At 44.7% G+C, this 57,671-nt stretch carries 57 protein-coding genes and 1 tRNA gene (1 of these 58 cut by a window edge); 30 read left to right on the forward strand and 28 right to left on the reverse strand.

Annotated elements, in window-relative coordinates; genetic code table 11:
• Window positions 1-72: 72 nt before the first annotated feature.
• The 6 genes from PHE37_RS03765 to PHE37_RS03790 all read left to right on the forward strand — a co-directional run bounded on the left by PHE37_RS03765 (window position 73) and on the right by PHE37_RS03790 (window position 5,109).
• The gene (locus PHE37_RS03765) at window positions 73-609 is read left to right on the forward strand and encodes a hypothetical protein (RefSeq protein ID WP_299993609.1); all 537 of its coding nucleotides are present in this window, start codon (window positions 73-75) and stop codon (window positions 607-609) included.
• A gap of 4 nt (window positions 610-613) precedes the next feature.
• The gene (maf, locus tag PHE37_RS03770; protein ID WP_299993608.1) at window positions 614-1,159 is read left to right on the forward strand and encodes a septum formation inhibitor Maf; all 546 of its coding nucleotides are present in this window, start codon (window positions 614-616) and stop codon (window positions 1,157-1,159) included.
• Window positions 1,159-2,265, forward strand: a complete 1,107-nt coding sequence (locus PHE37_RS03775; protein WP_299993642.1) for a pyridoxal phosphate-dependent aminotransferase family protein — start codon at window positions 1,159-1,161, stop codon at window positions 2,263-2,265. Before maf ends, PHE37_RS03775 begins: the two co-directional genes overlap by 1 nt.
• Before the next feature lie 4 nt (window positions 2,266-2,269).
• Entirely contained in the window at window positions 2,270-2,968 is a 699-nt protein-coding gene (locus PHE37_RS03780; protein ID WP_299993607.1) for an ATP-binding cassette domain-containing protein, read from the forward strand.
• A 26-nt stretch (window positions 2,969-2,994) separates the two neighbouring features.
• On the forward strand, window positions 2,995-4,956 hold the full coding sequence (locus PHE37_RS03785; protein WP_299993606.1) for a penicillin-binding protein 1A: 1,962 nt from the start codon (window positions 2,995-2,997) through the stop codon (window positions 4,954-4,956).
• A 78-nt stretch (window positions 4,957-5,034) separates the two neighbouring features.
• Window positions 5,035-5,109: transfer RNA gene (locus PHE37_RS03790), tRNA-Gln, on the forward strand.
• A gap of 13 nt (window positions 5,110-5,122) precedes the next feature.
• On the opposite strand, the gene PHE37_RS03795 is transcribed toward PHE37_RS03790, so the two are convergent.
• The 3 genes from PHE37_RS03795 to PHE37_RS03805 all read right to left on the reverse strand — a co-directional run bounded on the left by PHE37_RS03795 (window position 5,123) and on the right by PHE37_RS03805 (window position 8,330).
• Window positions 5,123-5,680, reverse strand: coding sequence for a DedA family protein (locus PHE37_RS03795; RefSeq protein ID WP_299993605.1), 558 nt, complete (start codon window positions 5,678-5,680; stop codon window positions 5,123-5,125).
• 147 nt (window positions 5,681-5,827) lie between these two features.
• Window positions 5,828-7,801: an excinuclease ABC subunit UvrB gene (uvrB, locus tag PHE37_RS03800; RefSeq protein ID WP_299993604.1), complete on the reverse strand. Its 1,974-nt coding sequence runs from the start codon at window positions 7,799-7,801 to the stop codon at window positions 5,828-5,830.
• Between the two features lie 61 nt (window positions 7,802-7,862).
• On the reverse strand, window positions 7,863-8,330 hold the full coding sequence (locus tag PHE37_RS03805) for a DUF2721 domain-containing protein (protein WP_299993603.1): 468 nt from the start codon (window positions 8,328-8,330) through the stop codon (window positions 7,863-7,865).
• Window positions 8,331-8,473: 143 nt separating this feature from the next.
• On the opposite strand from PHE37_RS03805, the gene PHE37_RS03810 reads away from it, so the two are divergent.
• The 5 genes from PHE37_RS03810 to PHE37_RS03830 all read left to right on the forward strand — a co-directional run bounded on the left by PHE37_RS03810 (window position 8,474) and on the right by PHE37_RS03830 (window position 10,799).
• A complete protein-coding gene (locus PHE37_RS03810; protein ID WP_299993602.1) occupies window positions 8,474-8,746 on the forward strand; it encodes a hypothetical protein in 273 nt (90 codons plus the stop codon).
• Window positions 8,743-8,964, forward strand: coding sequence for a hypothetical protein (locus tag PHE37_RS03815; RefSeq protein WP_299993600.1), 222 nt, complete (start codon window positions 8,743-8,745; stop codon window positions 8,962-8,964). The genes PHE37_RS03810 and PHE37_RS03815 overlap by 4 nt, the downstream gene beginning before the upstream one ends.
• Window positions 8,965-9,053: 89 nt before the next feature.
• The gene (locus PHE37_RS03820) at window positions 9,054-9,383 is read left to right on the forward strand and encodes a hypothetical protein (protein ID WP_299923460.1); all 330 of its coding nucleotides are present in this window, start codon (window positions 9,054-9,056) and stop codon (window positions 9,381-9,383) included.
• Between the two features lie 101 nt (window positions 9,384-9,484).
• The gene (locus PHE37_RS03825; RefSeq protein WP_299993599.1) at window positions 9,485-9,778 is read left to right on the forward strand and encodes a c-type cytochrome; all 294 of its coding nucleotides are present in this window, start codon (window positions 9,485-9,487) and stop codon (window positions 9,776-9,778) included.
• A gap of 196 nt (window positions 9,779-9,974) precedes the next feature.
• A complete protein-coding gene (locus PHE37_RS03830; protein ID WP_299993598.1) occupies window positions 9,975-10,799 on the forward strand; it encodes a serine hydrolase in 825 nt (274 codons plus the stop codon).
• A gap of 2 nt (window positions 10,800-10,801) precedes the next feature.
• On the opposite strand, the gene PHE37_RS03835 is transcribed toward PHE37_RS03830, so the two are convergent.
• The 6 genes from PHE37_RS03835 to PHE37_RS03860 form a co-directional block, all read right to left on the reverse strand.
• Window positions 10,802-11,827, reverse strand: coding sequence for an HD domain-containing phosphohydrolase (locus tag PHE37_RS03835; RefSeq protein ID WP_300008224.1), 1,026 nt, complete (start codon window positions 11,825-11,827; stop codon window positions 10,802-10,804).
• Entirely contained in the window at window positions 11,824-15,081 is a 3,258-nt protein-coding gene (locus PHE37_RS03840) for a response regulator (protein WP_299997278.1), read from the reverse strand. The genes PHE37_RS03835 and PHE37_RS03840 overlap by 4 nt, the downstream gene beginning before the upstream one ends.
• A 105-nt stretch (window positions 15,082-15,186) precedes the next feature.
• Window positions 15,187-16,377 (reverse strand): HAMP domain-containing sensor histidine kinase, encoded by a 1,191-nt coding sequence (locus PHE37_RS03845; protein WP_299997280.1) that lies wholly within the window; start codon window positions 16,375-16,377, stop codon window positions 15,187-15,189.
• Window positions 16,340-17,008, reverse strand: a complete 669-nt coding sequence (locus tag PHE37_RS03850; RefSeq protein WP_299997282.1) for a response regulator transcription factor — start codon at window positions 17,006-17,008, stop codon at window positions 16,340-16,342. Before PHE37_RS03850 ends, PHE37_RS03845 begins: the two co-directional genes overlap by 38 nt.
• On the reverse strand, window positions 17,005-18,294 hold the full coding sequence (locus tag PHE37_RS03855) for a Na+/H+ antiporter NhaC family protein (RefSeq protein WP_299997285.1): 1,290 nt from the start codon (window positions 18,292-18,294) through the stop codon (window positions 17,005-17,007). The genes PHE37_RS03850 and PHE37_RS03855 overlap by 4 nt, the downstream gene beginning before the upstream one ends.
• 96 nt (window positions 18,295-18,390) lie before the next feature.
• On the reverse strand, window positions 18,391-19,014 hold the full coding sequence (locus tag PHE37_RS03860; RefSeq protein WP_299929666.1) for an acyl-CoA acyltransferase: 624 nt from the start codon (window positions 19,012-19,014) through the stop codon (window positions 18,391-18,393).
• 68 nt (window positions 19,015-19,082) lie between these two features.
• Between PHE37_RS03860 and PHE37_RS03865 the strand changes: the two genes are divergently transcribed.
• Window positions 19,083-19,760, forward strand: a complete 678-nt coding sequence (locus tag PHE37_RS03865) for a L,D-transpeptidase family protein (RefSeq protein WP_299998030.1) — start codon at window positions 19,083-19,085, stop codon at window positions 19,758-19,760.
• Between the two features lie 101 nt (window positions 19,761-19,861).
• Here the strand turns inward: PHE37_RS03865 and PHE37_RS03870 are convergent, their stop codons facing one another.
• The 3 genes from PHE37_RS03870 to glyQ form a co-directional block, all read right to left on the reverse strand.
• Entirely contained in the window at window positions 19,862-20,881 is a 1,020-nt protein-coding gene (locus PHE37_RS03870; protein ID WP_299998032.1) for a cytochrome-c peroxidase, read from the reverse strand.
• Window positions 20,882-20,956: 75 nt separating this feature from the next.
• On the reverse strand, window positions 20,957-23,191 hold the full coding sequence (locus tag PHE37_RS03875; RefSeq protein ID WP_300008226.1) for an AAA family ATPase: 2,235 nt from the start codon (window positions 23,189-23,191) through the stop codon (window positions 20,957-20,959).
• Window positions 23,191-24,072 carry a glycine--tRNA ligase subunit alpha gene (gene glyQ / locus PHE37_RS03880; protein ID WP_299994380.1) on the reverse strand — a complete coding sequence of 294 codons (882 nt, stop codon included), beginning with the start codon at window positions 24,070-24,072 and terminating at the stop codon, window positions 23,191-23,193. The genes PHE37_RS03875 and glyQ overlap by 1 nt, the downstream gene beginning before the upstream one ends.
• A gap of 106 nt (window positions 24,073-24,178) precedes the next feature.
• On the opposite strand from glyQ, the gene PHE37_RS03885 reads away from it, so the two are divergent.
• Window positions 24,179-26,443 carry an ABC transporter substrate-binding protein gene (locus PHE37_RS03885; RefSeq protein WP_300008228.1) on the forward strand — a complete coding sequence of 755 codons (2,265 nt, stop codon included), beginning with the start codon at window positions 24,179-24,181 and terminating at the stop codon, window positions 26,441-26,443.
• Here the strand turns inward: PHE37_RS03885 and PHE37_RS03890 are convergent, their stop codons facing one another.
• From PHE37_RS03890 to PHE37_RS03910, 5 genes are all read right to left on the reverse strand, one after another.
• Window positions 26,444-27,301, reverse strand: a complete 858-nt coding sequence (locus PHE37_RS03890) for an ARMT1-like domain-containing protein (protein WP_299994377.1) — start codon at window positions 27,299-27,301, stop codon at window positions 26,444-26,446.
• Complete coding sequence (locus PHE37_RS03895; protein ID WP_299994375.1) at window positions 27,298-27,774, reverse strand: DUF3972 domain-containing protein; 477 nt, start codon at window positions 27,772-27,774, stop codon at window positions 27,298-27,300. Before PHE37_RS03895 ends, PHE37_RS03890 begins: the two co-directional genes overlap by 4 nt.
• 42 nt (window positions 27,775-27,816) lie before the next feature.
• On the reverse strand, window positions 27,817-28,311 hold the full coding sequence (gene purE, locus PHE37_RS03900) for a 5-(carboxyamino)imidazole ribonucleotide mutase (RefSeq protein ID WP_299994374.1): 495 nt from the start codon (window positions 28,309-28,311) through the stop codon (window positions 27,817-27,819).
• A gap of 25 nt (window positions 28,312-28,336) precedes the next feature.
• Window positions 28,337-29,629: a peptidase U32 family protein gene (locus tag PHE37_RS03905; RefSeq protein WP_299994372.1), complete on the reverse strand. Its 1,293-nt coding sequence runs from the start codon at window positions 29,627-29,629 to the stop codon at window positions 28,337-28,339.
• A 202-nt stretch (window positions 29,630-29,831) separates the two neighbouring features.
• Window positions 29,832-30,545 (reverse strand): chemotaxis protein, encoded by a 714-nt coding sequence (locus PHE37_RS03910; RefSeq protein WP_299994371.1) that lies wholly within the window; start codon window positions 30,543-30,545, stop codon window positions 29,832-29,834.
• A 67-nt stretch (window positions 30,546-30,612) separates the two neighbouring features.
• Between PHE37_RS03910 and PHE37_RS03915 the strand changes: the two genes are divergently transcribed.
• The 4 genes from PHE37_RS03915 (at window position 30,613) to PHE37_RS03930 (ending at window position 33,989) form a co-directional block, all read left to right on the forward strand.
• Entirely contained in the window at window positions 30,613-31,392 is a 780-nt protein-coding gene (locus PHE37_RS03915) for a histidinol-phosphatase HisJ family protein (protein ID WP_299994369.1), read from the forward strand.
• Window positions 31,393-31,464: 72 nt separating this feature from the next.
• Window positions 31,465-32,895, forward strand: a complete 1,431-nt coding sequence (gene glnA / locus PHE37_RS03920) for a type I glutamate--ammonia ligase (protein WP_299994367.1) — start codon at window positions 31,465-31,467, stop codon at window positions 32,893-32,895.
• A 150-nt stretch (window positions 32,896-33,045) separates the two neighbouring features.
• A complete protein-coding gene (locus tag PHE37_RS03925) occupies window positions 33,046-33,504 on the forward strand; it encodes a type II secretion system protein (protein ID WP_299994366.1) in 459 nt (152 codons plus the stop codon).
• 5 nt (window positions 33,505-33,509) lie between these two features.
• A complete protein-coding gene (locus PHE37_RS03930; protein ID WP_299994364.1) occupies window positions 33,510-33,989 on the forward strand; it encodes a type II secretion system protein in 480 nt (159 codons plus the stop codon).
• A gap of 60 nt (window positions 33,990-34,049) precedes the next feature.
• On the opposite strand, the gene pckA is transcribed toward PHE37_RS03930, so the two are convergent.
• Both pckA and PHE37_RS03940 read right to left on the reverse strand, forming a co-directional pair.
• A complete protein-coding gene (pckA, locus tag PHE37_RS03935; protein WP_299994362.1) occupies window positions 34,050-35,639 on the reverse strand; it encodes a phosphoenolpyruvate carboxykinase (ATP) in 1,590 nt (529 codons plus the stop codon).
• Window positions 35,640-35,762: 123 nt separating this feature from the next.
• On the reverse strand, window positions 35,763-36,155 hold the full coding sequence (locus PHE37_RS03940; protein ID WP_299994361.1) for a hypothetical protein: 393 nt from the start codon (window positions 36,153-36,155) through the stop codon (window positions 35,763-35,765).
• A gap of 173 nt (window positions 36,156-36,328) precedes the next feature.
• On the opposite strand from PHE37_RS03940, the gene PHE37_RS03945 reads away from it, so the two are divergent.
• From PHE37_RS03945 to PHE37_RS03975, 7 genes are all read left to right on the forward strand, one after another.
• A complete protein-coding gene (locus PHE37_RS03945; RefSeq protein ID WP_299994359.1) occupies window positions 36,329-36,808 on the forward strand; it encodes a type II secretion system protein in 480 nt (159 codons plus the stop codon).
• A gap of 103 nt (window positions 36,809-36,911) precedes the next feature.
• Complete coding sequence (locus PHE37_RS03950) at window positions 36,912-37,379, forward strand: type II secretion system protein (RefSeq protein WP_299994358.1); 468 nt, start codon at window positions 36,912-36,914, stop codon at window positions 37,377-37,379.
• Window positions 37,369-37,836 carry a type II secretion system protein gene (locus PHE37_RS03955; protein ID WP_299994356.1) on the forward strand — a complete coding sequence of 156 codons (468 nt, stop codon included), beginning with the start codon at window positions 37,369-37,371 and terminating at the stop codon, window positions 37,834-37,836. The genes PHE37_RS03950 and PHE37_RS03955 overlap by 11 nt, the downstream gene beginning before the upstream one ends.
• A gap of 40 nt (window positions 37,837-37,876) precedes the next feature.
• On the forward strand, window positions 37,877-39,721 hold the full coding sequence (locus PHE37_RS03960) for a primosomal protein N' (RefSeq protein WP_299994354.1): 1,845 nt from the start codon (window positions 37,877-37,879) through the stop codon (window positions 39,719-39,721).
• Between the two features lie 105 nt (window positions 39,722-39,826).
• The gene (ispG, locus tag PHE37_RS03965; protein ID WP_299994352.1) at window positions 39,827-40,888 is read left to right on the forward strand and encodes a flavodoxin-dependent (E)-4-hydroxy-3-methylbut-2-enyl-diphosphate synthase; all 1,062 of its coding nucleotides are present in this window, start codon (window positions 39,827-39,829) and stop codon (window positions 40,886-40,888) included.
• On the forward strand, window positions 40,889-42,346 hold the full coding sequence (locus PHE37_RS03970) for a replicative DNA helicase (protein WP_299994350.1): 1,458 nt from the start codon (window positions 40,889-40,891) through the stop codon (window positions 42,344-42,346).
• Window positions 42,346-43,608 (forward strand): ComEC/Rec2 family competence protein, encoded by a 1,263-nt coding sequence (locus tag PHE37_RS03975; protein WP_299994349.1) that lies wholly within the window; start codon window positions 42,346-42,348, stop codon window positions 43,606-43,608. Before PHE37_RS03970 ends, PHE37_RS03975 begins: the two co-directional genes overlap by 1 nt.
• Here PHE37_RS03975 and PHE37_RS03980 read toward each other — a convergent pair.
• The 3 genes from PHE37_RS03980 to PHE37_RS03990 are packed head-to-tail and all read right to left on the reverse strand — an operon-like array spanning window position 43,555 to window position 46,548.
• On the reverse strand, window positions 43,555-44,361 hold the full coding sequence (locus tag PHE37_RS03980) for a YihY family inner membrane protein (RefSeq protein WP_299994348.1): 807 nt from the start codon (window positions 44,359-44,361) through the stop codon (window positions 43,555-43,557). The two genes, PHE37_RS03975 and PHE37_RS03980, sit on opposite strands and share 54 nt — an antisense overlap.
• 3 nt (window positions 44,362-44,364) lie before the next feature.
• Window positions 44,365-45,750, reverse strand: coding sequence for an FAD-linked oxidase C-terminal domain-containing protein (locus PHE37_RS03985; RefSeq protein ID WP_299994346.1), 1,386 nt, complete (start codon window positions 45,748-45,750; stop codon window positions 44,365-44,367).
• Between the two features lie 3 nt (window positions 45,751-45,753).
• Entirely contained in the window at window positions 45,754-46,548 is a 795-nt protein-coding gene (locus PHE37_RS03990; protein WP_299994345.1) for a plasminogen-binding N-terminal domain-containing protein, read from the reverse strand.
• 123 nt (window positions 46,549-46,671) lie between these two features.
• Between PHE37_RS03990 and PHE37_RS03995 the strand changes: the two genes are divergently transcribed.
• Together PHE37_RS03995 and PHE37_RS04000 are read left to right on the forward strand one after the other, a co-directional pair.
• The gene (locus PHE37_RS03995) at window positions 46,672-47,865 is read left to right on the forward strand and encodes a peptidoglycan DD-metalloendopeptidase family protein (protein WP_299994343.1); all 1,194 of its coding nucleotides are present in this window, start codon (window positions 46,672-46,674) and stop codon (window positions 47,863-47,865) included.
• A 9-nt stretch (window positions 47,866-47,874) separates the two neighbouring features.
• Window positions 47,875-48,432, forward strand: coding sequence for an NUDIX hydrolase (locus tag PHE37_RS04000; protein ID WP_299994341.1), 558 nt, complete (start codon window positions 47,875-47,877; stop codon window positions 48,430-48,432).
• A gap of 38 nt (window positions 48,433-48,470) precedes the next feature.
• Here the strand turns inward: PHE37_RS04000 and PHE37_RS04005 are convergent, their stop codons facing one another.
• Together PHE37_RS04005 and PHE37_RS04010 are read right to left on the reverse strand one after the other, a co-directional pair.
• On the reverse strand, window positions 48,471-50,483 hold the full coding sequence (locus PHE37_RS04005) for a TonB-dependent receptor (protein WP_299994339.1): 2,013 nt from the start codon (window positions 50,481-50,483) through the stop codon (window positions 48,471-48,473).
• 198 nt (window positions 50,484-50,681) lie between these two features.
• Entirely contained in the window at window positions 50,682-51,695 is a 1,014-nt protein-coding gene (locus PHE37_RS04010) for an agmatine/peptidylarginine deiminase (protein WP_299994337.1), read from the reverse strand.
• Between the two features lie 48 nt (window positions 51,696-51,743).
• Between PHE37_RS04010 and PHE37_RS04015 the strand changes: the two genes are divergently transcribed.
• On the forward strand, window positions 51,744-52,760 hold the full coding sequence (locus PHE37_RS04015) for an alanine racemase (protein ID WP_299994335.1): 1,017 nt from the start codon (window positions 51,744-51,746) through the stop codon (window positions 52,758-52,760).
• Here the strand turns inward: PHE37_RS04015 and PHE37_RS04020 are convergent.
• Genes PHE37_RS04020 through ribA form a run of 4 tightly spaced genes read right to left on the reverse strand, consistent with a single transcriptional unit; the run spans window position 52,757 to window position 54,506 of the window.
• Window positions 52,757-53,149 (reverse strand): hypothetical protein, encoded by a 393-nt coding sequence (locus tag PHE37_RS04020; protein ID WP_299998110.1) that lies wholly within the window; start codon window positions 53,147-53,149, stop codon window positions 52,757-52,759. The two genes, PHE37_RS04015 and PHE37_RS04020, sit on opposite strands and share 4 nt — an antisense overlap.
• Window positions 53,150-53,353, reverse strand: a complete 204-nt coding sequence (locus PHE37_RS04025; protein ID WP_299998108.1) for a PP0621 family protein — start codon at window positions 53,351-53,353, stop codon at window positions 53,150-53,152.
• A 2-nt stretch (window positions 53,354-53,355) separates the two neighbouring features.
• Window positions 53,356-53,934, reverse strand: a complete 579-nt coding sequence (rsmG, locus tag PHE37_RS04030) for a 16S rRNA (guanine(527)-N(7))-methyltransferase RsmG (protein ID WP_299998106.1) — start codon at window positions 53,932-53,934, stop codon at window positions 53,356-53,358.
• Window positions 53,931-54,506, reverse strand: a complete 576-nt coding sequence (gene ribA, locus PHE37_RS04035) for a GTP cyclohydrolase II (protein WP_299998104.1) — start codon at window positions 54,504-54,506, stop codon at window positions 53,931-53,933. Before ribA ends, rsmG begins: the two co-directional genes overlap by 4 nt.
• An 86-nt stretch (window positions 54,507-54,592) precedes the next feature.
• On the opposite strand from ribA, the gene hemB reads away from it, so the two are divergent.
• The 3 genes from hemB to PHE37_RS04050 form a co-directional block, all read left to right on the forward strand.
• Complete coding sequence (gene hemB / locus PHE37_RS04040) at window positions 54,593-55,558, forward strand: porphobilinogen synthase (protein WP_300008231.1); 966 nt, start codon at window positions 54,593-54,595, stop codon at window positions 55,556-55,558.
• Between the two features lie 130 nt (window positions 55,559-55,688).
• Window positions 55,689-56,609: an ornithine carbamoyltransferase gene (argF, locus tag PHE37_RS04045; RefSeq protein ID WP_299997473.1), complete on the forward strand. Its 921-nt coding sequence runs from the start codon at window positions 55,689-55,691 to the stop codon at window positions 56,607-56,609.
• Window positions 56,610-56,618: 9 nt separating this feature from the next.
• Window positions 56,619-57,671: the 5' portion of a multiheme c-type cytochrome gene (locus tag PHE37_RS04050; RefSeq protein ID WP_299997470.1), read on the forward strand. 138 nt of this gene lie beyond the right edge of the window; the window shows 1,053 of its 1,191 coding nt (coding positions 1-1,053); it begins with the start codon at window positions 56,619-56,621; its stop codon lies beyond the right edge, outside the window.

Raw genomic sequence — 57,671 nt, forward strand, 5'->3', positions numbered from 1 at the left:
GCTTCAGTGCCAAAGCGGCTAGCGTAGCGTAGCGGGGCTTTGCTCCGTTATGCGTTTAAAAGGAAACTATTTATGAAAGAATTTTTAATCGAAACGTTTGCACACCATCGCAATCTAATCATTTTTCTCCACATCATCAGTGCGGTTATCTGGGTCGGCGGAATGATCGCCGTCCGTTTTGCAGTGCATCAGTCGTTGGCACTTATCCCTGATCCGAAACTCCGATTGGAACGATCCGCTCATGTTTTGAAACGTCTCTTTACGATTGTATGGCCGTTTGTGATCGTTTTGATCATTACGGCTGTCGTGATGGCGGTAGGATTTCAATTTCGTGCAGCGGCGATGGATGCTTCCGGAAATGTGATTAACGAATACATGATGAGCGTCTACAATACCGTCCATATCAAAGAAGCGATCTGGCTCATCATGTCGATTAATCTCGGTGCGATGATGTTTCGTCGTCGTAAGGCTGAAATTGCATTGCGTGAAGGCAATCTGGACGAGGCTAAAAATATGCTCGGTTTGATTGCCAAATACATGGTACCGGTCAATATTGCTCTGGGCGTAATCGCTATATTTATTGGTGTCGTCCTAAGAAACGTCCATTAAATACATGCTGCGTCTCGCTTCTGCTTCCATCACCCGCGCGGAACTCTTAAACGCTGCGGGTATCTCCTATCTGCAAGAGTCGGTCGATTTCGATGAAGACTCTATCGTAGCGCCTACACCAAAGAATTTTGTCTATCAGGCAACACTCGGAAAATACAAAGTCAATCTGGAAAAGTTCGGGTGCAGTGATTATCCGTTGCTTGTTGCCGATACGGTGGTTACGGCTCACGGAAAGATCTTGCGCAAGGCCAAAGATGAAGACGATGCCCGTCAAATCCTGCAGATGCAAAGCGGTTCGGATGTCGCCATTATCACCTGCATGATCTATAAAACTCCCCGTCTCGAATTGATCGATATCTCTTCTACCCATTATTTTTTTAATGTGTTTGACCCTGAGTCGATAGAGCAGTATATACAAAGCGGAGATTGGCGGGGCAAAGCGGGAGCCTGTATGGTGGAGGGATTCTGTAAGCCGTATATCCGTGAAGTGCGTGGGTTCGAGAGTACAGCCATGGGGCTTTGTGTCGAAGTATTAAAGCCGTTTTTATGATGAAAAACCCTTATGAAAACGAACTGAAAGCACTCAAACGTGCCGGCCGTTTCCGCGGACGGAGTGTAAGGGATGAAACATTGATCGATGCGGCGTCCAACGACTATCTGGGATTGGCCCATCATAAAGAACTCCATCTAAAAGCCTGCGCAACCCTTTCTCAGTACAACGATCATGCTCCGAAAGCCTCCATGCTGGTCAACGGCTATCATCCGATTCATCGTCTTTTTGAAGAGGCTTTATGTGCGGCCAACGGGTTTGAAGCGGGGATCGTGATGGGGAGCGGCTTTAATGCCAATATCGGCCTTATCGAAGCCCTCGTTCGCAAAGGCGATGTTTTGCTGATGGACGAAGAATATCATGCCAGCGGTGTGGCAGGGGCACGTATGTGTGAGGGGGAAGTGATCTTTTTTACCCACAATGATTCCGGATCGTTTAAAGAGGCATTGAAACGTGCCCACGGCAAGCGGACGATCGTTGCCGTTGAGGGGATCTACTCTATGGGGGGCGATCTTGTACCGCGTGAGATTATCGAACTTGCCATAGAGCATGAAACGATTTTGATTTTGGATGAAGCGCACAGCAGCGGGGTAATCGGGGAACATTTGATGGGGATACTCGATCATTACGGTATCGCCCCGACCCCGTTAATGATCAAAATGGGGACATTAGGCAAAGCGTACGGAAGTTTCGGTGCGTATGTTCTCTCATCCAAGCATATTAGTGAGTATCTGATCAACCGTGCCAAAAATGTCATCTATGCAACTGCACCCTCGCTTTATGATACGGCGTTGGCACATCACTCGCTGGACTATATCCAAAGCCATACTCAAATATTGCAGGAGCAAATCGTGCTTCGTCAAAACATTATTTTAGAAACGCTCGGTATCGAATGTGCCGGTCTGATCGTCCCGATTGAAATCGGGGATAATCACGAGGTGATGCGGTTGCAGGAGCAGATAAAAAATGAGCTGGGGATGCACGTCGGTGCAATCCGTCAGCCGACGGTCAAAAAAGCGATACTTCGCCTCATTGCGAGACTCGATATCGATGCGGCTCTTTTACGCCGGGCGTGTGAGAGATTAACGCAGATTTGGGTAAAATAGCGCGATGAATATCATTGCGATTGATCGGCTCAAAATCACCCATAATGATACCGTTTTGGTGGATCTGTCGTTTGAAATTCGGCGTTCATTGGCATTAGTCGGGCAAAGCGGGAGCGGTAAATCGCTTACGTTAAAGGCTCTTTTGGGGATGTCGGATACGAGCTTGAACATTCTTCTGGAAAAACGATGTGATTTTGAGTGGAGATTGGGCAAATCAGTGGCTCTTGTTCCTCAAAATCCGTTCACGGCATTATCGCCGTTGACTCGAATCAAAGATCAAATGTTCCTCCCAAAAGAGCGCAGTTTAGAACTCTTTTCCCTTTTGGGTCTGGATGTGGTATTGCTGGATCGATTTCCGCCTGAACTCTCAGGGGGGCAGTTGCAGCGAGTCGTTGTCGCGATAGCTTTGGGCTCCTACCCGAAACTGCTGCTGCTGGATGAGCCGACAACCGCACTCGATCCCGCCTCAAAAGAGGTTATGATTACGTTGTTAAAAACATTACAAGATAAAATGGGATTCAAGATGCTGTTTGTCACTCACGACATGGGTGTGGCGTCGGCATTATGCGAAGATATTTGTGTGATTCGCGAAGGGCGCATGATCGAGCAGGGGGTGATCGAAGAGGTGACCCGTTCTCCAAAAGAGCGTTATACCCAAGCGTTAATCGACGCCGAGTTTAAAACCAGAGGATTCAGACATTGATAGAAGAACTGCCGCTAAGGAAGAGAATGAAAAAATATATATTGATCGGGCTTGGAATTATTGTACTGGTTCCAGTCGTTTTTTTAGGGTACATCATCTACTCTTTTGAATACGAAACGAAACGCCTCATCAACTATCAACCCCGCTTAACGACCGAAGTATACGATCGAAACGGGAATAAGATCGCAAACCTCTTTAGCGATGAACATCGTTATTATGTTTCATACCAAAATATCCCTCCTATGCTGACGGAAGCTTTGTTGGCTATTGAAGACACCACTTTCTTTGAACATAACGGTGTCAATCCCGATGCCATTATGCGGGCGATCATCAAAGACGTAACCTCAGGGCATTTGGTTGAGGGGGCCAGTACCATCACTCAGCAGCTCGTTAAAAATACGTTATTAACCCGTGAGAAAAAATTCTCCCGTAAGTTTAAAGAGGTTTTGTATTCGATCCGTATTGAGCAGGAATTGACGAAAGAACAGATTCTGGAGCGTTATTTTAATGAAATTTATTTGGGGCACGGATACTACGGTATCAAAACAGCTGCAGACGGGTATTTCCGAAAACCGCTGAAAGAACTGAGCCTCAAAGAGATGGCGATGCTTGTAGGTTTGCCGAAAGCACCGAATTTTTATTCTCCGACCAAAAACTATGAACTTTGTCTGGGGCGGGCAAACCGTGTTGTCGGGCGAATGTACGAGTTAGGCTGGATCGATCAGCCGACGTATGAAAAAGCGACTCAAGAGCGTCCGAAAGTCTATAACGATACGTTGAGCAAAAATTCCGGCCCTTACATCATCGATGAGGTTATGCGTCAGCTCGGTGATGCATTTCCGGATATCCGCAGCGGCGGATATAAAATTTATACCACCATCGACATGCGGCTTCAGGAAGCGGGTTACAAGGCTCTCCAATCCGGACGCAATGAGATCATAAAACGGGCACAGGATGCGGGCGATTTGGATGAGAATATGCAGCGTCAACTGAATGGGGCTCTTATCAGTCTCGATCCGCGCAGCGGGGAAATTTTAGCGATGGTCGGAGGGTATGATTACTCTTTAAGTCCTTATAACCGTGTAACTCAGGCAAAGCGCCAACCGGGTTCGGCATTCAAACCATTCCTTTATCAGGTTGCATTGGACAGCGGTATGTCTCCGGCATCAATGGTTCCGGATATTGCCCGCACCTATACGTATGCAGGCGACGACGGTGAAGAAAAAACATGGCAGCCAAAAAACTATAAGAATGAATACAAAGGGATGGTTACGATTCGTGATGCATTAACCCATTCCCGTAACTTGGCGACGATCAATATGGTCAGTGATATGGGATTCTCAAAAGTTATTGAAGGTTTGAGACGTTTAGGCATTAGCGAAAATTTACCGCCTGACCTTTCTATTGCATTGGGGACAATTTCCATCTCTCCGATCGATCTGGCAAAATACTACACGATGTTTGCCAGCGGAGGGACTTTGACGAACCCGATATTGATACGTGAGGTTATTACTCCGACCGGACAAACCCTTCGGTATGAAAATAAGAGCCGTCAGGTTGATACTCCTCAGCAGATTTATCTGATGACTTCGATTCTAAAAGACGTCGTTACTCGCGGTACGGGGACGGGAGCACGTGTCGGAGGGATAGAGATAGCGGGTAAAACCGGAACTACCAACAAAAACGTTGATGCATGGTTTGCGGGGTATTCCCCTACTGTTGAGACGGTAGTATGGTTTGGACATGATGATAATACGCCGATGCGCCGCAGTGAAACCGGCGGACGTGCAGCAGCCCCTGTTTTCCGTTATTACTACGAAGATTTATTGCGAATCTATCCTGATACCAAACGTTCTTTTGATCTCCCTGCGGGAGTGTATCAAGCTCCAACGGATCAAAACGGCAGTGAAAATTTCACTGATACCTCTGCCGCTCCGGATGCAACTCAGGAAGAGACTCCGAAAACGGATGAAAAATTAGTATTCTAACGAATAGTACAGACTAAAATGGGCACGCTCATTTTAATCTTTTTTAAGGGGATTTTTTTTAAAATCCCACTCTCACATTGGGGTATCGCCAAGCGGTAAGGCAACTGGTTTTGGTCCAGTCATTCGGGGGTTCGAATCCCTCTTCCCCATCCACCTTTTTTTCCCTTTATTTTTTAGTAGCTGCAGAGAGATAGAACCATACGCTTCCGCCAATAACAATGAGCATTACCGGTGCCAAATACGGTTTATCCGCAATCACATTGTATCCCTCGATTAACGCTCCCCCGAAAAGATAGCTTCCTCCTCCGACGACAACAGCCCAGATTGCCGCACCGAGAGCATTATAGGCGCTGAATTTCCAAAAATCGTATTTCGTCAAACCGATAGCGAGAGGAACAAGTGTTTTAAGCCCGTAGATAAATTTCTTGATGACAATAATCCATGAACCGCGCCGTTTGAGAAGCAAGTGCGAAAAGGCCAGTTTTCGGCGGTGTTTTCGGAAATGTTCCATCATCTCTTTTTTGTGATAGCGGGACATGTAAAACATGAGGGAGTCTCCGATAAAGTTAGCGGCAAAAGCGATTGCTATCGAAAGGGATAAATCCATTTTTCCCATAAAACTGAGTACACCCGCACCGATCAAGGCAACCATTCCTCCGCCTAGAGAATATAGGAATACAACGAGATATCCATACGTTGCGAGGTTTTTTAACATATCATCCATAATAAAATCATTCCTTTTTTTTAATTGATTCCCATAATCCAATACATAGAGTAGCTCCGAAGGCAGCAGTGCCGAGAGGAGCGTGCGTTTTTGGATTATGGTATGCTCTTTTGGTACTTTTCTGGCTAAACAGAAAAGTACAGAGAGTTATAACTTACGAATTTTTGCTATTTCATCTCGCAGCCGTGCCGCCTCTTCAAACTCCAATTTCTTAGCCGCTTCTCTCATTTTGAGATTCAACTCTTCGATCAGTTTTTTCCGTTCCGCAGCAGGAAGTGTTTTCGCCTTTTTAGAGCGGTTGTAGAGATCGCCTACATCTTCGAGTTTGAGATTTTCATCGAGAGAGCGTTTGGTTGTTGTCGGCGTGATCCCGTGTTCCGTATTATAGGCTTCTTGTATAGCACGCCGTTTGGTCGTGGTACCGATTGCACGTTCCATCGATCCCGTAATCTTTTGGGCGTATAAAATGACGTGTCCGTGTTCATTCCGAGCCGCACGGCCGATGGTTTGGATCAGAGCGGTTTCAGAGCGTAAGAATCCCTCTTTATCGGCATCCAAAATCGCGACAAGGCTTACTTCGGGAAGATCAAGCCCTTCTCGTAAAAGGTTGATTCCGATAAGGACGTCAAAGTCTCCGACACGAAGCCCCCGAATGATCTGGTTGCGTTCTATCGCATCGATCTCGGAATGCATATACTGCACTTTGATCCCCAGATCGGCGAGGTATTTGGTGAGGGCTTCGGCCATTTTTTTGGTGAGTACCGTGACAAGGACACGATCGCCGAGAGCAACCGTTTTTTTGATCTCGTCATGCAGATCTTCCACCTGATTTTCAGAGGGCTTGATGGTGATGATCGGATCGAGCAGTCCGGTCGGTCGGATGATCTGATGGGCGAGGGTGGTGCTGACATCGAGTTCCTGTGCGGAAGGGGTCGCCGAGACGAACATATAGTGGGGTGCTTTGTTCATAAACTCATCGATCATCAACGGACGGTTGTCCAATGCGCTCGGAAGTCGGAACCCGTATTCGACGAGTACCTCTTTCCGGCTTCGGTCTCCGGCAAACATTCCCCGAAACTGAGGGAGACTGACATGGCTCTCATCGACGATAATGAGATATTTGTCGTGATGGAGGGCAAAATAATCGAGGAGCGTATAGGGGGCTTCACCCGGTTTTTTGTCGGTCAGATGGCGGGAGTAGTTTTCGATCCCCTTACACATCCCCGTCGCTTGCAGCATTTCAAGATCAAACTCGCATCGCTGTTTGAGACGCTGAGCTTCGACGATTTTCCCCTGCTTGTCGAGTTCAGCCAACCGTTCTCCCAGCTCGTCTTCGATCCGTTTGATGGCGCGGGAGAGTTTCTCTTGCCCGACGGCAAACTGGCTTGTAGCGTAGATAGTGATAGTTTGAATGCTCTCAACCACAGAATTCTTCAGCGGTTCGAACAGAGCAAGACGTTCCACTTCATCCCCGAAAAATTCGATTCGCAGTGCCTGATCCTGCCAGTAGGGGGGATAGATATCGACCACTTCGCCGTTGACCCGAAAGTGACCTCCGTCAAAATAGCTATCATTGCGGGCATATCCCATCTCGACGAGGCGTAATAGGAGTTTCTTCTGGCTGATCTCATCGCCGATACTTACGACCTGCACCATCTTCTCGTACTCTTCAGGATCCCCAAGCCCATAGTTGGCGGAGACGGAAGCGACGACAATGACGTCGTCATAGCTAAGAAGATTGGCGGTAGCCGAGAGGCGCAGCCGTTCCAGTTCATCGTTGATGGAACTGTCTTTTTCGATAAATAAATCCTGGCGGGGGATATAGGCTTCGGGCTGATAATAGTCGTAGTAGCTGATGAAATACTCGACATGATTTTCGGGGAAAAACGAGCGGAATTCGCTGTAGAGCTGTGCCGCCAATGTCTTATTATGGGTCATGATGATGGTCGGCAGCTGAACGCTTTCGATCACCTTCGCCATCGTGTAGGTTTTACCGCTGCCCGTAACCCCTTCGAGGGCGACATAGCGTTCACCGTTTTTGATACCGCTGCTAAGCGCGTCGATGGCAATGGGCTGATCACCGGCAGGTTGGTAGGGAGTATGGACTTTAAAAACCGGCAATGAATGACCCTGAAATAGTTTAGTTTATAGTAGCCGAATTATAGCGGAAAACCTGTTGTCATTATGGTTTACAATTGATAGACTCTTTGAGGGCTATGGTTTCCGGAAGCTCAATCCAAAGTGCCTTCAGGGAGAGATCAAGGTCGTATATGAACAAAAAGAGCGAGAGGATCAAGCTGATGATACTCGCGATGAACAAGGTTATGAGGAGATACGTCATATTAAAATGATACAGTGCCGATCCAAACAGAGCGATGATGATAAATGAAACGAGTAAAACACTCAGGACGGCCAGAAAGTTGCTATTTCTAATGATTTTTGCTCTCAAAGAGAGGATTTTCAGTTCCGATAATATGCGCTCAAGATCTGTACCTGAAGAGCTGCGGTACTCAACGGAGAGTTGACGCGTCCTGTCGACGATGCGTCCGAAGCGGTTAGTGAGGCTCAAAATGATTAAGCCGATTCCGGAAATAAGAATGACCGGACCGATGGCCAATTGTAACGTTCCGATGAGATCCGCCAGTAACATAAGAACTCCTTTTACGCGTAAACATGGATGCTTCTTTTCAGATATTCACGGGCAGATTATAGCCCACATTTTATGGGCTATGCCTGCATCCTGAGCTAAACTGTGTTAGAATTATAACAAGACTCTATACCCCAAGGTTAATCATGTTATTTAATCCTACACCATTGGAAAAATTGGCCACACTTGTTACGGATTTGATTGAAAAACAAACTGCGCTTCAGGCCGAGCTCGAAACACTTCGAAGCGAAAGTACGTTGAGCCGCAGTAATGAACAAAGTAAAGATGCTGAGATTCAACGTCTGCACGGTGCCCTTGCTTCTAAAGATGAAGAGATCAAAATGTACGGTGATGAACTCGCCGCCAAAGATGCGGAAATCGAAGCAATCGTTTCAAAAATCGAAAGCTTGCTTGGATGAAGACCAAAATAACCCTCACTCTTAATGCCAAACGTTATGACATTGATGTAGAGGAAGATTTTGCCCGTTTTTTGAGCGAGCAGATGAAACAGGATTTTGAATTTTACGGAAACAATGATATCAAACTCCTTCTTCAGGCTTATGTCCGTAAAAGCTTCGCTCTGTATGAACAAGAGAAAGAAATTTCCGGATTGATCGATCGTCTCCAAAATTTTTAATACACTCCACAATCCCTTCACAATAACTTTTTATACTGCTCTCATCAAAAGGGAATCTCGAAAGAGAATCCCTAAACAAGGAGTTGATTATGAAAAAGTTTCTTTTGTTGCTTGCTGCTGCGGCACTCACTGCCACTATGGCACAAGCGGACGCTGCATCTGGCCAAAAAGTCTATCTTAAAGTGTTCAAAGCGAAATTCGGGATGAACGGGGTCAAATTTGCCGCGGAACATACGGTTTCGGAGTGGGAAGATTTGTTTGCGGATAATGCAAAAGGATTTATTAAAGAGTACGGTGACAAATTCCCTGCGGCGGCACCGATTTTAACCAATCCGGATATGAAAGACAAAATTCAAGATGTCGGCGATTTTGCCAAACAATACGGTTCTGATAGCGGAAATGTCCCTTCTTGCGGATAATTAAATATCGTCTCGTTCGTGGTGAGCATGTCGAACCATGAACTTACAAAATTTTACCCTTCGACTGGCTCAGGGCGAACGGGTTACTAAAAGGATAAAAAATGAAAACGTTAATTGCGATTCTTGGACTTACAGCTATGTTGAGCGCCGCTGAGGGCGGTGCTTTGTTTCAAAAATGTGCGGCGTGTCACGGTGCTAAAGCGGAAAAAGCGGCTTTGGGTAAATCAGAAGTGATTGCCGGATGGAAATCGGATAAAGTGCTTGATGCCCTCAAAGGCTACAAAGCCGGAACCCGCAATACCAAAGGGATGGGTGCTATCATGAAAGGGCAAACGGCTACGTTGTCGGAGAGTGATATGAAATCTCTTGCGGATTATGTTGCAGGATTGAAATAAGCCTTTTTAGCTGCTGCGAGCTGTCGTAGCCAACGCTAATGTTTTTGTCTCTCTCCCCGCTTAGGCGGGGGTTATCTTCTTTCCAATACGTTTCAGTTGTTCACACCCTCTCTATCTGACATAAGATTTCCTCCATTATTGTTCGGGTTTATTTACCGTTTTTAGCCATAATTGCCCATCATAACAAAGGGACGGAATGTTCAAATCATTATTTTTCTTTTTTCTTCTCTCTGTCACCGCTTTATATGCCGATATCGATGCTGAAAAACTGGATAAATTAAATGTCGAAGCACTGCTGGTCAAAAATCTTACGAGCAATGAGATACTCTATTCCAAAGAGGCGCTGCGTGAAGTTCAGCCGGCAAGTCTGACCAAAATCATGACGGCCATATTGGCGATAGAACAGGGAGATTTAAACCGCTCTGTCGTTATTACGAAAGAGATGCTACAAGTTGAGCCTACCAAAGCAGGGTACAAAGAGGGAGAAGTCTTCGCATTGGACGATTTGATCAAAGCGGCACTGATTAAATCAGATAACGATGCGGCAATGGCCATTGCAATAGCGGTCGGAGGCTCGGTCGAATATTTCAAAGAGATGATGAATGCCAAAGCCGCAAGTATCGGCATGGTGAATACCGTTTTTACAAACCCGTGCGGATTTGACATCGGGAATCATCACTCTACACCTCAAGATCTTCTTACTTTGGCGGAATACGCTATCAAAAATCCTGTATTTAATGACATTACCCGCCTAAATCAGCATACATATTACTCGCTCAACAGCGGTCGGAAATTTGTCGCCCATACCCACAATCAGCTTCTTAACCAGTATGAATATGCTGTGGGAGTGAAAACGGGGTATACCTCAAAAGCGGGGCCGTGCTTGATCGCCCGAGCCAAGAAAGAGGACAGGGATTGTTTGATCATTATGCTCAATTCCAAAGAGAACCGCTGGAAAACGGCAAAAGAGATATTTGAGCAGGTATTTGTCCCTAAGCAGGATGTTTTGGCATCGCTGTAACACTAATCTTTAAACTGCGTCATGATGGCTTTGATATCATCCATATGTTGCAAGAATATATCTACTAGCTCACTGTCAAAATGTTTCCCTTTTTGATCCTGCAGGTATTCAACCGCCCGCTCAATACTCCAAGCTTCTTTATACGGCCGTCGCGACGTGAGCGCATCGAACACATCGGCTATGGCGACGATCCGGCCTGCGAGCGGAATATCATATCCTTTGATTCCGTTTGGATATCCGGTTCCGTCAAATCGTTCATGATGGGTCAGCGAAACAATCCGGGCCGTTTGAAGCAGCAAGGAATGGTGATTCCCGATAATATCGGCTCCTTGATTCGGATGTTTGCGTATCACTTCCCACTCTTCGGGCGTTAGAGATCCCGGCTTTTGCAAAACGGCATCCGGAGTTCCGATTTTGCCGATATCATGCATCGGCGCTGAGAGATAGATGAGTTCGGTGCGGGCGTTGTCGAGTCCAATTTTTTGAGCGATCAGTTTTGCATAGGCACTCATTCGCAAGATATGGGTTCCGGTTTCGTTGTCTTTGAACTCTGCCGCACGTCCGAGCTGGCGAATGACTTCCATGCGTGTAAGGACGATCTCTTCGGTCCGCTCTTGAAGTTTTTGTTCGAGGTTATGCTGATTTCTCAAAAGCGTAATGTGGGTATTGACACGGGCTAGTACGATGGAAGAGTTGACCGGTTTGGTGATGTAGTCTACCGCTCCGAGATGTAGCCCTTCTTCCTCATTTGTATAATCACTCAGTGTTGTGACGAAGATGATCGGGATGTTGCGCGTCATGGGGTCATTTTTGAGTTTTTTGCAGACATCGTATCCGCTGATATCCGGCATCATGATGTCCAAAAGAATCAGATCCGGGATATCTCCGGACGCGATGAGATTGAGCGCTTTTGTCCCTCCTGTCGCTACTTTGACTTTGTAAAAAGGTTTGAGAATTTCGCTTAAAACCATTAAATTTTCGGGAGAATCATCAACGATGAGGATCGTTTCGGGAGTATAGGGGATCATGTGGTTTCCTTGTGGAGTATGTGTTCGATTAGACGGGCCGCCTTGTCAAATTCGAAGCGTTGAATAAACTCATATGCGTCTCTTAATTCCGCATCCGATGCATTGTGCAAAATAGCGGCATCATCATAGGCCGTTGCGTCAGCATTTCGCAGTTTTTGAAGCAGTGTGTCCAATATGGAGTCGGAAATCACAATGGATTCGGCTACGGATTGTTCCTCGGGTATGGTATGGATAAGCGAACCGAGACGTTGTATCTCATTGTCGATATTTTCAAGCACATCATTGTCTCGGTTAATGGGATGATCCGATAGTTCCGCTTCACGGGAAAGTTGGGTCAAATAGGTCATACCGAGCATAGCGGCAACACTTTTAAGGGTATGACAAAGCCGTTTTTGCGTATCGGGCGAATTACGTTCCGAAGAGAAGTAGCGTTCACGGAAATCTTTGTTTTCAGCATAGAATTTTTTTAATAGCCGATGGTAGAGTTGTGTATTGCCGCCGATGCGTTTAATGGCGATTTCACTCTCTATTCCATCGATAGGATAGACGTTTAGCGCAGATTCAGCAGTCTGTGATTTCTCTATAAGGGCGATGTGGCAATGGTGTGCAATTTCCTGAAACAATTTTGTTGAATCAATGGGCTTGGTGATGTAACCGTCCATACCGGCTTGACGGCAGCTCTCTTCATCTCCATCCAAAACATTGGCTGTCATCGCGATAATCGGTATATGAGGGAGTGAGGAATTGCTGCGAATGCGCCGAGTCGCTTCGTATCCGTCCATTACCGGCATTTGGCAGTCCATCAAGACAACATCCGGAGTCGGATGGTGAGCAAGCCAATCGAGCGCCTCTTGCCCGTTGGAGACGATGGAAACGATGATATGCGCCTGTGTCAAAATTTCATACGCAACCTCTTGATTGCTTTCGTTGTCTTCTACGAGCAATGCAGATAGTCCGTTAAGCGAGCCGGAAAATTCTTCTGATTGCTGAGGATTGGGGTGCTGAGGTGATAGTTGGGCATGTCCGTAAATTTCGATGAGGGTATCGAACAGATGAGAGGGAGTGATCGGTTTGATGAGTATTTTCTCAGGCAGATCGATTCCGAATTCTGCCACGAGCTCTTCTTTTTCATAAGCTGTGACCATAATGATCGAAGTGATTTGACGCGAATAGCGTTCGTTGATACGATGATAGAGCTCGACTCCGTCGATCCCTTCCATTTTCCAATCCAATATTGCAATGTCGGCACTGAACCCTCCGTCCAGTAACTGTAACGCTTCATCCGCGTTTTGGCAGATGGCGCTCTCGATTCCGAAGCGTGAAAGCATCTCATGAAAAATTTCCCGTGCGGTTTCGTTGTCATCGACGACTAAAACGTTCAGACGGGGAATGCTCGGAGTATGCGCTTCGGTATTTTCAAAGTGCTCGCTCGGAAGTTGAATTTCAAACCAAAAGGTACTCCCTGCATTGTGCTGACTTTCGAAACCGATGGTTCCTCCCATCAAGGTAACGAGTTGTTTGGCGATTGCCAATCCGAGTCCTGTACCGCCGAATTTACGGGTTGTGGACATATCGGCTTGGGTGAATGCCCTAAAGAGCAACGTCTGCTCTTCCGGTGAAATTCCGATTCCCGTATCTTTGACTTCAAATCGAAGCGTAGGGGCTGTAGTCTCAGTCAAGAGTGAGCGTATTTTAATGACCACTTCTCCCTGTGCGGTAAATTTAACCGCATTGGAGACGAGATTCAGGAGAACTTGTTTGATGCGTAAAGGATCGCCTCTGTAACTTTTTTCAAAATCATTTTCTAAATTGACTAAAAGCTCGATCCCTTTTTGCTGTGCCCGCATCCCGATCATATCGATAACCGAAACAACAAGTTCCTCTAGATTAAAAGGGATCGATTCGATGTGCAGTTTTCCGGCTTCAATTTTGGAAAAATCGAGAATATCGTTGATGATATCAAGCAGCAGATGGGAAGCTTCGGAAGCTTTGGTAATAAACCGCCGCTCTTTTTCAGGCAGGTTGCCTTTAAGTGCCAATTCGGTCATACCGATGATGGCATTCATAGGCGTTCGGATTTCATGGCTCATGTTGGCTAAAAATTCGCTTTTTACCCGCATCGCGGCATGGGCCGCTTCCCTTGCCTCGATGAGTTCAGAGATATCGACGATTGCACCGATCAATCCTGCCGGTGCTCCGTCCGGGTCTGCAAATCCTCGAACCCAATACAGGGTCTGATGATTTTTGCCGTCGCTAAAAGGGATGATCATCTCTTTGTGGGAGGTTCCGATGGTTTGAATGATCCGTTCATCTTCGGCTTGATATTCAATCCGATCTTCCATCGGAAGATACTCTAAATCCAAGACCTGCTTGCCGATGAGGTAGTCTCGAGATATTCCGAATGTCTCTTCATACGCTTTATTAACGCCGATAAAGCGGCAATCGCTCCCTTTGTAAAAAAGAGGATAGGGGATAGTATCGATAAGCGCTTGTTCAAATGCAATTTGATGATTGAGTTGTTGCTGAAGCTTTTGCTGTATGAGCATGTTGTGATGATTGAGTGCTTCGCGCTCTTTTGTTTTGTTGTAGCGTTGAAGCAAGACGATCGTAGGGATCAGTACAAGAAGAAAGAGCAGTGCGATGCCGAGGGTCAGGAATAAGACATTCAGCAGGAGTGTTCGGATGTATTCGACCGCGATATCGGCTCCCACAACATAGGTTTTTCCCTGAGGGGAGACCATCGGTACGAAAACCGAGTGAAATGTCCCCCATTTGTCAGTGTATATAGGACTAAATGCTAACGTGTTGGTTTGAAATGCCTGGATAAGTTCAGGGGCAGGTTCGTCATAACGTTCCCAAAATTTGACTCCTAGTCCCTTTGCACGATCGTCATCGTGCTCATTGGAAATGGTAAAGTAATATCCTCCGTCCTTGTCTTTGACAACGATATAAATATAAGAGGCCTGAAGTTGCCCTGCCAACGTGTTGGCATCACGAATCATTTGTTGAAATTGTTGTGGAGAGGGAGGGATGTCTTTAGTGTATTTGTCTACGTTACTGCGTCCAAACGTGCTATCCGTCGCATAAATCGCTTCCAACAGCTGGGCATCGATCTGTGCTAATTTAAGTTGATATTCCCGTTGATAAATCCCCCAAGCTACAAGAAAGACGATACTCAGATACGCCAGAAGGGTATAGCGGAAGAGGGGGTGTTTGAGAATACTGCGAAGGAAAAATAATGAGTTGAAAGTCATAATATGTCTTTCTCACGATACCGACGCTGCATAGTTTGACCTTTGATGAAAAATCCATGAGGCACATTAGTTAGATTATAGCGAATAAATATTATTTTTAGGGATTTATGAGGACCACGTTACGCATATCTTCGTCCCTTTTTTCTCCTCCGATTCGATCGTGATATTCAGGTTGTACTCTCTGGCAATCATCGCGACGATGTTCAATCCGATCCCAAATCCTCCGACACTTTTATCGGCGCGTGTATAGCGCTCGAATACCCGTTCGATCATCGCATCGGGGATACCGATACCGTTATCTTCGACACATAGAACCCCATCACGAAGAGTAATCGATATAGTCCCTCCCATATGGTTATATTTGATTGCGTTCGAGAGGAGATTATCGATGACACGGGTCGCTTTGGTATGATCGATCGTTAAAAATACGGATGGATCTACGGACAACTGCAATGCGATCTTTTTTTGCTCGATTCGGTGGCGAAAGTACTCTAACCGTTCGTGCAAAAGGTGGCTGAGGTCGAGTTGTACATCCTGCACGGAGAGGTCGTGATTGAGGATCAGATAGGTGAGATCGTCATACAGGGTCGAGATGGTGCGTGAAGCGATTTCAATTCGTTTGATCTTTTTTTGTGCCGAGGGGGGGAGATCGTTGACTTCCAGCGATTCGATGTTTGTGAGGATTGCACTGACGGGAGTATTGAGTTCGTGGGTGGTGTCTTTGATAAAATCATCGAGCAGGGCTATCGCCTCGTTCATCGGACGCAGAATCAAACGAGAGAGAAAATATCCCATACCGACGAGCATCAAAAATAAGAGCGTTCCGAATGTAAGGGTGATTTCAAGCGTTTGTTGACGCCACAGCCCGTCGTCTTGGGTTTCAAAAATCAGATAATACTCCCCCATCCCGTAGGGTGAGAGAGGAACGATCAGATAAATGTGTTTGCTTGAAAGGTAGATATTTTCTTTGAAATCGATTGGAGTACTATTATGCAGACGAGAAACGATGGGTTTTTGATCGTATCCGTAGAGTGCGGTCGTGTAGGCCAAATCTTTCGGAAAGGTTTTGAGATCGCGGTCGTGTTCGAGCCACGCTTTGAGTTTTGGGACATAACTTTCCGATTCGAGTTGCATCGCGAGGCGCTGGGATGAGAGCATCACGGCTTTGGCGTATTGAAAATAGAGGACCCCGATCAGCGCCAGGATCAAAACAGACATGATCCCATACAGGATTAGAAAGCTTTTGAGGGTACGGTATTTAGCGAAATTGATACCCGAGGCGCTTGTGGCTGACAATGGAATCCTTTCCGAGGAGTTTGCGGAGCGTTTTGATGTAGGTGCGTAAGCTTCCGTCACTAGGGGTTTCATCATAATCCCATAGATGTTCCATGATGACTTCATGTGAGAGGAGCTCATTGCGGTGCTGGATAAAAAGTTTGAGAAGTTTATGCTCTTTCAGCTGGAGATTTTGCACTTGTCCCTCAACCGTGAGGACTTGATTCTCGATGTCATAGGTGATTCCCTCGGCGAGGGTAAGGGCATCGGTCGGATTATGGTAAAAGTTGCGTTTCAAGATCGTTTGAATCCGTAATAATAACTCTTTGAGGGCAAACGGTTTACGGATGTAATCGTCCCCACCGCTCTCGAAACCTTCTTCGACATCGCTCATGGCATTGCGGGATGTGATAAAGATCGCCGGTGTGGTATTTCCCTCTTTCCGGTTTGCCTTAAGAAGGGAAAATCCGTCTCCGCCGGGAACGTTTACATCCAGGAGCAACAAGTCAAATTTTTGCTCATATAAAATGTCTTCGGCGGAAGAGGCATCGTAAACGCATACGACGTTAAATCCTTGCTCTTCGAGATATTCGCTGACACTCTCAGAAAGATTCGGGTCGTCTTCGAGTAAAAGGAGTTTTGCTTTGGTCATGTTAGTGCGATTCCAAAAAGTACAAATAAAATAAAGGATATACCGGCTGCAATAAGGGCGTATGGGAGTTGAGTTCGGACATGTTCACCCACTTCGCATCCCGATGCCATCGAAGAGATAATCGTGGTATCGGAGATAGGGGAGCAATGATCGCCGAAAACCCCCCCTGAAATGACGGCACCCATACAGAGTGCAACGGGTGCATCGAGTCCGACGGCCAATGGAACGGCGATAGGGAGCATAATACTAAACGTTCCCCAGCTTGTACCGGTTGCAAATGCGATAATTGCCGCCAGAACGAAAATGGCTCCGCCTAAATAGGCCGAAGGCAAATAGCTTCCGATAAAAGAGGCCAGATATTTGCCTACTTCCATATCCGAACTGACTCCGCCGATGGCAAAAGCAAACAGTAAAATAGCGGCAATCGGAGCCATTGCTTTTGCCCCTTTCAGTGAGGCTGAAAAAAAATCATGGGACGTAAGAGCATTTTTAAATCGATAATATCCCCACATAAGTATCAGTGTAATAATGAGGGTATAAAAAATCGAGGTTGAACCGGACCCTTTGAGAATATCTCCTCCTCCGGTGATGACCATGAACGCGATAACCCCTCCGATCATCCATACCATCGGCCATAAAAAGAGCCCAAAGTGACCTCTCTCATCCTCGCATTCTATAGTATTCGGGGGAACAATGGCTGCGTTACGCATCGGTCCGATATCGATTTCAAACCAAACGGCAATAAAGGTAATGATCAGGGCAACGAATGCGTAGAAATTAAAAGCTATCGACTGAACGAGCCATGTTGCGCTCTCACCTCCGATCAGTCCGGCCGTGATTTGTCCTCCGATGAGTCCCAGTAAAAGGGCTCCCCATCCATTTAGCGGGATGAGCGAACATACCGGTGCAGAGGTGGAGTCGCAGACAAATGCCAGTTTGGCACGGCTGATACCGTATCGGTCGCAAAAAGGGCGTCCGATCGCTCCGGCAACGAGAGAGGTTATGGATGACTCGATAAAAACGATAATACCGGCGATAAAGCTGGGCATGAGTGCACCCCGTTTGCTGTTCACCCAGGAACGTTTGACGCTCAGTTCATGGACCAGTCCGTCCACACCTCCGCTTCGCTCTATGAGTGCCATGACAGAGCCGACCATGATGGCAAACGCGAGTGTTTTGAGCACCCACCCTTCACTGAGCAATCCACCAAAACGCTCAGCCGTTAAAACAAGTGCATCGATAGGGTGAAAGCCTGCAATGATAAACTCGCCCGCGAGAACGGCCATTACTAAAGCGATAAAAACGGAACGGCTGAAGAGGGCGAGAAGGATAGCAATGAGCGGCGGGAGTAACCCTAAAATTCCATATTCTATGGGAAATCCTTACAGTATCATCTGAAGACGCATAATACCGGGACGGTCGAACTGTTCTTTGTAGTATTCACTTCGTTTTTCATCAATCACTTCGAAACCAAGTTTTTTGAAGATCATCTCTGTCTCTACCATGCCGATTTCGACGGAGGTTTGAACTTTACGGTACCCTTTTAAGCGCGCGGTAAGCATACTTTTACTGATCAGTTCTTTGAATACATCGATGGTTTTAAATTCCGGCTTGACCAACATAAAATCAAGTACAAAGGTTTTGTTGTCGACATCCCCTTCGCACAGCAGATAGGCAGCGATACGTTCGTGGTAGGTTTCGTCAAATCCGATCTCTTCGAGTGCTTTTGAAAAGATTTCGTGGGTTGCGATACGGGGTTCATAGCCGCAAATCGTACCTACGGTAGTTGCACCGCTAACCGCAATAAAAAAGTTTGAGAAATGACAGTAACTTTTGGTTGTCGTGAGGGCTAAACGTTTTAGATGTCCGAGGAGTAACTCATTATCCGAGGTATTAAAGACCAAATCAAACAATCCGATCTTCTTCCCGCCACGCGAACCCTCGATTAATGCTTGGGCAATAATGTCAATATCCGCCTCAGATGCTTTACGAACGGTAATTGTCATCAGTGCCTCACTCTTGCGATTTTCAATATGCTATACTACCTAACTTTAAAATAAACTAAGACAATGCTATGTTAAAAACAATTCCAATCTTCTTTAGCTCTTTTTTCTTTTTCACCCTTCATGCTTCGGAACAATTAATAGTGGTGCTTTCCCCTGAGCTAAACTCGACTGCTGCGACGATGCAGCGATATGAGAAACATACGGCTTGGGAGAAAATCGGCGAAAAAATTCCGGTTACATTGGGTCGAAGCGGGTTAGGGTATGCGAGTGGAAAAACACCTCTAAAAAATGAGGGGGATGGCCGTTCTCCTGCAGGGGTATTTAGGATCAGTTCTGCATTTGGCTACGATGAACATCCCAATGGGTTGATGCCCTATTATTATGCTGATGACAAACTGATCTGTGTTGATGACGTTGAAGACTCTCGTTACAACACATTTGCTTTTCTTGATCCGCGCAATCTTCCGAAAAGTTTTGAAACGATGCGCCGTAATGATGAGGTATACCGTAACGGAGCAGTAATCGGATATAACACGACGGGGGAAAAAGGGAGAGGTTCGTGTATCTTTATCCATCTCAACCACAGTGATCATCGCCCGACATCCGGATGTACGGCAATGGAGGAAGCACCGCTCAAAGAGCTGCTCGGGTGGTTAGACCCGCAAAAAAATCCTCAAATTTTACAGATACCGATGAGTGATTGCGCAGAGTATCAAAAAGAGTTTGAGGGAATTAAATGTGAGTGATGAGGAAAAAAGCGCGGTGACTGCGCGTGGGCTTCGCGCTGAGCGAAACCCAGTGTTAACGTAGCCAACCGGGATGCATTCCGATGGCGTATTAAAATAAATTAGTTATTTACGACGTCCACTTTAGGCGTAGTCGCGGTGGATGCCGGAAGCATCGGATAAATAATCGTCGGTTTTCTGCCGTCGAGTGATTTTAAAAATGTTTGGATTGATGCGATTTCTTCGTCATTCAAATTAACACCGAGTTGGATACGACCCATCTCTTTAATCGCATCAGGAAGTGTTGCCATTTGACCGTTATGGAAATATGGCGCAGTTTGAGTTACGTTACGCAATGTCGGTACACGGACCATTCCGTTTTTATCCCCTTTGAAGTCCCCTACGTTCATATATTTATACGGTGCTACAACACCGAAAGCTTGCATCGTCCCACCTAGAGCGATGTCGTTATGACACGTTGTACACCCTTTGTCGATAAAGGTTTTAAGCCCTTTTTGCTCTGCAGATGTAAGCGCTTTTTTGTTGCCGCTTAGGAAATCATCATAGCGTGAAGGGGTTACAAGAGTGCGCTCGAATACCGCAATCGTATCGGCTACTTTTTCAAATGTGATTTTGACATCTTTTCCGTATGCTTTTTGGAACATTTTGACGTATTCAGGCATTGAGTTGACAACACCGGTTACGAAATCTTTCGGGGCAGCCATTTCAGGTCCGGCTTGGATCGGTCCTTGGGCTTGGTCTTCGAGATGCGGGCTGCGTCCATCCCAGAATTGTTGGCTATAGAATACGGCATTGTATACTGTCGGTGAACTCAAACCGTGCGGATTAGCTGTCCATTTATGGCCGATTGCGGCACTCATACCGTCTGTTCCGCCGATAGCAAGGTTATGACAGGTATTACAACTGACCAAACCGCTTTTAGAAAGTCGAGGATCAAAATAGAGCATTTTTCCCAGTTCCACTTTCGCTGAAGTGGTCGGATTTTTAGGATTTGAAGTGAGCTTTTCAAGTGCTTTCGGATTGGCAGGAATCGGTTTCAACCCAGCTGTTTTTGCTTCATCGATGAGGGAAGCTCCCATGACAGATGTGGCAACGATTGTGGAAAGAATGAGTGTTTTCATGGTGAATCCTTGTGTTTTTTGGATTAGATTTATAATTGTAGCACATAAAAATAAAGGAAATTTTTTTTCCAATATCTAATTTATTTCTTGCATAACGGTTGAACGTTTGGACTGTTCGAGCCGCCTGCACGCCGATTCAAACGCACCGGATTCCCCGATCACGATACAATGCCCTTTTGCCCGTGTCAATGCCGTGTAGAGGAGTTTGGTGTTAAGCATGATATGGTGAGAAAAACTCATAACCATTACGACCCTCTCGTATTCCATCCCTTGTACTTTATGGACACTCAGGGCATAGGAGAGATTGAGAAATTCACTGATTTGCTCGTATTTGTATTGGACAATCAGCTCTTCATTGGGATAAAAGACATAGCAGAGCTCTTCTTCTTCGTCGAGGCGAAAGATCAATCCGCACATACCGTTGAAAATTCTTCTCTCAATCGGCTCTTCCCCACTTTTAAAACCTTCAGGCGTGTAGGAGAGAATATTTTCATTTTTGGTATGAACCACTTTATCGTGGAGCCGAAATTCCCCTTTGAAGGTAGTGATTTTCTTTTTTGGATTCGGATTAAAATAATTTTGGAGGAGCAGGTTGAGATTGTCAACTCCCAAAGTATTTCCGCGCATCGGAGAGATCACCTGAAACGCGTTGAGGTATTCACGTATCTGTTTGGTTTGGAGCTTTTCACGCGATAGAGGCAGATATTGCAGTGTCACTTCGGCAACTGCAGCCAAAAGGTTGTGGTTTTGAGTATGGATTGCTTCGTCGTATTCCGTACCGCTCAACATATTTTTGAGGGCATGGCGATTGGAAAGTTCGACAGGGATAAAAGTAAAGTCTTCATACTCGTCCTGATAGGGGGGGATCATTCCTTTGCGTATATCGTTGGCGATGAGGGCGATTGCTTGTTCTTCGCGTTGGCGATAGATTTGGGTCAACATCACTGTAGGTGCTAGTTTGAGGGCAATCGCATCACTAAGTGGGCTGCCTGCACCGATCGGTGGGAGCTGTGCATCGTCACCGACGATAATGACGGTTGCATCCCTCTCTACTTTTGCTATCAGTCGTGCAAAGAGGAGCGAATTGATCATCGATGCTTCATCGATGAGAATCACTTTATAGGGCATAGTGTCTTGTGATTCGAATTTCACCAATAAGCTTTGGATCGTGGCACTTTGATAACCGCTGCGTTCACGTATCCGCTGAGAAGCGATTCCGCTGAGTGCACAGGTCATGATGAGGTTTGGATCATAACGGGTGCATAGGAGATCGAGAAGCGCTTTTGCCGTAGTACTTTTCCCTGTCCCGGCATACCCGACGAGAAAGATTAATCCGCACCCTTGATTGATGAGTTCCAGCGCCGAATACTGCTGTTCTCCGAGAGTGAGAGATTGGCTCTTTAAAAATGTTTCCAGATCATCCGTGAGAGGCTCGTTTTTGCTTTTACCCCGACGTTTAAATTCATTAGTTAAAAGTATTTCAGCTTCGTAGATACGGGTAGGGGAGAGTTTTAAACTGGGCAAAAGTGTAATGCTCCCTTCCCGCAGACGATCGTCGAGTGCTTCATCGTACCGGTCATGATGGCCGAGTGATAAAAGTTGATCGAGTTTATGAAACAGGGCGTCTCTTTCGATACAGCTGTTTCCTTCTTGGTCGCAGTATTCGCCGAGAGTGTATTCCATGGCTGCCTGGATGCGTCGGTCATCATCCGTTTTAAGTCCCATGTTGAGTGCGATTTCATCGGCTTTTTTAAACCCGATACCGTTGATACGCATCAATCCGTACGGATTATTTTTGATCGCTTCGATAGGATCTTTTACCTCTTTCATCGCCCCTGCAATCAGCCGAAGCAAAGCGGGAGTGACGCCGAATGGAGCTAAAAACTCCCCTAAAAGACGCATGGAACGGAACTGTTTCCATCCGGTAGAGAGTTTTAGGAGACGCTTTTCGTTCATCCCTTTGATCTCCATGAGACGCTCGATATCGTTGTCTAAAATATCGATCAGTCCGTCTGTCCCGTATTTTTCAATCAGTTCGGCGGTGAGTTTTTTGGTAAACCCTTTGACGACGCGGTTGAGAAAAAAGAAGAGTTCGTTTTGATTGACGATAAGGGAGTGGGCTTTAAACGTTCGTCCATACTGGCGATGTTCTTCCCATGAACCCTTGAGCGTGACAGCGGCATTTACGAGATGGTCGACATCGCTTTCGTAATAGTGGGCACTGATTTTATCTCCGCTTTTGAGTGCGGCGATAAAGAAACCGTTATTTTGATAGATGATCCGATCGATTTGACCGATGAGGGTTTGCATCAGGCTTTTACGCGGAGGTTTCTTTCCTCTTCTTGTGACTTATACAACTCGGCACACCCGCGGGCTAGTTCACGGATTTTGAGGATGTAGTTTGCCCGTTCCGTGACGGAGATCGCTTTACGTGCATCGAGAGTATTAAACGTATGGGATGCCATCATGCACAGATCGTATGCCGGAAGAGGAAGTTCCGCATCAAGGCATCGTTTGCATTCGGCAGCTTTGGCTTCGAATTCGGCAAAGAGCATTGCGGTATCGGCAATTTCGAAATTGTATTTGCTAAACTCGATTTCCCCCTCTTTGTGAATATCGCGGTATAGCGTCTTTCCGAATACGTTTTCGCTCCATACGATATCGAATACGGTATCGACCCCTTGCAAATACATAGCCAAACGCTCTGTACCGTAAGTAATCTCGACGGCGACGGGATCACAGCTGACCCCCCCTACTTGCTGAAAATAGGTGAATTGGGTGACTTCCATACCGTTAAGCCATACTTCCCAGCCCAGTCCCCATGCTCCAAGAGTCGGAGACTCCCAGTTATCCTCGACAAAACGGATATCGTGATCTTTGAGATTAAGTCCCAAATATTCCAAACTTTTGAGATACAGTTCTTGTATATTCTCCGGACTCGGTTTGATCAGCACTTGAAACTGATAGTAACTTCCCAAACGGTTCGGATTTTCTCCGTAACGTCCGTCTGTCGGACGTCGGCTCGGTGCGACATAGGCGACTGACCACGGTTTGGAATCGAGCGAGCGTAAAAAAGTAGCGGGGTGAAAGGTTCCTGCACCGGCGGCAATATCGTAAGGCTGGACAATCGCACATCCTTGATCATTCCAAAATTGTTGAAGTTTTAAAAGCATATCGCCAAACGTAATCATAACTATCCCATAAAATAAATTGCGCCATTATACCAAAAACAGTTTCTAAAGGGATTCTTAAAGCAATACACTCTATTATTAAAGGAAATATAAGAAAGGCGACAGGATGAAGAATTATTACTTTATTTTATTTTTCTTTATCACTGCGCTGTATGCTCAGCCTCCATTGGAAAAGGTATCGGTTAAATTGCAATGGGCAGACCAGTTTCAATTTGCCGGCTATTATGTCGCAAAAGATAAAGGTTTTTATAAAGATGCCGGGTTGGATGTCTCAATCCAAAAATTCGATCCTAAAGTACTTGCTATTGATGAGGTAATGGCAGGGCGGAGTACGTACGGTATCGGTAGATCTTCACTGCTGATCGATCGGATGGAGGGGAAAGATGTGGTTGCTTTGGCCGCAATATTTCAAAGTTCCCCGTTTATTCTCCTTTCCAAGAAATCATTGGATATAAAAACTCCGCGTGATCTTATCGGTAAACGGGTCATGATGACACGGGATTTTCAAGATACCATCTCAGTACGAGCCATGCTCAACTCACAGGGAATAGCGCTAAATCAATTAAAATTTTTAGATCACAGCTATAACCCTATGGATATTGCGAACGGCAAAACCGATGTGATGGCATGCTATATCTCCAATGAACCGTATGTACTCAGGGAAAAAGGGATAGAGACCAACGCTATTAATCCGGAAGCGTACGGATTTGATTTTTACAGCGATATTTTATTTACGACGGGGTCTGAAGTTCATCAGCATCCAAAAAGAGTTCGTGCATTTGTCGACGCTACGCTCAAGGGTTGGGAATACGCATTTGCCCATATTCCCGAAACAGCACAGTTGATAAAAGAACATTACGACGGACAACATAAATCGAAAGAGAGTCTCATCTATGAAGGTGAAGTATTAAAAGAGCTTGCTTATCGGGGAAATGAGCCTCTAGGTGCAATGACGTTGGAAAAATTCCGTCGTATTTCAGATATTTATAAAGTGATGGGATTGCCTCAGGATGAAAAACGTTTTGAGGGATTTATTTATGAAGATACTACCGATCAATCTATTCCTTTGAGTGTGGATGAACGCTCTTTCTTACATATAAATACGATCCGTTATACCTCTACGGATACGTGGCCCCCATTTAATTTCTATTCGGATCATGATGATTTTAACCTTCAAGGTATAGCCGTTGATTTTTGGAAACTTATTGTAAAACGGACAGGTATGCATACCGCATATGTATCATCTCCCTCTTGGAACTGGATGCTTGATGCGATTAAAACAAAAAGTGCGGATGTTGCACTTGGCACTTCGCTCTCTTCCGACAAAGAGCCGTATGCCCTTTTTTCAAAACCGTATGCTTCTTTCCCTAATGTCATCGTGACCAATAAAACGATTGATTTTATCCCCGGATTGGAAGCGTTGAACGGAAAGCGGGTCGCGATCGGTCAAGGGTATGGCATCTCAGCTATTATTGCGGCGCATTATCCGAAAATTACGATTGTCGATGTTGAAAATACGCGTGAAGGATTAAAACTTTTGAGTTCCGGACGTGTTGACGCTGTTATTGATATTCTCCCGGTCATAGCCTATTTGATTAATGCCGACCATTATTTGGATCTCAAAATTTCAGGAACGACCCAATTTAATTTAGATGTTCGAATGATGATTCGCAATGATTATCCGGAACTCAAATCGATTATCGATAAAGCGATAGACGGGATCAGTATCGCCGAGCGGCAAAAGATTTTTAACCGCTATATTGCTATATCGTATGAAAATCGGGTTGATTACAGCTGGGTGTATCGGATCGCTGCATTAGCAACGATTATAATTTTGATTTTTTTGTATCGCCAATATGAAATGGGAAAATACAATAAGCGGCTTTTGAAAATAGCAACCACCGATCCGTTAACCGGACTTACAAATCGTATCCGGCTGGATGAAAAATTAGTGGAATGTCATCAATCGTATCTTCGGACGCAGCGGACATATGCCGTGATGATTATCGACTTGGACAATTTTAAACGGGTCAATGATACATACGGCCATTTGGTCGGTGATAAGACATTGGTCACTTTTGCACAGATAATACGGAACAATGTGCGTGAAATGGATCTTGTCGGTCGTTGGGGAGGGGAAGAATTTATGATCATTTGCCCGGAAACCAACATTAACGGAGCGGATCGTCTGGCGACAAAAATCCAGGAATTGATTAATTCGTATGATTTTCCTCATATTCATACGCTTACCTGTAGTTTTGGACTTAGTGAATGTCACAAAGGTGACCGTGTCGAAGATGTTGTCGGTCGAGCCGACGATGCTTTGTATCGTGCGAAAGAAGAGGGACGAAATCGGATTTATCAAGGCTGATTAGTCCAGCTTACAGATGATATCTCCGATCTCTCTTCCCAATGATGCTGCGACAACTGAGCATTTTACTTTGAGTAAGAAGCAGATGTTATGCCGTTTTTGCGGGGTCATACACTCGTAGTTTCCCATCCCTTTTGCGATAATCAGATCCGCGGTTTCAAAGAGGTTTTGGGCTTCGGAAGATGCCAGCTCATAGACAAATCCGGGAGTCGGGACGCCGCTGTCCATTACGGTGCAAATAGAGTCCATACCCGCTTCGAGAGCTTCTCGCATTGTTACATCGTTGATGATCGGATTCCCGCGAACCATATAGGTAAATACTGTATGGGGATAGAGTTTTTGAAGGGATTGTATCGTCAATCCATCGAAGATATGTTCACCTGCATTGTCACCGATATAGAGGACGGTTTTAGAACGTTTTAGAGTCTCCGATAACTGTGTACTGTCATCATGGGAAAATGGGGTGGTAAATACGGAATTGATTGCTTCATGCAGGTCGAAACTCACTTCAGCAGCCAGATCGATAACATTGCCCACTACGGCAGTTTTCAGTGTCGCTATAAACGGATCATCGCTTTGTGTAATACTCTCTTGCAAAAACGGTATGTATGAATTGGCTTGCTGCGTTGCGTGCTGTTTTTGATGTTCGTAGAGATCGTTAGTGTCCGCTAATACCGCCATATGTTCATAAAGCGGTGCCGCAACGACGGGAGGCGAGAGGGTAAAGTCTGCATTTTGGAGTGATGTTTCTACGTACTGAACAATACGTTCACTCAAAGCTGCATCCGCATGGATTGCTTCACAAACCCGTTTACTTTGGGCTGTGATACACCCAATGCATTCATTTTGTATGGTCATTGCGCTCCATACTCATCGATTACTTTTCCCCACATGAGCTTGTATTTACGACGCATAAACTCAACTTCTTGTTGGGAGAGACGGAGCTGTTCGGTGAGGGTTGCGATTGTTTTACGATCTTCATCATAAAGCTCTTGAAGTGACCCGAGGGCCTCTTTTAGAAAAAGATTTTCATTTTTGATCGACTCTATCGTCTCTTCTTTGGCAACAAGCACTTTTTCATGAAGATTGATGATCGTACCGATTGTTTTTTCGACGAAACTCGCACCCAGTGTAACATCAGCATGGGATTCACTGAGCTCATGCAGACTCGATGGGACAATCCCGGCCATGCCGTGACCCGGATCGATAAAGACTTCCCCATCTTCCACAACGGTAGTCAGTTTGCCTCGGACAATCAAAGCCTCAACCGCACTGCGATCGAGGTGTGTCATATGAGCGTAATCATCAATACTCATCCAGTGCCCTTGCATTTGTTACCACCTGCCGTGTTAGATTTTTGATTATAACAAAAGTTATAATATTGTCTCTATTTCCAATGAATCCATCTCAACCTTTTTCGCTTTGCTGATTCGATCTTCTTGAAGTTTCATTCGTAACTCTTCATTTTCCAACGCTAAAATCTGCATAGCAAGATAGGCGGAGTTAATTGCTCCCGCTTTACCGATAGCGACAGTAGCTACCGGCATTCCTGCAGGCATTTGAACAGTTGAGAGAAGTGCGTCGATTCCGCTAAGGGCCGAAGCACTCATAGGGACACCGATAATCGGTTTGATCGTTTTAGATGCTAAAACGCCTGCCAAATGTGCTGCCATTCCGGCTGCTGCGATAAATACCTGAGCCCCTTTCGCTTCTGCGGCAAGGACATAATCTTTTGTACGTTCAGGACTACGATGTGCGGATGAGATAATCAGTTCAAACGGAACACCGAATGCTTCAAGCGTTTCTGAGCACGATTTCATTACATCGAAATCGCTTTTGCTCCCCATAATAATTGATACGAATTTCATTGAATTGACTCCTTAGATTTTAAAATTAACATTTTGTTACGGTTCCCATATCGTCCGTCGCAGGGATGCGGAAGAACGTAAATGGCGGTAGAGAAGCAGGCAGGGTAAAACGGTTTAAATTGCCGCTGTGTACCTGATCCCAGATTTTGCCGTTTTCAGCAAGCAGTTTTTTGAACGAAATACTCCATTGTCCCTCGATTTTTTGGATGCTTCCGATTTCGTTATCTGTTTCGACGAGTAACGACTCATCCGGGGTAAGTATCTCCATCACATCACCAGGGAATGTTTTGTATTTGCATTCATAAAACAGACCGCTTTCATCAACAATACCGCTCACTTGACGAGTCCCCATCATCATCGAAAAATCGAGATTTTGAGTATCATGTTTTTCAAAGGGGCGATTAACGAGATAGGCATCGGTGAAACCACGGTTTTGCATGGTTCCCAACTCTTGTTGATATGCATCGGGATCACTCTTTCCGGCATAGTAATCATCAATCGCACGCCGATACACTTTAGCCGTGATAGCGGCATAATAAGGGGCTTTTGTACGCCCTTCGATTTTGAGTGAATCGATACAGCCCGCATCCAAAATTTCTTGAATATGGCTTGCTAGATTAAGGTCTTTGGAATTCATGATGTAGGTTCCAACCCCTTCGTCTTCGACGAGTTTAAACAGAGTCCCCGTTTCAGGATTGGCGGCGTACATTTCGTACGGGAAACGGCAGTCGTTGGCACAGCTACCCCGATTAGGTACTCGTCCGCTTTGGAGTGTTGAGATCAGGCAGCGTCCGCTGTAGGCAAAACACATCGATCCGTGGACAAATACTTCGATTTCCAGATCGGGAAGTTCTTCTTTGATTTGTTTGAGATCTTTGAGCGAAATCTCCCGTGCCGCAATGATGCGGCGCGCACCCATGTCGTAATAGACCTGTGCATCGAGTACATTCATGACATTGGCTTGAGTTGAAAGATGCAGAGGAATATGGGGTGCGATTTGATGGGCAAGTTTTAATACACCGGGAGTAGCCACAATAAATGCATCCGGCTCCAGCGAAGCCATCGTAGCGATATGTTCTTTCAGTAATTTCAATTGGGAGTTGAAAGGAAATCCGTTGATCGTTACATAGACTTTTTTCCCACGCGTATGGGCATAATCGATCCCCTCTTTGAAACTCTCCAAATCGAATTCTTTGCCGGAGCGAATACGGAGTGAAAAATGGCTCACCCCTCCATATACGGCATCAGCACCGTAATCAATGGCGATTTTGAGTTTTTCAAGGTTTCCCGCAGGCGAGAGAAGTTCGACTTTTTTCAAAGAGAGTGGCTCGATTCTTTATAAAATTTTAGGGAATTTTATCGAAAAAAAGGTGTTGATTGTTTGAAAGTAGAAAGTTAGCTATTGATTATGCCTTAACAACATACGAAGAGCAAAGTCGCGTGCTGCAGTGCGTCAGCATACCGACAGCGATTTGTTGTAAAGGCGATTTTTTTTTATAGTACTTTTCTTGTTAAAAATATTATTTTTTCCCGAAAGAAGCGAGCAATGCCTCGATATCGTCACTGCTGACAATATCGTCGTTTCCGGTATCACCCGGGAGATGAACAGCGGACGCAACCCGTTTGGAATCATCGATTTTTCCGGAAAACAGATGGTTCATATAGGTTGAGAGTGCACGCATAACGTTGATAACCCGCTCGATTTTTTGACGGTGGATATCCTGATACTGCATGATATCCATGACATTCATAATCGTGTCTCCGCCGTTTTGGAGCATCTCAAGGATTTCATCCATTGTGAGTGAAATATCTTGATTTTTGCTCAGTTGAGCTTTAAAAGCTTCAACGTGAGGGAATTTAACACTGAGCGTCTCAAAAAGTTCGATATTGCTTTGTATAACCGTTTTGACGGATTTAACTTGTTTTTCACCTTTACCGAGATCGTTGCTGATCCCCTCGATCAAATCAAATATTTCAGACGCTTTTTCTTCACTCTCTTTGGTTACATCATCGAGCTGATGGACCATTTTATTCTCATCCGTTGGCGGTGGGGGCGGCCAACTGTGCAGTGCGGAAACACGATACTTTTCCGGATCCGTTTCGTTGTAGGGCTCTTCTTCGCTTACCGTATCTTCTTCATTTTTGACATCTGTGCTCGAAAGTTCTGTTTCTTCATAGGCTTCATCCAAATCTATATCACCGCTCATCAGTGCATCTAACTCTTCTTGCGTCATGACCCATACCTTAACGATTAAATTGCACTATAATAGCATGTAAATCTTTAGTTTCAATGGATAAAAGATGAAAGTTGATCTTCATAATCATACTGTTTTATGCAATCATGCCAGTGGTACCGTCAATGAATACGTAGAGGCAGCAATAGCGTGCGGCACAGCGTTTTTCGGTTTTTCAGATCATGCCCCGATGCATTATGATCCAAAATACAGAATGACATTTGAACAAATGGAGCTGTATGAATTTTGGGTAAGAGAAGCGCAACAGCGCTATGAAGATCAAATTACGGTTTTGCTGGGATATGAAATCGATTTCCTTCCCGGCTACATGGAAGAATCGGTTTTAAAACGTCCATGCGATTATTTAATCGGCAGTGTCCATTTTATCGATGATTGGGGATTTGACAACCCAGAATTTATCGGGCGGTATGAAGGGGTCGATATTGATGATGTATATCGACGTTATTTCGGACTCGTGGAAACGATGGCGAAGAGCGGAAAATTCGATATAGTCGGCCATTTGGATTTGCTCAAAGTTTTCAAATATCTACCGACGCAAGATATCCGTATGTTGGCAAAAGAGGCATTGAACGCAATAAAAAATGCAAATATGACCGTAGAGGTTAATGTTTCCGGATATCGAAAACCGATAATTGAAGCGTACCCTTCGCCTCTTTTGCTTCAAGAAATTATCGAGAGAGAGATTCCGATTACATTCGGTTCAGATGCACACAATCCTGAACAGGTCGGGCTATTTACTCAAGAGGTAGAAACCTTGGCACGTTCGGTAGGTTACGACAAATGCGCTGTTTACAGAGGGCGTGATAGGGATATGATTAAATTTTAATCATCGAAATCCCTTCTCTTTTTAGTCTTTTTTGATATACTACTTCACTTTTATTTTTTTCAGGAGATAAGCATGGGTAAATTCGTAAACAGTGTCGACGAGTTTTTTAGTTTTTGTAAAGAGAACGACGTTCAGTTTGTAGACTTCCGTTTCACCGATATGAAAGGGACATGGCACCATGTAAGCTATCGCTACAGTGCGGTAAACGCAGGTCATTTTGAAAACGGTCTTCCATTCGACGGTTCATCAATCGATGCTTGGCAGCCGATCAACCGTTCAGATATGCTTTTAAAGCCGGATGCTCCATCTGCATTCATGGATCCGTTTACTGCCGATCCGACCGTTATCGTATTCTGTGATGTATACGACATCTACAAAGGTCAAGCATACGAAAAATGCCCGCGTTCAATCGCTAAAAAAGCACTTGAGCATCTTGCAAATGCAGGTGTCGGTGACGTTGCTTATTTCGGTCCTGAAAATGAATTCTTCGTATTTGATGATGTAAAAATTCGCGATGAGATCAACTGTTCATATTATGAAGTAGATTCTGAAGAGGGTGAGTGGAATGATTCAAAATCATTCCAAGACGGTTACAATACAGGTCACCGCCCACGTACAAAAGGGGGTTACTTCCCGGTAGCTCCGATCGACACCATGGTTGATCTACGTGCAGAAATGATGATGGTTTTGGAACAAGTCGGTCTTGAAGTTGTTCTTGGTCACCACGAAGTTGCGCAAGCACAAGGTGAAATCGGAGTTGTTTTCGGAACTCTTGTAGAAGCGGCGGACAACGTCCAAAAACTTAAATACGTTATCAAAATGGTTGCACACCTTAACGGTAAAACCGTTACTTTCATGCCTAAACCACTCTATGGAGACAACGGTAACGGTATGCACGTTCACCAATCAATCTGGAAAGACGGCAAAAACACATTCTATAAAGAAGGCGGTTACAGCAACTTGTCTGAAACAGCACTTCATTATGTCGGCGGTATCTTTGCTCACGCACGTGCGGTTGCAGCATTTACCAATCCGTCAACCAACTCATACAAACGTCTTATCCCAGGTTTTGAAGCACCGTCAATCTTGACATACTCTAGCCAAAACCGTTCAGCTTCTTGCCGTGTTCCATACGGTGCGGGTGAAAAAGCGACTCGTATCGAAATGCGTTTCCCGGATTCAACTTCATGCCCATACCTTGCATTTACTGCAATGTTGTTGGCTGGACTTGACGGTATCAAAAACAAAATCGTTCCAATCGGACCGATGGATGAAGATTTGTTCGAACTTTCTTTGAATGAAATCCGTGAAAAAGGGATTCCTCAAATGCCACACACATTGCGTGGTGCATTAGAAGCGTTGATCCGTGACAACGATTTCTTGAAACCGGTTATGTCTGATCTCTTTATCGATACGTATCAAAACTACAAATTCGAAACACAAGTATGGCCTGACGAAGCTCGTCCTACTGCATTCGAATTCAAATCTACTTACTCTTGCTAATTGGAATGATATAAGCCTAAGGGCTTGTATCACATATCTATCCCGTTTTTTCTAAAAATTGATTTTGTCATTAAAGCTTAAGCTTAATTTGACGATAATGTATAATCTTTAAACTGTGTGGAATTGAGCACAAAAAATATAGGAGTTTCTATGAAACGTAGCGCATTTACCCTTGTCGAGTTGATCTTTGTCATTATTATTATCGGAGTTTTGGCTGCTACAGCTATCCCAAAATATAAAGATCTAAAACAAAATGCAGAAGTTAAAGCTGTAGTAAAAACTACTATTGATGGGGCATCAAGTGCAGCAAGTGCTGCAGTAAATGCGATCGATATGAATGACGGCAATGCTTCAGATACCAATTTAAGTGATCTTGTAGCTATTACGGGTAAAGGGTGGTCATATACTCCATCAGCAGGTGCAGGGACCTACACTTACAAAAATACGCCGACAGGCAATGAAGCAGCATCTATAGTATTTAGTGCTACTGGACGAACAGTTACCTATTCGTTTACATGTAATAATTTCAAAGATGCAACCAGTATATCAAAATGTAAAGAAGATACCAATACGTCTGGTACTGCAACTCCTAAAACCATCAGCTTCTAATAAGTATGAAAGCATTAGTTCGCACTGGTTTTACCCTTGTTGAGCTGATCTTCGTTATTGTCATCATCGGGGTTCTCTCGGCGGTGGCAATCCCAAAATTTGCCAACCTCACCGATAATTCCAAAATCGCTGCTGAACTTGCTACCGCTTCATCAGTCCAAAGTGCACTCGATGCAATCCACAGTGAATGGATTAGCAATACGTGTGATTTTGATTGGGGAAACGGCAAAAATACCGCTACTACTCCTCTAAACGCTTCCGGTTATCCTGATTCACTTGGATCTGACAGTGCACACCCATTCGATTATATTTTAAAAAATACGGATAACGGAGACTGGATTTTGGTAGGTGGAAAGTATTACGGCCCGGCTACCAAAGATGGAACCAGCACTAAAAATCGAAACATTGCCCATAAGCCGGAGGGGAACGATTATTGGGAATACAATGCTACGGCTGGAACATTTACCCTCATAGATGTCAATTAAATAAAAAAAGATTAAAGTAGAACGCCCAAACAAGAGAGTTTGAGCGGTTGGCGAGAGAAATTATTCAGTAGGTAAGTGAGGGCCTGCGGCAGAGAAGTCGAAGCCATTGTCGCCATCGGTGTATTTTTTAAAGTTTTTGATGAAAAGTGCTGCCAAATTATCACGTTGAACGAGATAGGCATCGCGATCCGCCCATGCATTACGCGGATTTAGGATCACAGGATCGATTGAACCGAGTGTTTTAGGGATGTGGAATCCGAAGGTATTCGTGATATCAAATTCGCTTTCATTGATCGAACCGTCTAAGATAGCGTTAATGCATGCGCGGGTGTCTTTGATGCTCATACGCTTACCGACACCGTATCCGCCGCCTGTCCATCCGGTATTGACCAGATAGACATTAACACCGTGTTGATCGATTTTTTCACCTAAGAGCTTTGCATAGACAGTCGGATGCAGCGGTAAAAATGCTTCACCGAAGCATGAACTGAAGGTTGCGACAGGCTCGGTAATACCGCGTTCGGTTCCGGCTACTTTAGCTGTATATCCGCTGAGGAAATAATACATAGCCTGCTCTTTAGTGAGACGACTTACCGGAGGCAATACACCAAATGCATCGGCAGAGAGGAAAATGATATTTTTTGGATGAGCAGCCATCAATGAAGGTTGATGATTATCGATGTGTTCGATCGGATAAGAGACACGAGTGTTTTCCGTTTTAGAACTGTCAGTGTAATCAACGATACCATCTTCATCGTAAACGACATTTTCCAATAATGCGTTACGACGGATAGCATTATGAATTTCAGGCTCGCTAGAAGGATCGAGATTGATTACTTTTGCGTAACACCCTCCTTCAAAATTGAAAACGCCCTCATCATCCCAACCATGTTCATCATCGCCGATGAGTGCACGTTTAGGGTCAGTCGAGAGAGTTGTTTTACCTGTTCCGCTTAGCCCGAAGAAGAGACATGTGTCACCAGCCGCTCCGACGTTAGCCGAACAGTGCATAGAGAGCTTCCCTTCGAGAGGGAGCCAGTAGTTCATCATTGAAAAAATCCCTTTTTTCATTTCACCGCCATACCATGTACCGCCGATGATGCACAGATTGTCTTCAACGCTGAAGAGGACGAAAACCTCAGAATTCAGCCCATGATGCTGCCATTTTTCATTGACTGCTTTACAGGCATTAAGAACTGTAAATTGAGGTTTGAAGCTTGACAGTTCACTTTCATTCGGACGGATAAACATATTTTTGACAAAATGCGATTGCCATGCGATTTCAGAGACAAAACGGACAGAACGTTTGCTGCTGGCACTGGAGCCGCAGAAAACATCCGTGATGTAGAGATCTTTCCCGGAGAGTTGTTCGCGGGCAACGACAAGAAGTTCATCAAAAACCGCTTTATCGATTTTTTTATTGACATCACCCCATGCGATGTATTGATTTGAAGGGTCTTGATTGACAAAGTATTTGTCTTTCGGACTTCTGCCGGTAAAAATACCGGTATCGACCATGGTTGCACCATTATCGGCAAGCTTACATTCACCTTTTTCCAGTTCGTGTCGGATTAATTCGTCGTAACTGAGGTTATGGAAAAGCTTTCCACTATTTTTTATGCCTAATGTCTCAATCTCTGCAGAAATCATGGTGTTGTTTTACCTTTTCGGGTTCATCGCCGTACTGTACAACGATGAAAATTTAAAGCGGATGCTTTATTTGTGCTGCGAATTATACGACTTCAATTTATAAACGAGAATTAAAGTGGCGATTTATTTAAATTGTGACGCCAACTCCGTTAAAATTTTGGGTGCAAGAGCTTCGCTCCCATTGTATTTTTGGAGCTTTACACCGACATTACTCATGCTTTTGGCCGTATTCTTACACGCCATTTTTACAACAAGATAGTCACAATCATCGATTGTGTCGGCCATTGTATCATGCGCTTTGATATGTTCCAAATCGTCCGCATCATGATCGCATGTATGATGTTCATCATGATCGTGGGGTTCTTCACCGGCTACTTTCGGATTGGCCCGTAGCCCTTCTAATGTAAAACTTTTAAACATTCCGCCATTTACAGTATAGACCGCAAAATAAGGGGTATGTCCGGCATTTCCGGCCATTTTGAGATTTTCATCCATAACGGGTACAGCGATTTTCATTGTATCTCCTTCTTTTATAGTGAATATTATGCCATATTGATCTTAAATACCCCAGAATAAAATAATATTGCTAAATAGTGTTGAATTTAAACGTTTTATAAGATTTGTAAGTCCATAATGATAGTCAGGGTTACGAGTGTAATCACTATTTCTAAACTTCAAAGGAGTAAACCATGAAACGTTCAGGTTTTACTATGATCGAGTTGATCTTCGTTATCGTTATCTTGGGTATCTTGGCGGCGGTAGCTATTCCACGTCTTGCTGCAACACGTGACGATGCGAAAATTGCAACTAAAGTACAAGAAGGGACTGCAGTTATCACTGAATTCGGTTCATACTATACCGCGCACGGCCATTTTGCAAAAGTAAGTGATATGACTAATGTCAAATTGACGACTAGTGATGGTACTAGTGATGCGGCGGCTGCAGATATGAATCAGACAGATTTAGCAGCATACTTGACGGATGGACAAGGGAATATATGTATTTCGTATAAAACATTGTCAAATTCATTGGATGGCAATCTAACGGTGAAATCAGAAAGCAGTACGTCTGCAATCTGTGACGGTATCAGAAAATCGTTGAATGATAAAAACATTTCATCAGCTGCAGGTATCACCCATAAATTGGGCGGATCAAACGTCGAGTATTAATCGAAAATGTTCTTGGTTGCACTGCCTAGGCAGTGCAACTGTCAGTGGAAAAATAATCAAGATTAATTTTTTAGTGACAGAATGAGAAATGAAAAGGATAAATATGAAATATAATCTTAACCGGTCTGGGTTTACCATGATCGAGTTAATTTTTGTCATTGTTATCCTGGGGATATTAGCGGCTGTAGCGGTTCCGCGTCTGGCGGCAACGCGAGATGATGCACAAAATGTGGTAATGGCACAGGGTATTATGACGGGGGCAGGAGAGATCGGATCGTATGTCGTTGCTCACGGGGAGAGTAATGAGAGTCTCGCGGTGATGTCGGGAACGGTTGCTTCGTTGGTCGCTGCTGGAAAAGCCGATATTGATACGGCGAATAAAGCGGCTTACTTTCATATGGGAAATGTGACACAGTGTGTTATAATGGATATCAATAGCAGTACAAGCGATGAGAATCTGACTCTATCCTTTGGAGATGCCGGAGGCGATAGTTATTGTCTAGGATTGCAAAGTGTATTGGATGTACGCCAATATCCTATTAAACTGAGAGGGGCTACAGTTGAACACTAAACGATTTGGATTTACGATGATCGAGCTGGTATTTGTCATTGTTGTATTGGGCATTTTGGCGGCTGTGGCGATTCCGCGTTTTGCAGCAACTCGGGACGATGCACAAATCGCAAAAGGTCGCAGTGATATTTCGGCAATACGAGCTGCAATAGTGAGTGAGCGGCAGACACGTCTGCTTCAGGGTGATACCCGATATATTAGTCAGTTGCATAGTTCAACATCATCACTCTTCGATGGGAACGGTTCATCTCACCTTTTGCAATATGGAATTTCAGTTGGAAATGAAAATGGACATTGGAATAGCCCAACTTGTACTGGAGCAAATCCAAATGTCTGTACCTATGACTATACAGTTATGGGTCAGAATGTTACCTTTACGTATTCGCAGGCCGATGGTAATTTTAGCTGTTCTAGAAGTGGATCTACAGCTGAAATGTGTAAAAAACTAATTGATTAATCTGTTCTATATTCATATTAAATAAAAAACAATAGGTTATATGTATTTTTACCATATAGCCCTTTTGGGCTCTCCGCTCGAACCCCTCACCTACCATTCAGATGATTTTTTATCCGTCGGCAGAGAGGTTGAAGTTACTCTCACTAAGCGAATACAGCAGGGTGTTGTTATCGGCGAATGCGAGAAACCTGAATTCACCACACAGCCTATCGGTATGACCCGACCGTTTTTTTATTCGGATGCCCAAATACAGTGTGCACGGTTTATATCGGAATATTACGGATGTGCTTTGGGTGAAGCACTGAATCTATATGTCCCTTATTCTATAGAGATTGAACCGATTCGCAAAGAAATATCTTTACCCTCGATCAATGTCATCCTCTCAGAATCCCAAGCGAAAGCTCTAGATTTTATCCGTTCTCACCCTGTATCATTGCTTTTCGGTGATACGGGGGCGGGGAAAAGCGAAATCTATATGCGGCGAATGGATGAGATTCTGAGCGAAGGGAAGAGGGCACTATTACTTCTTCCTGAAATATCTCTCACGCCGCAGATGGAGTCACGATTTCGTGAGCATTTCGGGGATGCCGTAGTGGTGTGGCATTCAAAGATGACACCAAAACAGAAAAAGGTGACATTGGAAAAAATCTACAATGGAGAGGCTCATATTATTGTGGGCCCTCGTTCGGCTCTCTTTTTGCCGATATCGGATTTGGGACTGATCGTCGTGGATGAGGAACATGATGAGAGTTATAAATCCTCCTCCCGTCCCCGTTACAATGCCAGAGATATGGCAGTGTATATTGGGAGTCTGCTCAAAATTCCGGTGGTATTGGGGAGTGCGACACCGAGTCTGGGGAGCTATGCCAAATATCCCTTTTTTCGTTTAAGAGGAGGTTTTTATGAATCCAAACGGACATTCGTATTTGAGTTTTCTTTGGAAGCATTGACTCCGAGTATTGACCGTATCATAATGAAAAATTTTTCGGATGGGCATCAGGGGATTGTTTTTATCCCTACCCGAGCCAATTTTAAATATACGGTGTGCGAATCGTGTGGATATCATGTCGAGTGTCCGTTTTGTAGTGTCGGGATGTCGCAGCATAAAAATTCTCGCGCTCTAAAGTGTCACTATTGCAATTACACCGAAGTATTGCCGAAAGTATGTCCGAAATGCCAAAGCGGGGCTCTCCGGACTACAAGACTAGGGACGGCAGAGGCGGTAGAACATTTTAGCCGATTAAGTGAAACATTAAGAGTTCAGCAGTTTGACCGTGATATCATCACAACTCAAAATAAACTTATCAAAGTTCTCGAAGCGTTTAACCGCCATGAGATCGATCTGCTCGTCGGGACGCAGATGCTCTCCAAAGGGCATGATTATCACGATATCGCCCTTGCCGTTGTGATGGGACTGGATAATCTCCTCTCACAATCCGATTACCGTGCACGGGAAAAGGCCTTATCTCTTTTGGTTCAGATCGCCGGACGCAGCGGTCGGAAGCAAAATGCGACCGTATTTGTCCAAAGTTTTAATGAACACTTTTTTCGGGAATATTTGGACGATTATGAAAAATTTTTGATCGATGAACTAAGAATCCGCAATGACCGTTATCCTCCGACGAAGAAACTCGCCCGTTTGCTGTATGCACATAAAAATGGACTCAAGGCGAAAGAGGCGATGGAAGAGGCAGTGGTACAGCTCCAGAGGATTGACACTGTCCAGATTGTCGGATTCGGTGCATCGGCGATTGAGCGAATCGCGGATAAATACCGTTTTCAGATTTTGCTTCGAAGCGATAAAAGTACCGATCTCATACGGGCGATCAAACATGTCAAGTCATCAATGATGGAGATCGATATGGACCCTATAGAGTTTACGTAATAATTTTATTTTGTTTGCTCTGAGCTTGTCGAGGGGTAAAAGATTATGGTTCGACAAGCTCACCATGAACGGAAATAGGGTAATCTTATATGGTATAATCTCCCCATGATAACACGCTACCCTACCAAACAAATTTTTGTCGGAAATGTCGCCATTGGCGGAGATGCCCCTATCTCGGTACAGTCGATGACTTACTCACGTACCGCTGATGTCGCTGCGACTGTGGAACAGATTAACCGTCTCCATTTCGCCGGGTGCGATATCGTCCGCGTTGCGGTGCCGGATGAAGAGGATGCCCGTGCTCTTAAATCGATCAAAGAGCAAATTTCGCTCCCCTTGGTCGCCGATATCCATTTTAATTATAAGCTTGCTCTTATTGCGGCAGAGACGGTGGACTGTATAAGATTTAATCCCGGAAATATCGGTGAAAAATCCCGTATTCGTGAGATTGTAAAAGCGTGTCAGGAACGCAAAATACCTATCCGTATCGGTGTCAATGCGGGGAGTCTGGAAAAAGAGTTTGAACAGCGCTATGGGCAAAGTGCGGAGGGGATGGTCGCATCTGCCGAATACAACATCAAATACCTCGAAGACCTCGGCTTTACGGATATCAAAGTCTCTCTCAAAGCAAGCGATGTCCAGCGTACCGTCGAAGCCTATCGAATGCTTCGTCCTAAAAACAACTATCCGTTTCATCTCGGTGTGACCGAAGCGGGAACAATCTTTCATGCGACAATTAAAAGTGCGATAGGATTAGGAACTCTTTTACTCGAGGGGATCGGCGATACGATGCGGGTTTCAATCACCGGAGAACTCGAAGAAGAGATCAAAGTAGGGCGTGCTATTCTCAAAGACAGCGGAGTGGCCAAAGAGGGGCCGAATATCATCTCTTGTCCGACGTGCGGGCGTATCGAAGCGGATTTGGTCTCAGCGGTAGCGGTGATCGAAGAACGTACCAAGCATATTAAAAAACCGCTTGATCTCTCCGTCATGGGATGTGTGGTCAATGCAATCGGAGAGGCCAAACACGCCGATGTTGCTATCGCTTACGGCAAAGGTTCAGGTCTTGTCATGGTACGCGGTGAAGTGGTCGCGCGACTCGATGAGGATAAACTGGTCGACCGTTTCGTCGAAGAGGTTGAAAAGATGGAAAAAGAGGAAGACTAAATGGAAGAATCGTTATACAACCTCGCATTTGAACGATCTTTACTGAGTTCCATTATTTTTGACCCTGCCCAATTTGATGATTTTGATGCGGTGTTGACCCCGGAGGATTTTTATCTTTCTGCTCATCAGGAGATCTACCGCGCAATGATGAGTTTGGCGCATCGCGATCTTCCGATCGACGAAGAGTTTATCCGAAAAGAGCTTACCGCTAAAGGGAAATTCGATGAACGGGTGATGGTTGAAATCCTCACTGCCAATCCGATCGCCAATACCAAAGCATATGTTCAAGAGATCAAAGACAAAGCGATCAAACGTCATCTGCTTACTCTGACAACTGAGATCAAACGGGTGACACTCGAAGAGGAACTGAGCGGAACCGATGTCGTCGATTTGGTTGAGAAAAAGCTTTATGAAATTACCCAAAGTTCTCAGGCAACCGATTTTAAAGATGCCCCGGCTATCGCGGATGAGACATTAGCCTACATCGAAGAGATGAAAGCACGCGGTGATTCCGTTCTCGTCGGTGTTGATACAGGGTATGCGGAACTCAATAAAATGACGACGGGATACGGTAAAGGGGATCTCGTCATTATCGCTGCCCGTCCGGCGATGGGGAAAACATCGTTTGCCCTCAATATGGTCCAAAATCTCCTCGACAAAGGAAAAGGGGTTGCTTTTTTCTCGCTGGAGATGCCGGCGGAGCAGTTGATGTTGAGACTGCTGAGTGTCCAAACGTCGATTCAGCTTCAGAGGCTGCGTGTCGGGGATATGAATCCAGAAGAGTATAAACGGTTGAATGATGCGGTGGATAAGATGCGTCACTCCAAACTCTTCGTAGATGATCACGGTTCAATCAATATTCATCAGCTCCGTTCCAAACTCCGAAAGCTCAAAAGCCGTCATCCGGAGATCGAAGTAGCCGTCATCGACTACCTCCAAATTATGAACGGCACAGGGGGGAAAGATCGTCACCTCGAAGTGAGTGAAATCTCACGCGGACTGAAAATGCTCGCCCGTGAGCTGGGGATACCGATCATCGCCCTCTCTCAGCTCAACCGTGGTCTTGAATCGCGCTCGGATAAGCGTCCGATGCTCAGCGATATCCGTGAGTCGGGATCGATCGAGCAGGATGCCGATATTATCCTCTTTGTTTATCGCAATGACGTTTATCTCTACAAAGAAGAAAAAGAGCGGGAAAAAGAGGCGATTAATGCCGGAAAAGAGTTTATCTCCAAATACGTCGAAAAAGAGGAAGAAGAAGCTGAGATTATCATCGGTAAACAGCGTAACGGTCCGACCGGGCATGTGAAACTGATGTTCCAGAAAAAATTTACCCGTTTTGTCGACAAGCCGACTTTCGGTGCGGCTCAGATCGTGTATGAAAGCATCGATATGAAAAGTGCGACAATGAATTTAGACGACGAGAGTGTCGGGAACGTTTCAATGCCGATTATTTGATGTCAAAATTAGAGCGTGTCGATTTATTTGATTTTAAAAGCGGTTTACTCTTTTCCCTCATTTTGTTATTTATAGCTTCTCTTTCCCTCGGTTGGGAATATTTCCGTTACAAAGATTTTGTCAAATTTGATGATCCACTCGTCCGTGCTGAAGTAATCGATCAAGAAGTTCGGTTGATTTCAGAGAAACCAAAAACCTCCATAAAATTTAGGCTCGAAAACGGTGCGAATGTTCGATGTATTATGAGCCCGTATTTACGGGATTTGCGAGGACGTGAAGTATTACTCGAGCTACAGATGGCCAAGGTCAGTTTTCTGGATTATCTCAAAGGCTTTCGTACCCGCGGGGCTATCTATGAAGTGTATCCTGCTCTGAGTCTAAAAGAGCGATGGTACCGGCGTATTGCATCCCAACATAGCGATCAGAGCATGAAAGAGCTTTATGGGGCATTGTTTGTCAACTCGCCGATGTCGCAAGAGTTTCAAAGCTTGGTGGGGGCGATGGGATTGAGTGCCGTACTGTCGATTAGCGGATACCATTTTGGAATATTGAGTTTGGTAGCCTACTTTTTCCTCAGAACTCCGTATCGTTTCGTTCAAAATCGCTATTTCCCCTATCGCCACGGTAATCGAGACCTTTTTTTAGTTGTGGCGGGACTGCTTTTTACCTATCTTTCTGTTTTGGAATATAATCCGGCAATGATTCGGTCGTTTGGGATGATCGTAGTGGGCTATTGGCTCTATGATCGGGGAATAAAGATTGTTTCGTTTCAAACTCTAATCATTGCGATCGGATTATTACTCGCATTTTTCCCGAGACTTTTTTTCTCTTTATCCTTTTGGTTTTCTTCTTTCGGAGTACTCTCAATCTTTATTTTCATCCGCTATTATGAACATTGGAAGCCATGGCAGATATTTTTGGCGCTTAATCTTTGGTGTTATTTGGTCCTTTTACCGATTTCACTGGCGATATTCGGAACTTTCAGCTGGTGGCATATTGGATCAATTCCGATCAATCTGATTTTTAATCTCTATTATCCGGCGGTATTGGTGCTGCATTTAACCCCATGGGCGGATGTGTTTGATTCTACATTGATCAAAATGTTTGATTCAGGGGAACTACGAAATGTGGTTATTCCGATGTGGGTCGGAATCCTAAGTATTGTATTGGCGCTCAGTGCAATGCGTTGGAAAAGTTCGTTTTGGGCGTTAGGAGTTTTGGGTTTCGCTACGTTGGGAAGCGCGGTTTATCAGATAGCATAGTTTCATCCCGTAGATAACGATGATCCAGGAAACATAAATCCATAAAAAGAAAAAGATGAGTGCCGAAAATGATCCGTACATGGTGGCATAGGTTTTGTTGTAAAAGACGTATTGGATAAAACTGTTTTTTGCCAACCCCCAGACAACGGCCACTATGAATGAACTGATGGTTGCAGCTTTTGTGGTAACATCGGCATTGACAGCAATGTGGTAGATTACGAAGAAAATTCCCCAAAGCAAAAGAAAAGGAAAAATAGAGAGAGCTTGAAGTAGAATCCCGCTGACATGGGCAATTAAATAGGCCTTTAAACTCATCGATGTGATAAGGATGATCGGGGCGAGGGTAATTAAGGTCCAGTAGGTTGTAATTGCATCCCAAAGTTTTCTTTTCGGTGTTTTGAAAATTTTACTGACAATGTGCTCAAAATTTTGGAAAAAAAGCAGGGATGAGACAATCATTGTTGCAAACCCGATCACCCCGAGCTGTACCGAATTTTGGAAAAACGATTCGAGGTATCCTGCAACTGCGGCAGTTTGAACCGGCATCATATTTTCGAAAATAAAGATTTGGATTTTGGCGTATTGTTCTTCAAATACGGGGACGTTTGCAATCAGACTGAGGGAGATAATCAAAAGCGGTACTACCGTGAAAATCGTATAGAAACTAAGACTGGAGGCATAGACGGTAATTTCCCGATCAAAAAGCATCAGGAAAAAAAGTCTTATATGTCTTAGGACCGCTTTAAGATTCATTGATTACTCAAGTCCCATTTTTAAGGGATTGAGGATATTATTGGGATCGAATGCCCGTTTGATCGATTGGAACAGTGCCATCTCTTCGGGGGTGAAGGCCATCGACATATACGGTGCTTTTGCCAGACCGATTCCGTGTTCGCCGCTGAGTGTCCCACCCAAATCGATAGTTGCCTGAAAGACTTCACGGATCGCTTCGTAGCCGATTTTGACCTGTTCAGGATCTTTGCCGTCAACCATAACGTTGGTGTGGACGTTGCCGTCTCCCGTATGGCCGAAACAGGGTATATTGATATTGTATTTTTTGGCTATTGCGTAAAAACGTTCGAGCAGCTCGGGAAGTGCCGAGCGGGGAACGGTGACATCTTCATTGATTTTTTTAGAACCGTAGACGGAGAGTGATTGGCTGGCATTACGGCGGGCAAACCATAAATCACTTGCTTCTTGTTTGTTTTGGGCAATTTTAAATTCGCTGCATCCGTTTTCACGGAACACTTTTTCGACAAGAGCAAGTTGAAAATCGAGGTCTTCTTCGAGGTTGCCGTCAACATCGGTGACAAGAATCGCTCCAGCTTCAATCGGAAGCCCTTTGTGGTAAACCTGCTCCACCGCGCGGATAGTGAGGTTGTCCAAAAACTCCATTGCGACAGGGGTTACACCGCTCGCCATGGTTTTGTAGACCGCTTCCATTGCGGTGTGGACGGTCGGGAAAATCCCCATCGCGGTTTTGGTCATTTTCGGTTTGGAGAGGAGTTTTAGGGTCACTTCGGTTGTGACGGCCAGTGTCCCCTCGGAAGCGATCAAAATCCCTGTGATGTTGTATCCGGCCACGTCTTTGATCGTCCGTTTGCCGGCTTTGATGATATCGCCGTTGGGAAGTACTGCACGCATGGCCATAACATAGTCTTTGGTAATACCGTATTTGGCTGCACGCATACCGCCGGCATTTTCATTGACATTTCCTCCGATGGTGGAGTATTCCTGGCTTGCAGGATCCGGCGGATAAAAAAGTCCTACTTCTTCCACCGCTTTTTGTAACTCCATATTGATGACACCGGGTTGGACGATGGCGACCATGTTCTGCATATCGATTTCGAGAATTTTATTCATATGTTTCTCGAAGGCTAATACAATACCGCCGCTGCTTGGGAGTGCGCCGCCGGTGAATCCGCTGCCGGCACCGCGGGGGACGATGACAATGCGGTGTTCGTTGCAATATCGTAAAATATCGCTTACGTCTTGTTCGTGGCGTGGAAATAAGACTGCATCTGGTTCAAATCGTTCCCGTGTTGCGTCATAACTGTAGGCAATGAGGTGAGCTTTATCGCTGTAAACATTCTCGTTACCGAGAAGGGAGGTGAAAAATTCTATGGCAGGAGCGGATAGCATCGCTTATTCCTTAATCTCGAAATTGCGCAATAGTGCACTTTTATCACTAAATTTTGCTTTGTACAACTCATATAGCTCTTTATTATGAGAATTTTTTAAAGCGATTTGCTCCAGATAATACGGTTCGTAGCTTTCTAAACGTGAACTTCCTTTTCCCCACCATGCCGCACGGATAGTCGGAACACGGGTATAAAACGGAGTCATCGATTTTTCCGCTTTTTGCAAAGACGGGGCAGTTTGCAGTAGAGCAAAGGTTTTACAATCAAGAGTAAAGAGGGTTTGTGCACTTTGAATGTAGAGTAGCCCTACCGAGTTGGCAGTACAATAATCACTGAAATCTTCTACGAGCGGAGTAGGATGCCCTTCATTGGAAAGATACGCGGCATAGTTATCCGGATGGACCCATTCGATACCGGAAATGCTTTTGGTGATACTGTCGTACGCATCGTCATTTGGCGCGATAAGAAGCGCGCGTTCATAATCATAGGCTAAAACAGCGGTATCAGCGGGTTTTGGTGTCCAGTTACCGCTTGGAAGCGAATTTTGTCGAAGACCGTCGTATGGGCTAAGACGCAAGATCGCACGCCCATTAGCAGGGTTAGTTTGTTCAACGCGTGCATTGGCAATAATAGTACTGTGGGTTGCATCAAATTTTCGGAGAATAAAGCCACTCATTCCCTCTCTAAGATCTTTTGCAGTAATCGTAGCACGGTCATGGTCTACATCAATCAGCGGTGTGCTGATAGATGAAGCGCTCAAAACGCTGCAAGAGATAAGTGTGATAAGCCAAATGCGCATCGTGGTAACCTTTTGGTAAAGTAATTAATAACGATTATAGCTTAACACATCTTTGTAAATGGAATTTTTGCTATGATTTAACTCTTTTTTCGCTTTTCAAGCGTATTTTGATCAAGGATGAGAATGGGCCGAATTTTTCTATTGCTTTTATTGCCTATGCTCCTCTTTGGCGCCTCTGTCAAATCGTTTAAATGGAATAACGGTGAAAGTTTCCTTACGTTTTTAGAACGCTCAAAACTCCCTTCTTCCCTTTATTACAACCTAGATAAAGATGATCAAAAACTGACGGAAGATATCCCTTATAATGCAAATTGTCAAATGCTTGTGGACGATAAAAATCTAATCCAGCAAATTTTGATTCCCGTCAATGATGAATTGCAGTTACAGATCTACTATACCCCTAAAAAACGGTATGAACTCCAAGTTATTCCTATTGTAAGTCAGGAAAATACGGAAACATTGTACATACCGATTCAAAGTCTTCCGTATGATGATATTGTAAAAGCGACGGGGTCTAAAAATCTTGCTTCGGAATTTGTCAAAATGTTCAAAGGAAAAGTCGATTTCCGACGAGGGTTTAAAGTAGGTGAGCCGATAGTGCTGGTTTATACCCAAAAATACCGTTTGGGGAAACCGTTCTCAATGCCTGAAGTACATGGAGCAATGGTCGAAATAAACGGAAAACGGGTGACAGTTTATCGCCATACCGATGGCCGTTTTTATGATGAAAAAGGGGCCCAGTATGAGAAGTTTTTGTTTAAGATACCTATCAATAATCCACGTATCACTTCCGGGTTTACTAAGAGCCGGTATCACCCGATTTTACACCGCTATCGCGCTCATTTAGGTGTTGATTTCGGTGCCCGCCCCGGAACGCCGATCTTGGCAACCGGAGATGGACGTGTCTGTTTTGAGGGATCCTCTCGCGGGTATGGCAATACTATAAAAATTCGCCATTCTAACGGATTAACGAGTTTATATGCCCATCAAAAATCTTTTAGAAGTGGTATCCATAACGGTTCCTCTGTTAAACAAGGCGAAGTAATCGGTTATGTCGGTTCATCAGGTCTCTCGTCCGGTCCCCACTTGCATTTTGGGATGTATGCAGGGAGTACCGCTATTGATCCGCTCAGTGTGATGAAGAAAACAACCGAAGGCTTTAGCGGTAAAGAGCGTAAAGCGTTTCTTGCAATACGGGATAAAATGGATCGTATTTTCAAAAATGTTCTTCAAACAAAACCGGTCAAAAAACCGTATTTTAATTTCAATAAAACGTATTATGTTGACATTAATACTTTCAAACCTAAACCTTTTTAGAGCCATTCAATGATCAAAAATGTGAGAATAGTCGAGTGTGAATACTCCGAATATGTCAAGCCGAAACGGATTGAATATGTTCAACATGATCTTCCAAAAATATGGGACATGGTTGAAGTACATGACAGTGTCGCTATTCTTTTATATCATGAAGAGCGGGACTCATTGGTGGTTGTAAAACAGTTTCGTCCTCCCGTCTATCTAAAAAACAACGATGGGTACACTTATGAACTGTGTGCCGGAATTGTCGATAAAGAGAAGTCACTTGTTGAAATCGCCCATGAAGAGATACTCGAAGAGTGCGGCTATCATGTTCCGATAGAGCAGATTGAACGCATAACATCTTTTTATACTGCTGTAGGATTTGCCGGATCGGTGCAAACACTGTATGCCGCCCGTGTCAATGAAGCCATGCGCGTCAGCGAGGGTGGAGGAGTTGATGTTGAATCGATAGAAGTTGTAGAGATTCCGCTTAGCGAGGCCAGAGGATTTGTGATGGATGAGACCAAAGCCAAGACACCGGGATTGATGTTTGGGTTCGGATGGTTTTTGGAAAATCAACTGTAGTTCCCGCATGATGCGGGAAAGGACGAAACAGTTTAGGGTTAGAACTTATAGCTGAGAGTTGCGTAGAGATTGCGCCCCGGTTCATTGAGCACAAGAGGCTGAGCCCCTTCCATCAAGGTTGTCAGCCCGATATAGCTGTTACTGACTGCATACGTACGATTAAAGAAGTTATTAATCCCTGTACTGAGAGAGAACCCGTTACCGAAATCGGTAGCGTATTTGAGATTGAGGATTCCGTAACCGCTGATCGCTTGTTCGCCGTTGTTTTGATCATAGGTTTGTGATTTTGCTGCAATCCATTCGGCTGCCGCATAATTTTTTGAATCATCAAATACTAATGCAACTCTCCCTTTCAACGGCGGAATATCGGCTAAATCTTTGTCTGTTTGGGGAGCTGTACTCAATACATCGAGCTGTGAAGTATCTTTTTTCGTCCCTTTTTGATAAGCGATCCCTGAACTTAATGACCATTCATTGGTGATAAAATAATCGGCTGTAATGTCACCGCCGACAATTTGTGCATCGATATTGGCATAAGAAGTATTTGTTCCAACACCGGTTTTATAAGCATAGATATAATCTTTTAAATTACTGTAAAAGAGTGTCCCTTTGAGATGCAAATTACCCAAAGTCTGTTCAACTCCCATATCGATTTCACGGTTGATGGTTTCGTTCAGGTTTGTGTTACCGATACCGCCTGCAAAATAGAGTTCTCTTGCATCCGGTACACGGGAAGATTGTCCTAATCCAACAAAGAAATTGCCGCTGTTGCTGTAGTGATAGCGACCTAATACATTTGCGCTTAAGTCTGAGAAATCCCGATCTTTCGCACTGGCCATTAACGATTGATCCGCATCGATACTCGTATCATCATAGCGAAGGCCGCCGCTGATATCCATAGCTCCGAAAGATTGGGAAGCTTTGGCATAAAGACCGACGTTATTCGTATCGGCATCAGGGATTTGGACGGTCGCATACGGATTGATCCGGTTCCCTTTTGTTCCGTTCCAGTTGCGGGTAGAAAGATCGAGTCCAAGTGTTATGTCGGTTTCATTGGCAAATGTGCTGTTTTCAATACGGACTCCTTTGATCGTTGCATCCACAGGGGAAACCATTGTGGTTGCCGCACTTGTAGCTCCTGCTCTGAAATCGGTTCCCATTTCATGCTCGACTTTGGAATGATAGGCTTCTATCATCAGTTCATGCGAAAAAGTTCCTAAATCGAATAGTTGGTATTTGGCTTTAAACATATCCGTATTGTCTTTTAGTGCGTCCATCGGATAGCGGGGATAGAGGACATCATCGGCACGGTCACCAAAATAGCTTAGTGTGAGTTTCTGATTGTCGCCGATATTGCCGACAACTTTTGCCCAAAAGTTTTGGCGTGCATAGGCATCATCATTTTTATGTGCGGCGGAGTAGCGTTGCCCAGGCATCGATGCGCTATCGGCTTGTTCGGTCATGGTTTTTCCGTTGCCGTCTTTGTATTGGCCGCTGGTTTCACGGCTGTATCCGACGAGTGCTTGTACGGAATCGTTACCCCCTTCGACAGTCGTAGAAATTTTACGGTAATCATAGCTGCCGAGGGTAGCAGAAACTTCTCCGTGCAGCCCTTTCTCCGGATCTTTGGTGACTACGTTGATTTTACCGCCTAGACTTCCGAACTGTGTGACGTCAAACGGACCTTCTAGAACTTCAACTGCGGCAATTTGGCTTGAAGAGACGTGCATAGCGGGTGGATCCATACGATTTGGACAGGCACCGCATACTTTGGCATCATCAATCGTTATATTGAGATTGTCTTTTTTAAATCCGCGTAAAACAATATCGTTTCCGATTGCTGTTGTGCGAACATGGGTGATTTCAGGCAGAGCGCCGGAGAGCATTTCTCCCAGATCGCTTTGACGTGAAAATTGGACGATTTCATTTGCTTCGATTGTTTTGTTATCTGATTTTTGGGTATCGGCTTTTACCGTAATTTTTTGGATAGTGACGGGTTCGGTAGCGAGCGCAGCAACTGCCGCCAACGAGAGAAGAGTATAGATCTTCATACTTGAAATCCTTAAGATAATTATGAAGAAAGTGTAGAAAAGAAGTGTTACATTAGTGTTAAGCCGATGGTGAAAATCACGTAAATCCGGGCTTTTACTTTTTATGTTACACTTCTTCCCATGAATAAAAAACAAATACTTTTAACGATCATTCTTTTAGCCGCTTCAGGCTATTTCCTTTTTAACGGCTTTACCCTTTTATTCCATTCGTAGGGACACCTCTTCCGGGAACTGCATCGTTACACAGTGGAGAGAGCCGTGCTGTCGGATGAGTACGGAGCAGTCAAGAGGGATGATATCGCGCCCTCTAAACGCTTTTTTACAAATCTCGATTGCCTCAGTATCGTGCGGGTCATTGTATACCGGAAGTAAAACCGCATCGTTGATAATCAAAAAGTTGGCATACGTTGCGGGAAGACGTTCGTCATCGTAAAAAGCCGGATTCGTCATCGGTAACGCGATGAGGTTAAACGGTTCGCCCTCAACATCACGCAGAGCTTTGAGCTCATCTTCCATTTTTTTGAGTGCTTCATAATGTTCATCGTTTTGATCGTCGCATTTGACGTACATGATCGTATCCGTATCGATAAACCGGGCCAAGGTATCGATATGGCTGTCGGTATCGTCACCGGCGAGATAACCGTGATTCAGCCATAGTATCTGCTCTACGCCGAAATGTTTTTTCAGCTCTTTCTCCATCCCCTTTTTATCGAGATGGGGATTTCGGTTAGGATTGAGAAGGCACTCTGCCGTAGTGAGCAATGAGCCGGCACCATTTGTTTCGATACCGCCGCCCTCTAAGATCAGGTTCACTTTTTCCATAGGTGCACCGTAAATATGAGCGATAGAGGAGCTCATCGCATTGTCTTTTGAAGCGTCAAATTTTCCGCCCCATCCTGTGAACGTAAAGTCAAGCAGCAGCGGTTCGTCTTCATCTTCGTCGATCACACTGAGTACGCTGCAATCGCGTGCCCATGTATCGTTTGTTTGATACGCTATGAAAATGAGATTATCATGGGATTGGAAGTACCCTTTGACAAGCTCAACATCATCACAGATAACAAGGCAGGGTTGATAGCGGGCAACAGCGGTTGCTATATTGACAAAACACGCTCTTGCTTCTTCGAGGTAAGGTGCCCAATCGCTTTGCGGATGGGGAAAAATGAGCTGGACAAAACTTTGGGGTTCAAATTCGGCTGGGAAATAACGCATTAATTAACCTTGATCTATAATTTCACCATCTAACCCTTTAGGGAACACATGGCATCGATTAAACTTAGCCGCGAGGCACTCATTCATAATCTTGACATTATCGCACACCAAGTCGGTGGAAAAGATAAAATCGCAGTCGTTTTAAAAGATAACGCGTATGGGCACAGTGCTGTGATGATAGCAGAAGCAGTGTCACACTACGGTGTCAAGCAAGCAGTCGTCCGTCTTGAGCGGGAAGCGGATGAAATTGTAGATTTTTTTGAGAATGTTTTGATCCTTGGACAAATAGCGACGCGAGCACATCCAAAAATCAGTTATGCGATCAATTCATTTGAAGAAATATCAGCGTATCCGAGCGGAACGCGAGTAGAGCTTAAAATTGATACGGGAATGCATCGTCATGGGATTGCTCCGCAGCAGTTGGGAGAAGCTTTTGAAGCAATGGCACAAAAGGGGTTGGTCTGTATCGGGGTTATGAGCCATTTAAGAGCCGCGGATACACTCAGCTCAGAGTGGTTTTGGCAGCGCAGAATATTTGATGAAATCAAACAAGAAGCGTCTGAATTAGCAAAAAAGTACGGATGGAATCTTAGATTTCATATTTCAAACTCTGCCGGAACCTTTCGCTCATCCGAATGCACGGATGATATGGTACGGGTCGGAATCGCACTGTACGGGTGTTTGGAAATGGACTCAACTCTGCCGCAGCCTGAACTCAAGAGCGTCCTTTCTCTGTGCGGGGATAAGATTGCTACAAGAGTGCTAAAAGCGGGAGAGCGGGTCGGCTACAACGGTATTTACGAAGCGTGTTCTGATGAAGTGGTCAGTACCTATGATTTGGGATATGCCAACGGGCTGGATCGGCTTGCTTCTAACCGCTATGTAACCCCGCAGGGGGTGCCCCTTCGGGGACGTATATCAATGGACAGTGCAAGTTTTGCGAGCGATACGGATGAACTGGTGATTTTTGATAATGCCAACGATTACGCCCGTGCGGTCGGAACCATCGGGTATGAGATATTGGCATGTTTGGATAAAGATTTAAAAAGGGAATGGATTTTCTAAGTATTTATCTTAATAATGGCATCGGCAAAAATTGCGCCGTCGAGACGCATATCGATCAAACTTTCCAAATGGTCCATATCTTCGACATATCCCAACACTTTGGCATCAAAGAGATAATGTTCCGCGACGCTTTGGATTTCAGGTCCGTTTTTAGGGCTGACAATGAGGTATGCCGCCCCTAGATTTTCACCGAGGACCGCATCGGTAATCGTTTCGATATGAAGAGCAAAGCGGACACTGTTTTGACGCAGATAATCGATGATATCGAGATTTTCAGGGGCAAAAAATAAGGTGACGACGGAATTTGCCGGTGTGAGACGTACGGCTTCGATCGCATCGATATGGTAAAACGTCTCAGAGGGAATGTACGGGTGACCGAATAACAACATTTAGCTCTCCAAACATTCACGTGAGCAGTAGTATTTTCCCTCACGCATAAAACTTTCTTTCACCTGTACATAGGTACCGCATTTGACACACGGAATCATTGCCTCTTCGGAAGAAGTATCCGAAGAGGGAGGTGTAAGCGACTTTTTCTTGAAAAAAAGAAAATAAACGGCACTCAAAAATCCGACAAACAGTAAAAATTTCATGGTTATCTCTTTATTAGCAGATAATGGCGGTTTTCTGCTTCAATAATGGTGTAATCTAGTGATTCATTAACTTCATCATACACTTTTTCCCCTTTGTAAAAGAGCAAAAGCGTCCCTTTGGTGCAAAACGGCTCTGAGAGTTTGAGCAGCATGTCCGTATCGGTTACGGCACGCGAAGTGATGAGGTCATACGGTTCGCTCGGTAATTGTTCGACCCGTACCGCTTTCACCTCTACGTTCTCCAAGCCTAAATCCGCTTTCACAAATTGTAAAAAACTGGCACGTTTACTGAGCGGCTCTACGAGAGTAAACCGGGTTTCCGGCATGGCTATCGCTAAAATCATCCCCGGAAATCCGGCACCGGTTCCGATGTCCATTGCTTTATTGATGGGAGGGAGAAAATTAATAGGGGTGATGGCATCGACGATGAATTCATCGATTTGTTGCAGTGTTTTAGCACCTGTGAGGTTATGAACCTTATTCCATTTTTCCAGCAGCGTTTTGTACTCCTCCACTTTTTCAATAAAATCATTCGGAAGTGTAAGATTGCGGCTTGCTAAAAGATGTTTTAAATGATTCATAAATCGTGTCCCATTTGTTCTTTTTTAACACGAAGGTATCCTTCATTATGAGGATTCGGATCGATGATGACAGGGACTCTTTCGGTAATTTCGACATGCAAATTTTCCACCACAGAGACTTTTGCCGGATTATTGGTCAAAAGACGAATTTTCGTTAGACCAAAATCTTTGAATATCTCTCCCACGACGTCATAAGTACGCTGATCCGGGGCAAATCCAAGCTCAACATTGGCTTCGATCGTATTGCGTCCCTGATCTTGAAGTGCATAGGCGTTGATTTTATTGAGCAGACCGATATTCCGCCCCTCTTGACGATGATAAATAATCAATCCGCCCTCTTCGGCGACCAGTTTAAGGGCTTTGTGCAGTTGATTGTTGCAATCGCATTTGATGCTGCCCAATGTATCACCGGTAAGGCACTCGGAATGGATACGAACCAATGGGGACTCTTGTTGCTCAAAATTTTCTGTAAAAATTGCAAGATGTTCTTGACATCCTTCTTTATAAGCACGGATCTTAAATTTGCCATATTTACTTGGAAGATTAGCAATGGCGGATTTTTCAAATTTCATTTCTGTATTCATGTGGCAATTATAATTTTCTTTTCTTAATCTAACACTTGCTACACTTACTTCAACATTTATATCGGAGCATTTTTATGGATCGTTTTCGTCGTACTCGTCTTAATTCACATCTCAGATCATTGGTTCGTGAAACCCATGTAGGTGTCAATGATTTTATTTATCCGTTGTTCGTTCGACCGGGAGAGGGGATTAAAACCGAAGTTTCGTCTATGCCCGGTGTGTATCAGATGAGTTTGGACGAAATTTTAAAAGAGTGTGAGCTTCTTCAATCTTTGGGAATTTATTCGATTATCCTTTTCGGTATCCCTGAAGTTAAAGACTCTGTCGGTTCCGATGCCCTTTGCGACCATGGGATCATCGCGACGGCAGTTCGTGCGATTAAGCGTGCGTATCCGAAGATGTTTGTCGTGACCGATTTGTGTTTCTGTGAGTATACCGATCACGGCCACTGCGGGATTTTGGATCATGTGCATGAGACGGTTGATAATGATTTAACGCTTGGCATTTCAGCACAGCAAGCTTTGGTACATGCCCGTGCCGGTGCCGATATGATTGCACCCTCAGGGATGATGGACGGGATCATTACAACGCTTCGTGATGCACTTGACGGCGGCGGATACGTGAATCTTCCGATTATGAGCTATTCGACCAAGTTTGCCAGCGGGTATTACGGACCGTTTCGTGATGTTGCCGAATCGGTTCCGAGTTTCGGTGATCGTTCGACCTATCAAATGGATCCGGCAAATCGACGTGAAGCGATACGTGAAAGTTTAGTCGATGAGGCACAGGGGGCCGATATTTTGATGGTAAAACCGGCTTTAGCCTATCTGGATATTATCCGAGACATACGTGAAGCGTCTCAATTACCTCTCGCGGTATACAATGTCAGCGGCGAATACGCGATGCTCAAACATGCCGGAGCGGCAGGGTTGATCGATTACAACCGTGTGATGATAGAGACTATGGTAGGGTTTAAACGAGCCGGTGCCGATATTATCATCAGTTACCATGCTAAAGAAGTAGCAGCACTACTATCTTGATTTGAACGCAAAAGGAATTCAACCCTTTTGCTACGCTAGCCGCTAAGGCACTAAAGCTTGCCTCTGCTGAGGTAGAATTGTTAATGAATTTTTTTTATGATATGATTGTTTTTTGTATCGAAGGACGTACGTGAGACATTTTTTAACCTTAAAAGACTATACCAAAGAAGAGATATTAGAAATTCTCGACATCGGGCTGGAAATTAAAAAAGAGGTCAAAGCCAAAGAGTTTAAGCCGAGACTTGCAAATCAAACATTAGCAATGATTTTTGAAAAAAGTTCTACGCGTACGCGGGTGAGTTTTGAAGTGGGGATGTACCAACTCGGAGGACATGCACTGTTTCTTTCAAATCGTGATATCCATCTGGGGCGCGGCGAACCGGTAAAAGATACGGCACGCGTTATCTCATCCATGTGTGACATGGTTATGATCCGTACCTATGAGCAAGCGATGCTCGAAGAGTTTGCCCGTTATTCGAAAGTCCCTGTGATCAACGGTCTAAGCGACAGTTATCACCCCGTCCAGCTTCTTGCTGATTATATGACGATGATGGAGTGCGGCAAAGATACAAATCCGATCGTAGCCTATGTAGGTGATGGCAATAATATGACCCATTCATGGCTGATGCTTGCCGGAAAACTCGGTTTCGAACTGCGTATTGCAACCCCGAAAGGATATGAATGCGATCCGGCTGTCATTGCGGATGCTCTTTGTTTCTGCGAGGTAAGCGGCGGAAAAATAGTTATTACGAATGATCCGAAAGAAGCTGTCATGGGTGCTACCGTCGTAACGACGGACACATGGATTTCGATGGGACAGGAAGAAGAAAAGTCTCAGCGGATACGGGCATTTGAAGGGTATATCGTAGATGAGGCACTTATGTCGTTAGCCGATAAAGAAGCTATTTTCCTTCATTGTCTTCCTGCTTATCGCGGTGTCGAAGTAAGTGAAGGCGTTCTCGAGGGGGAACAAAGTTTAATATTCGAAGAAGCCGAAAATCGTCTCCACGCACAAAAAGGTTTAATGGTTTGGTTAAATAAACATCGATAAGGGGTATGCATGCGTTCGTTATGGTTATTGGCAATAGTTGGGTTGAGTCTTTATGCTGCTGAAGTGGTTCAGGTTGGCGATAAATTTAAAGATTCGGGTAAATGTAAAGCGTGTCACAGTCATATTGTAAGGCAGTGGGATAGCTCATGGCATGCAAAATCTCATTACGACAATGATGAATATCTTCGTAAAACGATTGATTATGTTGCCCGCAAAGATAATCGAAAATCGCTTAATACAATCAAAATCGAATGTGCCGCTTGCCACAATCCGCGTATCTCCGTTACCTCTACCAGTGCTGAATATGAAGCAATCGCAGCACTGAAACTGGATAAAGATTCCGCTGCGACAAAAGCGATCAACAATAACGGAATATCAGAAGGAATCAATTGTGTTGTATGTCATAACATAGATCAAATTCATGATAATCTTCCGGACTCGAAACGGGGTATTAATCGTGTCAGCTGGATGCCATCAGGCATTATGACGGGGCCTTACGGGGATGCCAAATCACCTTATCACAAAGTAGAACAGCGCGATTTCATGGATACAAATCCGAATCAGCTCTGTTTTGTGTGTCATGCCAACGATACTTCCGAAGAGGGGCACCGTTTTATTGATATGCAAGTGGAATTCAAAAGCGGCGGAAAACAGTGTGTTGATTGTCATATGAGTCCGCGCAAAGATGGCGTTGCTGCAACATTGCGCGATGTAAACGGGCAGGCACATAAGCGTCTTATTCGTGAACATGGTTTTAAAGGCGGACACGTTGAAAGTATGTGGCAGGATGCATTAAAGGTAGAGGTACGTAAAAGTGCGGGCGGTCTGGATGTGACATTAGTGAACCCCCAACCGCATGCATTGCCGAGCGGATTCGGATCACGTGAAATTTTAGTCGAAGTGCAATATATGAACGGCAACAAAGTGATCAAGAATGATACGCTTTCTTTGACAACGCACTATCTCAGCAAACGCAATAAACCTACTATTGCCCATTTGGCTGCAAAAACTCAAGACAGTGCATCAATCCCTGCACAAGGTTCAAAAACCTTGACATTGCCA

Origin of the sequence: Sulfuricurvum sp., from assembly GCF_028681615.1 — a bacterium.
GTDB lineage: Bacteria > Campylobacterota > Campylobacteria > Campylobacterales > Sulfurimonadaceae > Sulfuricurvum.

Bases quoted from the DNA above. Each gene is read 5' to 3' on its own strand.
- PHE37_RS03765 (WP_299993609.1), top strand. From the start codon at position 73: ATGAAAGAATTTTTAATCGAAACGTTTGCACACCATCGCAATCTAATC.
- maf (WP_299993608.1), top strand. From the start codon at position 614: ATGCTGCGTCTCGCTTCTGCTTCCATCACCCGCGCGGAACTCTTAAAC.
- PHE37_RS03775 (WP_299993642.1), top strand. From the start codon at position 1,159: ATGAAAAACCCTTATGAAAACGAACTGAAAGCACTCAAACGTGCCGGC.
- PHE37_RS03780 (WP_299993607.1), top strand. From the start codon at position 2,270: ATGAATATCATTGCGATTGATCGGCTCAAAATCACCCATAATGATACC.
- PHE37_RS03785 (WP_299993606.1), top strand. From the start codon at position 2,995: ATGAAAAAATATATATTGATCGGGCTTGGAATTATTGTACTGGTTCCA.
- PHE37_RS03795 (WP_299993605.1), bottom strand. From the start codon at position 5,680: ATGGATGATATGTTAAAAAACCTCGCAACGTATGGATATCTCGTTGTA.
- PHE37_RS03805 (WP_299993603.1), bottom strand. From the start codon at position 8,330: ATGTTACTGGCGGATCTCATCGGAACGTTACAATTGGCCATCGGTCCG.
- PHE37_RS03810 (WP_299993602.1), top strand. From the start codon at position 8,474: ATGTTATTTAATCCTACACCATTGGAAAAATTGGCCACACTTGTTACG.
- PHE37_RS03815 (WP_299993600.1), top strand. From the start codon at position 8,743: ATGAAGACCAAAATAACCCTCACTCTTAATGCCAAACGTTATGACATT.
- PHE37_RS03820 (WP_299923460.1), top strand. From the start codon at position 9,054: ATGAAAAAGTTTCTTTTGTTGCTTGCTGCTGCGGCACTCACTGCCACT.
- PHE37_RS03825 (WP_299993599.1), top strand. From the start codon at position 9,485: ATGAAAACGTTAATTGCGATTCTTGGACTTACAGCTATGTTGAGCGCC.
- PHE37_RS03830 (WP_299993598.1), top strand. From the start codon at position 9,975: ATGTTCAAATCATTATTTTTCTTTTTTCTTCTCTCTGTCACCGCTTTA.
- PHE37_RS03835 (WP_300008224.1), bottom strand. From the start codon at position 11,827: ATGATCCCCTATACTCCCGAAACGATCCTCATCGTTGATGATTCTCCC.
- PHE37_RS03840 (WP_299997278.1), bottom strand. From the start codon at position 15,081: ATGACTTTCAACTCATTATTTTTCCTTCGCAGTATTCTCAAACACCCC.
- PHE37_RS03850 (WP_299997282.1), bottom strand. From the start codon at position 17,008: ATGACCAAAGCAAAACTCCTTTTACTCGAAGACGACCCGAATCTTTCT.
- PHE37_RS03855 (WP_299997285.1), bottom strand. From the start codon at position 18,294: ATGGCCGTTCTCGCGGGCGAGTTTATCATTGCAGGCTTTCACCCTATC.
- PHE37_RS03860 (WP_299929666.1), bottom strand. From the start codon at position 19,014: ATGACAATTACCGTTCGTAAAGCATCTGAGGCGGATATTGACATTATT.
- PHE37_RS03865 (WP_299998030.1), top strand. From the start codon at position 19,083: ATGTTAAAAACAATTCCAATCTTCTTTAGCTCTTTTTTCTTTTTCACC.
- PHE37_RS03870 (WP_299998032.1), bottom strand. From the start codon at position 20,881: ATGAAAACACTCATTCTTTCCACAATCGTTGCCACATCTGTCATGGGA.
- PHE37_RS03875 (WP_300008226.1), bottom strand. From the start codon at position 23,191: ATGCAAACCCTCATCGGTCAAATCGATCGGATCATCTATCAAAATAAC.
- glyQ (WP_299994380.1), bottom strand. From the start codon at position 24,072: ATGATTACGTTTGGCGATATGCTTTTAAAACTTCAACAATTTTGGAAT.
- PHE37_RS03885 (WP_300008228.1), top strand. From the start codon at position 24,179: ATGAAGAATTATTACTTTATTTTATTTTTCTTTATCACTGCGCTGTAT.
- PHE37_RS03890 (WP_299994377.1), bottom strand. From the start codon at position 27,301: ATGACCATACAAAATGAATGCATTGGGTGTATCACAGCCCAAAGTAAA.
- PHE37_RS03895 (WP_299994375.1), bottom strand. From the start codon at position 27,774: ATGCAAGGGCACTGGATGAGTATTGATGATTACGCTCATATGACACAC.
- purE (WP_299994374.1), bottom strand. From the start codon at position 28,311: ATGAAATTCGTATCAATTATTATGGGGAGCAAAAGCGATTTCGATGTA.
- PHE37_RS03910 (WP_299994371.1), bottom strand. From the start codon at position 30,545: ATGACGCAAGAAGAGTTAGATGCACTGATGAGCGGTGATATAGATTTG.
- PHE37_RS03915 (WP_299994369.1), top strand. From the start codon at position 30,613: ATGAAAGTTGATCTTCATAATCATACTGTTTTATGCAATCATGCCAGT.
- glnA (WP_299994367.1), top strand. From the start codon at position 31,465: ATGGGTAAATTCGTAAACAGTGTCGACGAGTTTTTTAGTTTTTGTAAA.
- PHE37_RS03925 (WP_299994366.1), top strand. From the start codon at position 33,046: ATGAAACGTAGCGCATTTACCCTTGTCGAGTTGATCTTTGTCATTATT.
- PHE37_RS03930 (WP_299994364.1), top strand. From the start codon at position 33,510: ATGAAAGCATTAGTTCGCACTGGTTTTACCCTTGTTGAGCTGATCTTC.
- pckA (WP_299994362.1), bottom strand. From the start codon at position 35,639: ATGATTTCTGCAGAGATTGAGACATTAGGCATAAAAAATAGTGGAAAG.
- PHE37_RS03940 (WP_299994361.1), bottom strand. From the start codon at position 36,155: ATGAAAATCGCTGTACCCGTTATGGATGAAAATCTCAAAATGGCCGGA.
- PHE37_RS03945 (WP_299994359.1), top strand. From the start codon at position 36,329: ATGAAACGTTCAGGTTTTACTATGATCGAGTTGATCTTCGTTATCGTT.
- PHE37_RS03950 (WP_299994358.1), top strand. From the start codon at position 36,912: ATGAAATATAATCTTAACCGGTCTGGGTTTACCATGATCGAGTTAATT.
- PHE37_RS03960 (WP_299994354.1), top strand. From the start codon at position 37,877: ATGTATTTTTACCATATAGCCCTTTTGGGCTCTCCGCTCGAACCCCTC.
- ispG (WP_299994352.1), top strand. From the start codon at position 39,827: ATGATAACACGCTACCCTACCAAACAAATTTTTGTCGGAAATGTCGCC.
- PHE37_RS03970 (WP_299994350.1), top strand. From the start codon at position 40,889: ATGGAAGAATCGTTATACAACCTCGCATTTGAACGATCTTTACTGAGT.
- PHE37_RS03975 (WP_299994349.1), top strand. From the start codon at position 42,346: ATGTCAAAATTAGAGCGTGTCGATTTATTTGATTTTAAAAGCGGTTTA.
- PHE37_RS03980 (WP_299994348.1), bottom strand. From the start codon at position 44,361: ATGAATCTTAAAGCGGTCCTAAGACATATAAGACTTTTTTTCCTGATG.
- PHE37_RS03985 (WP_299994346.1), bottom strand. From the start codon at position 45,750: ATGCTATCCGCTCCTGCCATAGAATTTTTCACCTCCCTTCTCGGTAAC.
- PHE37_RS03990 (WP_299994345.1), bottom strand. From the start codon at position 46,548: ATGCGCATTTGGCTTATCACACTTATCTCTTGCAGCGTTTTGAGCGCT.
- PHE37_RS03995 (WP_299994343.1), top strand. From the start codon at position 46,672: ATGGGCCGAATTTTTCTATTGCTTTTATTGCCTATGCTCCTCTTTGGC.
- PHE37_RS04000 (WP_299994341.1), top strand. From the start codon at position 47,875: ATGATCAAAAATGTGAGAATAGTCGAGTGTGAATACTCCGAATATGTC.
- PHE37_RS04005 (WP_299994339.1), bottom strand. From the start codon at position 50,483: ATGAAGATCTATACTCTTCTCTCGTTGGCGGCAGTTGCTGCGCTCGCT.
- PHE37_RS04010 (WP_299994337.1), bottom strand. From the start codon at position 51,695: ATGCGTTATTTCCCAGCCGAATTTGAACCCCAAAGTTTTGTCCAGCTC.
- PHE37_RS04015 (WP_299994335.1), top strand. From the start codon at position 51,744: ATGGCATCGATTAAACTTAGCCGCGAGGCACTCATTCATAATCTTGAC.
- PHE37_RS04020 (WP_299998110.1), bottom strand. From the start codon at position 53,149: ATGTTGTTATTCGGTCACCCGTACATTCCCTCTGAGACGTTTTACCAT.
- PHE37_RS04025 (WP_299998108.1), bottom strand. From the start codon at position 53,353: ATGAAATTTTTACTGTTTGTCGGATTTTTGAGTGCCGTTTATTTTCTT.
- rsmG (WP_299998106.1), bottom strand. From the start codon at position 53,934: ATGAATCATTTAAAACATCTTTTAGCAAGCCGCAATCTTACACTTCCG.
- ribA (WP_299998104.1), bottom strand. From the start codon at position 54,506: ATGAAATTTGAAAAATCCGCCATTGCTAATCTTCCAAGTAAATATGGC.
- hemB (WP_300008231.1), top strand. From the start codon at position 54,593: ATGGATCGTTTTCGTCGTACTCGTCTTAATTCACATCTCAGATCATTG.